Origin of the sequence: Streptomyces sp. WI03-4A (assembly GCF_033792105.1) — a bacterium.
GTDB lineage: Bacteria > Actinomycetota > Actinomycetes > Streptomycetales > Streptomycetaceae > Streptomyces > Streptomyces collinus_A.
In genome coordinates, this window is the sequence record NZ_JARAUO010000044.1 from 1 (window position 1) to 56,572 (window position 56,572).

The 56,572-nt window shown below is 72.5% G+C and carries 50 protein-coding genes and 3 pseudogenes (1 of these 53 cut by a window edge); 26 read left to right on the top strand and 27 right to left on the bottom strand.

Going from position 1 to position 56,572, the window contains the following annotated elements; genetic code table 11:
* Positions 1-592, top strand: a pseudogene (locus tag PV343_RS32750) (hypothetical protein); the annotation flags it as partial.
* Positions 593-641: 49 nt separating this feature from the next.
* Here the strand turns inward: PV343_RS32750 and PV343_RS32755 are convergent.
* The 8 genes and pseudogenes from PV343_RS32755 to PV343_RS32790 all read right to left on the bottom strand — a co-directional run bounded on the left by PV343_RS32755 (position 642) and on the right by PV343_RS32790 (position 5,574).
* Complete coding sequence (locus PV343_RS32755) at positions 642-929, bottom strand: SCO5918 family protein (protein WP_319150674.1); 288 nt, start codon at positions 927-929, stop codon at positions 642-644.
* 66 nt (positions 930-995) lie between these two features.
* The gene (locus tag PV343_RS32760; protein ID WP_387951036.1) at positions 996-1,403 is read right to left on the bottom strand and encodes a CBS domain-containing protein; all 408 of its coding nucleotides are present in this window, start codon (positions 1,401-1,403) and stop codon (positions 996-998) included.
* Positions 1,404-1,604: 201 nt separating this feature from the next.
* Positions 1,605-1,753: pseudogene (locus tag PV343_RS32765) on the bottom strand (RNA helicase); the annotation flags it as partial.
* A 300-nt stretch (positions 1,754-2,053) separates the two neighbouring features.
* A complete protein-coding gene (locus PV343_RS32770; RefSeq protein WP_020943091.1) occupies positions 2,054-2,260 on the bottom strand; it encodes a cold-shock protein in 207 nt (68 codons plus the stop codon).
* 186 nt (positions 2,261-2,446) lie between these two features.
* Positions 2,447-2,647 (bottom strand): annotated as a pseudogene (locus PV343_RS32775) (hypothetical protein); the annotation flags it as partial.
* The gene (locus tag PV343_RS32780; RefSeq protein WP_319150675.1) at positions 2,632-3,051 is read right to left on the bottom strand and encodes a DUF5994 family protein; all 420 of its coding nucleotides are present in this window, start codon (positions 3,049-3,051) and stop codon (positions 2,632-2,634) included. The gene PV343_RS32780 and the pseudogene PV343_RS32775, both read right to left, overlap by 16 nt.
* A 131-nt stretch (positions 3,052-3,182) precedes the next feature.
* The gene (locus tag PV343_RS32785) at positions 3,183-3,617 is read right to left on the bottom strand and encodes a DUF5994 family protein (protein WP_319150676.1); all 435 of its coding nucleotides are present in this window, start codon (positions 3,615-3,617) and stop codon (positions 3,183-3,185) included.
* Between the two features lie 271 nt (positions 3,618-3,888).
* Entirely contained in the window at positions 3,889-5,574 is a 1,686-nt protein-coding gene (locus PV343_RS32790; RefSeq protein WP_319150677.1) for a ribonuclease J, read from the bottom strand.
* Between the two features lie 524 nt (positions 5,575-6,098).
* Between PV343_RS32790 and PV343_RS32795 the strand changes: the two genes are divergently transcribed.
* Positions 6,099-7,073, top strand: coding sequence for a magnesium transporter CorA family protein (locus tag PV343_RS32795; protein WP_319150678.1), 975 nt, complete (start codon positions 6,099-6,101; stop codon positions 7,071-7,073).
* 227 nt (positions 7,074-7,300) lie between these two features.
* On the opposite strand, the gene PV343_RS32800 is transcribed toward PV343_RS32795, so the two are convergent.
* On the bottom strand, positions 7,301-7,888 hold the full coding sequence (locus PV343_RS32800) for a DUF5994 family protein (protein WP_319150679.1): 588 nt from the start codon (positions 7,886-7,888) through the stop codon (positions 7,301-7,303).
* 473 nt (positions 7,889-8,361) lie between these two features.
* Here PV343_RS32800 and PV343_RS32805 point away from each other — a divergent pair, with 473 nt between their 5' ends.
* The 3 genes from PV343_RS32805 to PV343_RS32815 all read left to right on the top strand — a co-directional run bounded on the left by PV343_RS32805 (position 8,362) and on the right by PV343_RS32815 (position 11,097).
* Positions 8,362-8,658: a hypothetical protein gene (locus PV343_RS32805; RefSeq protein ID WP_319150680.1), complete on the top strand. Its 297-nt coding sequence runs from the start codon at positions 8,362-8,364 to the stop codon at positions 8,656-8,658.
* A gap of 754 nt (positions 8,659-9,412) precedes the next feature.
* The gene (locus PV343_RS32810) at positions 9,413-9,850 is read left to right on the top strand and encodes a DUF5994 family protein (RefSeq protein WP_319150681.1); all 438 of its coding nucleotides are present in this window, start codon (positions 9,413-9,415) and stop codon (positions 9,848-9,850) included.
* 266 nt (positions 9,851-10,116) lie between these two features.
* A complete protein-coding gene (locus tag PV343_RS32815; protein WP_319150682.1) occupies positions 10,117-11,097 on the top strand; it encodes a slipin family protein in 981 nt (326 codons plus the stop codon).
* Between the two features lie 75 nt (positions 11,098-11,172).
* On the opposite strand, the gene mgtA is transcribed toward PV343_RS32815, so the two are convergent.
* From mgtA to PV343_RS32835, 4 genes are read right to left on the bottom strand one after another with little or no spacing between them, the layout of a single operon-like run.
* Positions 11,173-13,815: a magnesium-translocating P-type ATPase gene (mgtA, locus tag PV343_RS32820; RefSeq protein WP_319150683.1), complete on the bottom strand. Its 2,643-nt coding sequence runs from the start codon at positions 13,813-13,815 to the stop codon at positions 11,173-11,175.
* A complete protein-coding gene (locus tag PV343_RS32825) occupies positions 13,797-16,208 on the bottom strand; it encodes a phosphoketolase (RefSeq protein ID WP_319150684.1) in 2,412 nt (803 codons plus the stop codon). The genes mgtA and PV343_RS32825 overlap by 19 nt, the downstream gene beginning before the upstream one ends.
* A 26-nt stretch (positions 16,209-16,234) precedes the next feature.
* Positions 16,235-16,960, bottom strand: a complete 726-nt coding sequence (locus PV343_RS32830) for a GAF and ANTAR domain-containing protein (RefSeq protein WP_319150685.1) — start codon at positions 16,958-16,960, stop codon at positions 16,235-16,237.
* A 31-nt stretch (positions 16,961-16,991) separates the two neighbouring features.
* Positions 16,992-17,840 (bottom strand): GAF and ANTAR domain-containing protein, encoded by an 849-nt coding sequence (locus PV343_RS32835; RefSeq protein WP_365014333.1) that lies wholly within the window; start codon positions 17,838-17,840, stop codon positions 16,992-16,994.
* A gap of 1,659 nt (positions 17,841-19,499) precedes the next feature.
* Here PV343_RS32835 and PV343_RS32840 point away from each other — a divergent pair.
* Together PV343_RS32840 and PV343_RS32845 are read left to right on the top strand one after the other, a co-directional pair.
* Positions 19,500-19,673, top strand: coding sequence for a CsbD family protein (locus tag PV343_RS32840; RefSeq protein ID WP_319150687.1), 174 nt, complete (start codon positions 19,500-19,502; stop codon positions 19,671-19,673).
* Between the two features lie 76 nt (positions 19,674-19,749).
* Positions 19,750-20,517 (top strand): hypothetical protein, encoded by a 768-nt coding sequence (locus PV343_RS32845; RefSeq protein ID WP_319150688.1) that lies wholly within the window; start codon positions 19,750-19,752, stop codon positions 20,515-20,517.
* Between the two features lie 136 nt (positions 20,518-20,653).
* Here PV343_RS32845 and PV343_RS32850 read toward each other — a convergent pair whose 3' ends face one another.
* Positions 20,654-20,815 (bottom strand): hypothetical protein, encoded by a 162-nt coding sequence (locus PV343_RS32850; RefSeq protein ID WP_319150689.1) that lies wholly within the window; start codon positions 20,813-20,815, stop codon positions 20,654-20,656.
* A gap of 350 nt (positions 20,816-21,165) precedes the next feature.
* Between PV343_RS32850 and pcaC the strand changes: the two genes are divergently transcribed.
* The 4 genes from pcaC to PV343_RS32870 are packed head-to-tail and all read left to right on the top strand — an operon-like array spanning position 21,166 to position 24,390.
* Positions 21,166-22,458 (top strand): 4-carboxymuconolactone decarboxylase, encoded by a 1,293-nt coding sequence (pcaC, locus tag PV343_RS32855; RefSeq protein WP_319150690.1) that lies wholly within the window; start codon positions 21,166-21,168, stop codon positions 22,456-22,458.
* A 35-nt stretch (positions 22,459-22,493) separates the two neighbouring features.
* Entirely contained in the window at positions 22,494-23,129 is a 636-nt protein-coding gene (locus PV343_RS32860) for an MBL fold metallo-hydrolase (protein WP_319150691.1), read from the top strand.
* Between the two features lie 46 nt (positions 23,130-23,175).
* Complete coding sequence (locus PV343_RS32865; protein WP_319150692.1) at positions 23,176-23,955, top strand: exodeoxyribonuclease III; 780 nt, start codon at positions 23,176-23,178, stop codon at positions 23,953-23,955.
* Positions 23,956-23,970: 15 nt separating this feature from the next.
* The gene (locus PV343_RS32870) at positions 23,971-24,390 is read left to right on the top strand and encodes a DUF6278 family protein (RefSeq protein ID WP_319150693.1); all 420 of its coding nucleotides are present in this window, start codon (positions 23,971-23,973) and stop codon (positions 24,388-24,390) included.
* A 395-nt stretch (positions 24,391-24,785) separates the two neighbouring features.
* On the opposite strand, the gene PV343_RS32875 is transcribed toward PV343_RS32870, so the two are convergent.
* Together PV343_RS32875 and PV343_RS32880 are read right to left on the bottom strand one after the other, a co-directional pair.
* Complete coding sequence (locus PV343_RS32875) at positions 24,786-26,351, bottom strand: CocE/NonD family hydrolase (protein WP_319150694.1); 1,566 nt, start codon at positions 26,349-26,351, stop codon at positions 24,786-24,788.
* 106 nt (positions 26,352-26,457) lie between these two features.
* A complete protein-coding gene (locus PV343_RS32880; RefSeq protein ID WP_319150695.1) occupies positions 26,458-27,210 on the bottom strand; it encodes a hypothetical protein in 753 nt (250 codons plus the stop codon).
* Positions 27,211-27,352: 142 nt separating this feature from the next.
* Between PV343_RS32880 and ggt the strand changes: the two genes are divergently transcribed.
* Positions 27,353-29,152: a gamma-glutamyltransferase gene (gene ggt, locus PV343_RS32885; protein ID WP_319150696.1), complete on the top strand. Its 1,800-nt coding sequence runs from the start codon at positions 27,353-27,355 to the stop codon at positions 29,150-29,152.
* A gap of 38 nt (positions 29,153-29,190) precedes the next feature.
* Here the strand turns inward: ggt and PV343_RS32890 are convergent, their stop codons facing one another.
* A complete protein-coding gene (locus PV343_RS32890) occupies positions 29,191-31,770 on the bottom strand; it encodes an ATP-dependent Clp protease ATP-binding subunit (protein ID WP_319150697.1) in 2,580 nt (859 codons plus the stop codon).
* 642 nt (positions 31,771-32,412) lie between these two features.
* Positions 32,413-33,189 carry a type I methionyl aminopeptidase gene (gene map / locus PV343_RS32895; protein WP_319150698.1) on the bottom strand — a complete coding sequence of 259 codons (777 nt, stop codon included), beginning with the start codon at positions 33,187-33,189 and terminating at the stop codon, positions 32,413-32,415.
* A 65-nt stretch (positions 33,190-33,254) separates the two neighbouring features.
* On the opposite strand from map, the gene PV343_RS32900 reads away from it, so the two are divergent.
* The 9 genes from PV343_RS32900 (at position 33,255) to PV343_RS32940 (ending at position 44,863) form a co-directional block, all read left to right on the top strand.
* On the top strand, positions 33,255-33,506 hold the full coding sequence (locus tag PV343_RS32900; RefSeq protein WP_319150699.1) for a helix-turn-helix domain-containing protein: 252 nt from the start codon (positions 33,255-33,257) through the stop codon (positions 33,504-33,506).
* Between the two features lie 125 nt (positions 33,507-33,631).
* Complete coding sequence (locus tag PV343_RS32905; protein ID WP_319150700.1) at positions 33,632-35,662, top strand: hypothetical protein; 2,031 nt, start codon at positions 33,632-33,634, stop codon at positions 35,660-35,662.
* A 239-nt stretch (positions 35,663-35,901) separates the two neighbouring features.
* Positions 35,902-36,744, top strand: coding sequence for a nitrilase-related carbon-nitrogen hydrolase (locus tag PV343_RS32910; protein WP_319150701.1), 843 nt, complete (start codon positions 35,902-35,904; stop codon positions 36,742-36,744).
* Positions 36,741-38,024, top strand: a complete 1,284-nt coding sequence (locus tag PV343_RS32915) for an aspartate aminotransferase family protein (RefSeq protein ID WP_319150703.1) — start codon at positions 36,741-36,743, stop codon at positions 38,022-38,024. The genes PV343_RS32910 and PV343_RS32915 overlap by 4 nt, the downstream gene beginning before the upstream one ends.
* A gap of 17 nt (positions 38,025-38,041) precedes the next feature.
* Positions 38,042-39,619 (top strand): PucR family transcriptional regulator, encoded by a 1,578-nt coding sequence (locus PV343_RS32920; RefSeq protein WP_319150704.1) that lies wholly within the window; start codon positions 38,042-38,044, stop codon positions 39,617-39,619.
* Between the two features lie 155 nt (positions 39,620-39,774).
* A complete protein-coding gene (locus PV343_RS32925; RefSeq protein ID WP_319150705.1) occupies positions 39,775-40,617 on the top strand; it encodes a nitrilase-related carbon-nitrogen hydrolase in 843 nt (280 codons plus the stop codon).
* 115 nt (positions 40,618-40,732) lie between these two features.
* Positions 40,733-42,136: a dihydropyrimidinase gene (gene hydA / locus PV343_RS32930; RefSeq protein WP_319150707.1), complete on the top strand. Its 1,404-nt coding sequence runs from the start codon at positions 40,733-40,735 to the stop codon at positions 42,134-42,136.
* A gap of 11 nt (positions 42,137-42,147) precedes the next feature.
* Positions 42,148-43,167 carry a TIGR03842 family LLM class F420-dependent oxidoreductase gene (locus PV343_RS32935; protein WP_319150708.1) on the top strand — a complete coding sequence of 340 codons (1,020 nt, stop codon included), beginning with the start codon at positions 42,148-42,150 and terminating at the stop codon, positions 43,165-43,167.
* Positions 43,168-43,312: 145 nt separating this feature from the next.
* Positions 43,313-44,863: an NCS1 family nucleobase:cation symporter-1 gene (locus PV343_RS32940; protein ID WP_319150709.1), complete on the top strand. Its 1,551-nt coding sequence runs from the start codon at positions 43,313-43,315 to the stop codon at positions 44,861-44,863.
* Positions 44,864-44,905: 42 nt separating this feature from the next.
* On the opposite strand, the gene PV343_RS32945 is transcribed toward PV343_RS32940, so the two are convergent.
* From PV343_RS32945 to PV343_RS32970, 6 genes are all read right to left on the bottom strand, one after another.
* On the bottom strand, positions 44,906-45,574 hold the full coding sequence (locus tag PV343_RS32945) for a hypothetical protein (protein ID WP_319150710.1): 669 nt from the start codon (positions 45,572-45,574) through the stop codon (positions 44,906-44,908).
* 155 nt (positions 45,575-45,729) lie between these two features.
* Entirely contained in the window at positions 45,730-46,284 is a 555-nt protein-coding gene (locus PV343_RS32950; protein WP_319150711.1) for a hypothetical protein, read from the bottom strand.
* Entirely contained in the window at positions 46,262-47,545 is a 1,284-nt protein-coding gene (locus PV343_RS32955; protein ID WP_319150712.1) for a WXG100 family type VII secretion target, read from the bottom strand. The genes PV343_RS32950 and PV343_RS32955 overlap by 23 nt, the downstream gene beginning before the upstream one ends.
* The gene (locus PV343_RS32960; RefSeq protein WP_319150713.1) at positions 47,545-47,844 is read right to left on the bottom strand and encodes a DUF6317 family protein; all 300 of its coding nucleotides are present in this window, start codon (positions 47,842-47,844) and stop codon (positions 47,545-47,547) included. The genes PV343_RS32955 and PV343_RS32960 overlap by 1 nt, the downstream gene beginning before the upstream one ends.
* On the bottom strand, positions 47,841-48,341 hold the full coding sequence (locus PV343_RS32965; RefSeq protein ID WP_319150714.1) for an SAV_915 family protein: 501 nt from the start codon (positions 48,339-48,341) through the stop codon (positions 47,841-47,843). The genes PV343_RS32960 and PV343_RS32965 overlap by 4 nt, the downstream gene beginning before the upstream one ends.
* 206 nt (positions 48,342-48,547) lie before the next feature.
* Positions 48,548-49,612, bottom strand: coding sequence for a biotin/lipoate A/B protein ligase family protein (locus PV343_RS32970; protein WP_319150715.1), 1,065 nt, complete (start codon positions 49,610-49,612; stop codon positions 48,548-48,550).
* A 229-nt stretch (positions 49,613-49,841) separates the two neighbouring features.
* On the opposite strand from PV343_RS32970, the gene PV343_RS32975 reads away from it, so the two are divergent.
* The 4 genes from PV343_RS32975 (at position 49,842) to PV343_RS32990 (ending at position 54,624) form a co-directional block, all read left to right on the top strand.
* Positions 49,842-51,647: a gamma-glutamyltransferase family protein gene (locus tag PV343_RS32975; protein WP_319150716.1), complete on the top strand. Its 1,806-nt coding sequence runs from the start codon at positions 49,842-49,844 to the stop codon at positions 51,645-51,647.
* Between the two features lie 124 nt (positions 51,648-51,771).
* Positions 51,772-52,617 carry an inositol monophosphatase family protein gene (locus PV343_RS32980; protein WP_319150717.1) on the top strand — a complete coding sequence of 282 codons (846 nt, stop codon included), beginning with the start codon at positions 51,772-51,774 and terminating at the stop codon, positions 52,615-52,617.
* An 88-nt stretch (positions 52,618-52,705) separates the two neighbouring features.
* Complete coding sequence (locus PV343_RS32985; RefSeq protein ID WP_319150718.1) at positions 52,706-54,115, top strand: phytoene desaturase family protein; 1,410 nt, start codon at positions 52,706-52,708, stop codon at positions 54,113-54,115.
* Positions 54,112-54,624, top strand: coding sequence for an O-acetyl-ADP-ribose deacetylase (locus tag PV343_RS32990; protein WP_319150719.1), 513 nt, complete (start codon positions 54,112-54,114; stop codon positions 54,622-54,624). Before PV343_RS32985 ends, PV343_RS32990 begins: the two co-directional genes overlap by 4 nt.
* Before the next feature lie 24 nt (positions 54,625-54,648).
* Here PV343_RS32990 and PV343_RS32995 read toward each other — a convergent pair whose 3' ends face one another.
* From PV343_RS32995 to PV343_RS33005, 3 genes are all read right to left on the bottom strand, one after another.
* The gene (locus tag PV343_RS32995) at positions 54,649-54,981 is read right to left on the bottom strand and encodes an SHOCT domain-containing protein (RefSeq protein WP_319150720.1); all 333 of its coding nucleotides are present in this window, start codon (positions 54,979-54,981) and stop codon (positions 54,649-54,651) included.
* Positions 54,982-55,003: 22 nt separating this feature from the next.
* Positions 55,004-55,459, bottom strand: coding sequence for a DUF6325 family protein (locus PV343_RS33000; protein WP_319150721.1), 456 nt, complete (start codon positions 55,457-55,459; stop codon positions 55,004-55,006).
* 142 nt (positions 55,460-55,601) lie between these two features.
* Positions 55,602-56,351 (bottom strand): GAP family protein, encoded by a 750-nt coding sequence (locus PV343_RS33005; protein ID WP_319150722.1) that lies wholly within the window; start codon positions 56,349-56,351, stop codon positions 55,602-55,604.
* Positions 56,352-56,548: 197 nt separating this feature from the next.
* Between PV343_RS33005 and PV343_RS33010 the strand changes: the two genes are divergently transcribed.
* Positions 56,549-56,572 carry the 5' portion of a hypothetical protein gene (locus PV343_RS33010; protein WP_319150723.1) on the top strand. The gene runs 1,341 nt beyond the window's last position, so 24 of the gene's 1,365 nt are visible here — the first part of the coding sequence; its start codon is at positions 56,549-56,551; the stop codon falls past the right edge of the window.

Here is a 56,572-nt window from a genome sequence, read left to right on the forward strand (position 1 = left end):
GCCCGCGCCGCTGCCCCCGGTGCCGCACCCCGAGCAGCCCCCGGTGTACCCGGCGGCGCCCGGCGGCCCCGACCCCTTCGCGCTGGACCAGCTCGCGACCGACGCGGCCGCCCGCGCGCACGCGCTGCTCGCCACCGGCCGTGACCCGTTCGGTGAGCTGACGCTCTGGGAGGACGCCGTACGGCTCGCCGCCGCCCGGCCGGGCTCCGGACTGACCGCAACCAGCCGGGCCCTGTACGCGACGCTCGCGGAGGCCACCGGCCGTACCCCGGCCGACCTGGCCCGCGCGGTGGCCGCCTGGCGCCAGGGCGGCCTGGAGGGCCTGGCCGTCCTCGACGAGCCGTGGGATCCGCCGGCCGGCCGCTTCGACCGGGCCCGCCCGCTGCTGCTCGCCGCCGACCTCCCGGCGTTCCGCCCCTGGCGCAACCGCCTGACCCACCCTCAGGGCCACGTCCAGCTCCGCCTGGGCCGCGACGGCCTGTGGTACGCCTACGAGTCCGAGCCCGGCCAGGACGACTGGTGGCCCCGCGGCACCCCGGACCTGGACCCGGTCGGCGCCCTGACGGGCCTGGGCACCCCGGACGACCTGTGACGGCCGACGGCGTCCGACGGGGGAGATCCCCCGGCTCGGTCGAGAGTGCTCACCAGCCGAGCGCGTCCTGGTCGGCTCGCGCGTCCCAGGCCGGCGTGACCGGGCGCGCTTCGTGGCAGGTGAAGCCGAGTCGGGTCAGCGCCCGGCGGATCTCGCCCGTGGTGAAGTCCCGGCGGTTCTGCTTGGTGATCACTTCCCCGACCTGCACCAAGGGGTACACGCGGCCGCCGATGGTCACCGACACGCCGGTGACGGGTTCGGGCGTGATGCCGCTCATGGACTGTTCGACCTCACTCTTGATCAGGTCGAAGGGGAATCTGGCGATGACACAGCGCATGGCTGCCTCCACGGGGGTGCGGAAGAACATCGGGGAAGCCGGCAGCTCGACGCGGCCGGACGACGGTCAGGGCGTGAGAGCGAGCACGCCCAGGGCGTAGCCGTGTTCATCGATCACGGGGGACACGTCCAGCGTCCGGACCCGCATGGCGGCCTCCGCCTCACCGAGCACGGAGGTGGACGAGGTGAACGGTCCGCGGTCGAGGGCGATGTCCCGCAGCCGCGTCCGGTCGACGTACCACGAGCTGCCGCGGTGTGCGACGAGCTGGGCCCGTGTGACCAGTCCCGCGCACCGACCGTCCTCGTCCTGGAGAAGCAGATGCGGCACACGCGCACCGATCAGCACGGACAGCGCCACGTCGACCGCCATGTGGTCGTCGACCTGCGGCCCGGGAGGATCCATGGCGTCACGGGCGGTCGGACCGGTGCCGTCGGCGCTGTCGAGATGCCGTGTTCGGGGCAGAAACGTCGTCAAAGGCTTCTCCTCTTCGTCGGGACGGGCAGGACGGGCGACGGCTCGCCCCCACCGCAGGGAGCGCTTCCCCGGCTTGAGCTACGGGTTGTTCCTCGGCGCGGGCCGACTGCCCCGGGCGGCGGCCCGGCCGCTTCGGCCACGACCGGCCCCCCGTCCGCTCCTCCGGCGGCCCGGCTCCTGTGATACCGGCCGACGGATCCCTTGGTCGGCTTCGTCCAGCACGGTGTCGGCGCCCCGGTCCGGTCGGCAGGCCCGCCGCTCGACGAGGTCCTTGAGGCGGCGGGGCGTCGCCACGACGCCCTCGCGCCTTCGCGCGGCGCACTCGCCTGGCGGCCCATCGAGGTGCCGCCCGCGTCCTGCCGCGGCTGCCGGAAGCGGTTCCGGCATGACGGGGGGCCGCGGTTCACGGAAGAACCTTCCTCGATGCGGCGTATCGAGGAATTCCGTCCAGCGGCGACGGGCCGCACGAGGATGCGCAAGAATGAGCGGTCAAAAAAGAAGAGCCGGGACTGCCTCGTGCTGCCGGAGGGGACGGCCGTGGGTCCGGAAATCCGGAAAACGGAAAAATGACCGGGGCCCGTACCCCAAGAGCACGGGCCCCAGCCACATGATGCGCGAACCGGCTGGCTCGCGACTGACGCGCGTCGGTGTCAGGCGGGAACGATGTTCTCGGCCTGCGGGCCCTTCTGGCCCTGAGTGACGTCGAAGCTGACCTTCTGGCCTTCCTGAAGCTCGCGGAAGCCACCGTTGCTGATGATGTTCGAGTAGTGGGCGAACACGTCAGCGCCGCCGCCCTCCTGCTCGATGAAGCCGAAGCCCTTTTCCGCGTTGAACCACTTCACGGTGCCAGATGCCATATTGAATCTCCCTTGAGGGGCAGTGTCGGTCTCCGCACTCTGCGAAGCCGAGTCGCCGCGATGATCACCCCTCCGGAAAGACCCGGAAAGTACAAAGAAAAAATCTCTGGTAACCAAAACTGCAACTGCGATCACGTTAACACAGGCTGGATGGAGAGCGTGACGCGTTTTGGGGGCCTTCAGGAATCATCTTCCCGCGCGGGGGTATTTCTGTAGTGGCGGGACCAGGTATCCGCGGTGCTCGTCCGGCTTCCGGCGAATTACCCGGTTCATGCGCTGGGCGTCGTCGAGCCGGTCCTCGAGGGAGACGATGCGGCACGCGGCCTCGATCGGGGTGCCCTGGTCGACAAGCTCACGAGCGCGGGCCGCGCTCAGGACGCGTAGCTGCCCGGTTCCGCCGCCAGGCCGGCGGCGGACACGAGTGATGCGACGGCCCGCTCGGTCGCCTCCGGTGGCACGACCAGAAGGTCCCTGCGCCCGTGTCCGGGTGCCATCAGAACGACGGTGCCCGACGCGTGCGCCGTGGTGGTCCCGCGCACCCGGACGACCTGGTCGCGGATGAGCACACGGGCCGGCGCTCCGGTCCACACCGTGCCGTTCACCCGGACACCGAGGATGCGGCCCCAGTCCTGGGGCAGGCCGGAGAGGAGCTGCGGGAGTTCTGCCGGGAGATCGGAGGTGCGTGGCCACCACGCTCCGTCGATACGGCGCGGCAGCGTGCTTTCGGGCGCCAGGTACAGGCGGAGGAGGGGCGGGGCCGGCGGTGGAGGCCGTAGGCGGTCGGTCGTCATGAAGGCGTCCTGTCGAGTGGTTCGGGGCGGTACGTCCTCCTGTGCGGAGGATCGACGTCTCTCGGCGGCGGGGAAACCGTCCGCTCGCGGGATGACGGTGTCGGCCGTGGGCGCCCCAGGGCCGGAGTGCCTCAGTCCGTCTCTCCGGCGGCGCCGTCGAGCCGACCGGTCTCGGCGAGGGCCAGCATGCGCGCGGCGGTCAGCGGGTTCTCGGGGTCCGCCGCGGCGGCCAGCAGCCGGGCTGCTGTTCCGGCCGGCTCCTCCGGCGGGACGACCAGGAGCACCCAGCGTCCCACCGAGCCGCAGTCCAGGGAGATGGCGTGCGTCTCGCCTCCGGGGCCGGTCGGTTCCACGGCGATCACCCGCCCGGGCGCCATGACGGTGCTCGGGGTGCCGGGCCATTCGGCGGGGTCCACGGTGACCCGCACCGTCGTGTCCGGGTCCGGCTCCAACGAGCCGACGAGCGAGGGGAGTTCGAGCTCCAGAGCGTCGCAGCGCGGCCACCAGGCCCCGTCCAGCGGGCCGTGGCTGACGTCCGGTGTCAGGGTCAGGCGAGGTGTGGGCATGCGGTACGTGTGCGCGTCGGCCGAGGACGCGCCTTCGGCCGGTGTTCCGCCGGGTTCCATCGTGCGGTCCCGTCCCGGGAGCCGTGGGACGACTGCCCGTTTCGTCACTCGCCGGGAACGGCACCGCAGGTCGCGCTGCGCGAAAAGCTCTCGGTGCGCTCAGGTTACCTCTGGTCGCCCTCGGCGGCCGGACAGGCGCAGTTGCCGTCCGCCGCCGTGGCCGGGCCCGCCGGGACGGCGGAGGCGGGGGCCCGGCCTGCCTGGCTGCCGCTCAGGCGTCGATGATGACGGGAATGATGAGGGGCTTGCGGCGGTGGGTGCGGAACGCCCAGTTCGCCACGGCGCGGGCGAGGAGCTGTTCGAGTTGGTGCGCGTCCCCGACGCCTTCCTCGGCGGCGGTGGCCAGGGTCTTCTCGATGACGGGGATGACCGACTCGAAGGTGGTGTCGTCGTGGACGAAGCCCCGGGCCAGGAAGTCGGGGGCTTCGGCGAGGGCGCCGGTGTCCGCGTCGACGATCGCCACCACCGTGACCACGCCTTCGGCGGCGAGGGTGAGGCGGTCCTTGAGGGACGCTTCGGTGGCGCCGCCGACTTCCATGCCGTCCACGTAGACGTTGCCGGCGGGGACCTTGCCGGTGATGGACGCGCGCCCGTCGACCAGGTCGACGACGACGCCGTCCTCGGCGATGACGACCCGTTCGGGGTCGACACCGGTACGGATGGCGAGGTCGCCGTTGGCCCGCAGGTGGCGCCACTCGCCGTGCACGGGCATGACGTTGCGGGGCTTGACGATGTTGTAGCAGTAGACGAGTTCGCCGGCGCTGGCGTGCCCGGAGACGTGCACCTTCGCGTTGCCCTTGTGGACCACGTGGGCGCCCCACCGGGTGAGTCCGTTGATCACCCGGTAGATGGCGTTCTCGTTGCCGGGGATGAGGGAGCTGGCGAGCAGGACGGTGTCGCCCTTGCCGATGCGGATCATGTGGTCGCGGTTGGCCATCCGCGACAGCGCGGCCATCGGTTCGCCCTGGGAGCCGGTGCACACCAGAGTGACCTTGTGGTCCGGGAGCTTCTCCAGCTCCTTCGTGCTCACGACCAGACCGGAGGGGACCTTCAGATAGCCCAGGTCACGGGCGATGCCCATGTTGCGGACCATCGACCGGCCGACGAAGGCGACCTTGCGGCCGTGCTGGTGGGCGGCGTCCAGGACCTGCTGGATGCGGTGCACGTGGCTGGCGAAGCTGGAGACGATGACCCGGCGCGGCGCGGTGCGCATCACCTGCTCGATCGCCGGGTTCAGCTCCCGCTCGGAGGTGGTGAAGCCGGGTACCTCGGCGTTGGTGGAGTCGGTGAGGAACAGGTCCACGCCCTCCTCGCCGAGGCGTGCGAAGGCACGCAGATCGGTGATGCGGTCGTCGAGAGGGAACTGGTCCATCTTGAAGTCGCCGGTGTGCAGCACCATCCCGGCCCGGGTGCGGATCGCGACCGCGAGACTGTCGGGAATGGAGTGGTTGACCGCCACGAACTCGCAGTCGAAGGGCCCGAAACCACGCCGGTCGCCCTCCCGCACCCGCACCGGGCGCGGCCGGATGCCGTGTTCCTTGAGCTTGGCCTCCAGGAACGCCAGCGTCAGCTTGGAGCCGACGACCGGGATGTCGGACCGCTCGCGCAGCAGGTACGGAACGCCGCCGATGTGGTCCTCGTGGCCGTGGGTGAGGACCACGGCCACGACGTCGTCCAGCCGGTCACGGATCGAGGTGAAGTCCGGCAGGATCACGTCCACGCCGGGCTGGGTCTCCTCGGGGAACAGCACGCCGCAGTCGACGATGAGCAGCTTGCCCGCGTGCTCGAAGACGGTCATGTTGCGGCCGATCTCACCCAGGCCGCCCAGGGCGACGACCCGCAGCCCTCCTTCGGCAAGGGGTGGGGCGGCTTTCAGCTCGGGGTGCGGATGACTCATACCCTGACGGTACCCGGAGAGCGGACCGGGTGATCCACCGGCCGTGCGTTCCGCTTCTCCCGAGGAGGTCGGCATCAGGCGCCCCCCGTCAGGGGGCGTCCGTGAGAGATGACGGGGTCTGACGGGTGGGCGAGACACCACCGAACACCCTGCAGTACCCCTTCGACCGGCCGTGTTGGTGATACGCGGGTGATAGCGGGGAGAGGTGAGGATCCGCCCCGGAATGTGCGCGTGCGCAGGCATGTCACCGACAGGCAACGAGTCCGGAGCCACCAGCGAACGCGGCTCCGCGGCTCCATCACGCGCGTTGGCCCGGACGCCACCGCATGGGCCCGCGGAGGACCCTCGGACCGGCGAGAAACGCCACGAGCCCGAGGAACGACCTCTGGAGGTCCGGGCGCTCGCAGGGGTTTTTGCTGGGCGGCGCCCCGACTTCCAGGCGGTCGGGGCGGGGCCGCCCGTCGGGGTGGATGCCCGGTAGTGGTGTCCGCTGATGTTCCGCCGGCGCCGGTAGGGTGCGCGACATGGCCCGTACTCGGCTGTACCGCGACGGCTCCCTGGTCGAGGAGGACTTCCCGGTCCGGGACATCTCCCAGTATCTGGCGGACCGGTCCTCGACCGTGTGGTTGGACCTGTACCGCCCGGACCGCGCCGAGTTCACGGCGGTCGGCGAGGAACTCGGCCTGCACGAGCTGGCTCTCGAGGACGCGCTGCACGAGGGACAGCGGGCGAAACTCGACACCTACCGCACCCATCACTTCCTGAGTGTCTACGCGGTCGCCGTCGACCCGGACGGCGCGGGACTGACGATGAGCGAGCTCGCGGTCATCCTCACGCCGCAGGCGCTGATCACCGTCCGCAAGGACGCCGCGTTCGCCCTCGACGAGCTGGTCGCCCGCTGGGACCGTACCCCGGCTCTGACATCACACGGGGTCGCCTTTCTGCTCCACGGTCTGCTCGACCATGTCGTCGACGGCCACTTCGCCGCGGTACAGCAGCTCGACGAACGTATCGAGGAACTGGACGCTCTGCTCTTCGCCGAAGGCGGCCGGCAGATCCAGACCGTACAGCGCCAGTCCTACGCCCTGCGGAAATCACTGGTCCGGCTCCGTCGCGTGGTCCTGCCCATGCGGGAGGTCGTCAACGCTCTCATGCGCCCCGACCTAGACGTCGTCGACGGACCCTTGCTGCCGTACTACCGAGACGTCTACGACCACGTGCTGCGTGCCGGCGAGTGGACGGAGTCGCTGCGCGACCTGGTGGCCTCGGTGATGGAGACCAACCTGTCGGTGCAGGCGAACCGGATGAACCTGATCATGAAGAAGGTGACGAGCTGGGCCGCGATCATCGCCGTGCCCACGGCGATCACCGGCTTCTACGGACAGAACCTTCCCTATCCCGGCTTCGCACACCAGTCGGGATTCATCGTCTCCAGCGCCGTCATCGTCGTTGTCTCTCTGGCGCTGTACCTCGTTTTCAAGCACTGGGACTGGCTCTGACCACACGCTCCTGCGCGCTCGTCGGCAGACGGGGCCGGGAGCCGGCTCCAGAAGTCGGCTCCCAAACGGCTCCCAGGACTTCGGGCTGTGTGCCAGTGGCGCAGGATCGCCGTGTTGACGTGCTTTACGGCGTCGGCGACCCGGAATCAGGGGGACTTCGAGATGACGACCCTCACTGTGCGCCGCAGCGGCCGACGGTCGTGAAGAAGGCGTTCATGACGGCTGTCTCACATGCCGATGATCAGGCGGCTGACGCCACCGGCCTTTGCCGGTACCGCCGCGGACGTCACGCAGGTACCGCCCTCGTACTCCCAAGCCTCGTCCGGATCGAGCGGTCGGTCGGCCGTGGAGACTGTGCGCCCGGCTCGGTCCGCGGCGATGAGTGCGCTCGCGCTCAGCGGCGGGCCGTCGTAGTCGGATGCGGCCGCCAGCAGGCGGGTCGCCGACCGCGCTCCGGTCTCGGGTGGGATGACGAGCAGATCCCAGCGTCCGGTGCCGTAGGAGAGCAGCAGCAGCTTGTGCGGGTCGATCTCCGGCGTGAACCACCCGACCTTCACGACATGGCCGTTGACGGGCACCTTGCGCGGGATCACCGGCCAGTGCTCGGGGTTGACGGCGATATGGGTGATGCGGCCCCAGACGGGGTCCAGCGCATCGGTCAGTGCGGGTAGTTCGCGCAGCAGGTCGCGCGAGCGCGGCCACCAGGCGCCGTCCAGGAGTCCACGGGAGGGGCCGTCCGTCTTCAGTACGAGCCGGGCGGGAGGGGCTGCTACGGGTGCGGGCCGCGACAGGGTTGCTTCGAAGGTCGCGGTCATGATGCGGACCCGTCTCCGGGCCGCCCCTGGGGTTACAGCCCGGGTTTCATCTCTCGCCGAGAACGACCCGGCGTGGAAGCCGGTGTGCGAAATGCCCTCGGTGTATCCACCCTACTCCGTCCGCCGCTCGCCACTCCTTCCGCCGCTCGCCGCGGTGGCCGTCGTACCGGCAGGAGGGGGCCGACAGAACCAGGGCCGTAGCAGGTGATCAGACCGGTCTCGCTTCACCTGCCGAGCGCGCCAGGACCCGCCCGCCGATCCCTGTTCATGATCGACCGACCCGTCATCCCGTCACCGGGCGCCGGCCGGTGGCTTCGGCGGTCACCGCACCACTTCGGATGTGCCGGAGCGGCTGTCCCGAGCAGGAGTAGGCTGAGAACGTCGAGGGCACCTCGTACGCCGGTGTCCGGACCGGTCTCGTCCTCGTCGCAAGAGAGACGCGGGCCGCTCAGGTCCGGGCCAGGTTCCGCCCTATGAGATCCGAAGCCCCGCACCGCCCACCCCGTCCCGAGGCCGAGCACGAACCGAGCGGGCAGGGCCGGGTGGAGGTCCGCCTGGTCTCCGCGGACCCCGAAGCGGCCCGACGCGTCGCGGACGCGCTCCGGCTGCTGTTCGCCGGCGATGAACAGCGCAGCTATCCCGGCCCCTCGGGAACCGGGACGCGGCTGCACCTCACACTGGACGCCTCGCGTGCCGCCGGTCCGCTCGGCTCCTGGCTCGAGTCCAGCAGACCGCCCGCCGATCGCACCCACCAGGGCGAGACCGCCTGACGGCCCCGCCGCCCACTCTCCACGTCCTCACCCGCCCAAGCCCCTGTATCCACCGTTCGTGCGACGCGCATCCGCTCTCAGCGATGCCGTGACGCATTCACGTCGAAGAGGCGCAGCCCAAGACCCCGGCCGCACTGTCGTCACCGAGGGCAAGGACCGCGCATGTCCGTCCATATCCTCCGCTACCCGTCCGCCGTCCCGCCGGAAGGCGCCCCGCCGTCCCCTGAGTACGACGGGAGGGCACCCTTCCCGCGCCAGGGAACGGCTGCCGGGCGCACCGGCAGCGAGCGGCTGTACCAGGCGATCACGGCGTTGATCGTCCTACTCCCGTTCCTGGCACTCGCTCTGGCTCCCGTCGATATCGCGCTCGCCGCGGCGCTCTGCACCGTCACGGGCCTCGGCGTCACGGTCGGCTTCCACCGTGGCCTGACCCGGGGACTCGTGGATGCCCACGTCGGCTGGCTTCCGCGAGGACCCCACGTCCGCCACGCTCCCCCACACGCGGCTTCGCTCGCGCGGAGGGACCCCCATCGCTCCCGATCTGCCGCCGACCGTGACCTCCGGGCCGTGTCCCGGGCCTTCCCGGCCCTGTGTGTGCTCACCCTCGCTCTGCGGCCGGCTCGACCCGTCCGCCGCTGTGATCCGTCTCTTCGAACGCCTCGGCTGGGCCCGGGACGTGCGCCGGCCCACCCCGGACCGTATCGCCGCCCGCCGCGTGTGAACCCGAGCGACCGCATCCCCTTCAGGAGTCCCCATGACACTCGCCCCACCGCCTCCGCTCTCCTCGACGTCCGCCGTCCGCCTGCGCCTGGTGTCCCAGCCGGCACAGGGCCACATGCCCCGGCGCATCGACGGCGTCTGGTGGCCCCACTCGCCCGATCTGGCGTCCGAACTGCCGAGGCTGCTGGGCGGCCTGCCGCACGCCTGGGGGCAGGTCACCAGCGTCCTCGCGGATGAGGCCGCATGGTCCCCGTTCCCGGGCCGGCTGCTCGTCGCCAACCAGGTCGTACGCCTGCGCCGGACGACCACCCAGCGCTCCCCGTCCACCGTCTGCCTGCTGGCGCCCGGCCGCGGCCGGTGGGACCTGCTGGTGGTGCCGCCCGCCGCCACGGACGCGGAGGCCGGGCGGCTCATGGAGAGTATGGCCACCGTTGTGCAGGGCAGAGTGGCCTCGGGAGTCGCAGTCCGTTGACGGTGGCCTTCGCACCACCCCCGGGTCCACACTCCGGGCGCGGGACCCGGGGTGTTGTCACCGGCCCCGGCCGGTGAGGCCCACCGGGGCCACAGTCGGCGGTGCCCGGACCGGTGTACCGCGGAGTGCTCCCGGTTGAGCCGGGCCGACCCACCAGAGCCTCAACCGCAGCCCGAGACCCCGGCCGCACCGGGGTCCTCCCGTGCCGTGTGCTTCCCGGACCGCTCGGGTCCGGGACCGTCATCGACGTAAGGAAAGTGAGAACCATGGGTGTTCTGATCACCGTGCTGGCGGTGTGCGCCGTGGCCGGGCTGGTCCTGCTCGCCCTGAGCGTGCGCAACGTCCAGCAGTACGAGAAGGGCGTGGTGTTCCGCTTCGGACGGCTGCTGCCGGACATCCGCGGGCCGGGCCTGCGGATCATCCGGCCGATCGGGGACCGGATGAGGAAGGTGTCCGTCCAGACCGAGGTCCTCGGCATCCCGCCGCAAGGATCCATCACCGCCGACAACGTGACGCTCACCGTCGACGCGGTCGTCTACTTCAAGGTCATCGACCCCGTCAAGGCCCTGGTGAACGTGCGCGACTATCCTGCCGCCGTCTCCCAGATCGCGCAGACGTCGCTCCGCTCGGTCATCGGAAGGGCCGACCTGGACACGCTGCTCTCCGACCGCGACCACATCAACGCGGAACTCAAGAAGGTGATGGACGCCCCCACCGAGGAGCCCTGGGGGCTGCGCATCGAACGCGTCGAGATCAAGGACATAGCCCTTCCGGAGTCGATGATGCGCTCGATGTCGAAGCAGGCCGAGGCCGAGCGGGAACGCCGCGCGCGGGTCATCGCGGCCGACGGAGAGTTCCAGGCGTCCCAGCGGCTGACCGACGCCGCCGCGACGATGGCCGACACCCCCGGAGCACTCCAACTGCGGCTGCTGCAGACCGTGGTGGACGTCTCTGCCGAGAAGAACAGCACCCTCGTGATGCCGTTCCCCGTGGAGATGCTCCGCTTCTTCGACCACCAGAGCAGGGAAACCGACGGCGAGTCGGCCGGACGGCGCGTGCACCGGACCACCAGGCGCCCCGCGCTGTCCACCAGCGCCGTGATCCCCGAGCCCGCCACACCCGCACCGGCCCTGACACCGTCGGTCTCCCTGCCCGGGGAGCGGGCCGGCAACCGTGCGGAGGTGGCCCGGGAGCGGCGGGACAACTGGCCGACGCGCCGGGACGCCGAGGAATCACTGAGCGGTTGACCGTTCCGGGCCGCCCGGGGTGACGTGATCGTCTCGAGGTGGGGTGGTGCCGCTGACGGCCCTGGTGACCGCGTGTCACCAGGGCCGCAGCGGTCCGGGGTGGCTGAAGCGGCCGGCACGCCGTTGGATGCGGTGCCGGAGGGTGCGGTGGCGTACCGGTGGAAGCGCGGCCCGGGCGTCGGCGCGGGCGTAGAAGACGTGTTTGGCGCCCTCGATCAGTGCCAGGTAGAGCACGACCATCAGGGCCAGGGCGAGGACGAGTCCGAGCGGCAGGGATTGGAAACCGAGTGGTCCCGCGAGCGGGGACATCGGCAGTGCGACACCGACGGTGACGACACCTATGGCGCTGACCAGCAGGGGGCGGCTGGGCCGGCTGCGGTAGAACGGCACCCGGCGCGTGCGGATGGCGAAGACGACCAGCGCCTGCGTGGCGAGGGACTCCACGAACCAACCGGAGCGGAACAGCTCGGCGCCGGTGTGGAAGACCTCGATCATGACCGCGAAGGTGAGGAAGTCGAAGAGGGAGCTGACGGGCCCGAAGAAGAGCATGAAGCGACGGATGAAGGCGATGTCCCAGTGCGAGGGCGCGCGCAGCTGCTCCAGGTCGACGTGGTCGGTGGGGATGGTCAACTGCCCTGCGTCGTAGAGGAGGTTGTTGAGCAGGATCTGCGAGGGCAGCATCGGCAGGAACGGCAGCACCAGGGAGGCTCCGGCCGCGCTGAACATGTTGCCGAAGTTGCTGGAGGTGCCCATCAGGACGTACTTGATGGTGTTGGCGAAGATCCGGCGGCCCTCGGTGACCCCGTCGGCGAGGACGCCGAGGTCCTTCTCCAGGAGCAGGACGTCGGCCGCGTCCTTGGCCACGTCGGTCGCGGTGTCCACGGACAGCCCCACGTCGGCGGCGTGCAGGGCCAGCGCGTCGTTCACGCCGTCGCCCAGGAACCCGATGTCCCGGCCTCGGCGCCGCAGCGCCCGTACGACTCGGGCCTTGTCCTGGGGCGAGACGCGGGCGAAGACGGTGGTGGTCTCGGCCGCACGGCTCAGCTGGTCGTCGTCCAGCCGACCGATGTCCTGGCCGGTGAGGGCGCGGCCGGGCGGTAGGCCGAGGTCGGCGCAGACCTTCTGGGCGACGAGCGCGTTGTCGCCGGTACAGATCTTGACGGTGATGCCGAGGTCGGCGAGGCGGCGCAGTGAGGCGGCGGCGCCGGTCTTGGGCGGGTCGAGGAAGACCAGGAAGCCGGCCAGACGCAGGCGGTATTCGTCGGCGGCGGTGAGGGACGTCTGCCCGTCCGTGCCCCGGGTGGCCACGGCGACCACCCGGCTGCCCGCCGCGAAGTGCTCCTGGAGCACCGCCGCGGCCTCCTCGGGTACGTCACCACAGCGGGCCAGGACCGCCTCGGGCGCGCCCTTGGCGACGAGCAGGCGGCTGCCGTCCGGACGCTCGACGAGCGCGGAGCCCAGTTGCCGGTCGTGGTCGAAGGGCAGCAGCGCAAGCCGGTGGTGTCCGGTCGGAGGTGTGTCCGTGGCCTGCCACAGCGCGACGTCCAGCGCGTTCCCGCCCACCTGGTCCAGGTCGCCCTCAGTGGCCAGCAGGCCCAGCTCCAGCACCGTGTCGGAGGGTGTACCGGCCGGGTCGAGGGCCGCCTCGAAACGGATGCGGCCCTCGGTGAGCGTGCCGGTCTTGTCGGTGACCAGGACGTCCATGTCGCCCAGGTCCTCGATGCACACCAGCCGTTTGACCAGCACCTTGCGCCGCGCCAGCTGCCGTGAGCCGGTGGCCAGGCTCGTGCTCACCACGGCGGGCAGCAGCTGCGGGGTGATGCCCACCGCGATGGCCAGTGAGAAGAGCAGAGCGTCGAGCAGCGGGCGGTGGAGCAGGAGGTTGATGACGAAGATCCCGGTGGTGAGGGCGGCGGCGACTTTGAGGAGCAGCATGGAGAAGCGGCGCAGCCCCGCCTGGAAGTCGGTCTCCGGCTGCCGTTCTCCCAGCCCCAGCGCGATGCGCCCGAACTCGGCACGGCCTCCGGTGGCGACGACCACTCCGGTGGCGCTGCCCCCGTGCACCACGGTCCCCATCAGCGCGCAGGAGGTCAGCTCGGCCAGTGCCGCCCCCGCGGCGACCGGTTCCGGGTCCTTGTCGGCGGGGGCGGACTCCCCGGTGAGGACGCTCTCGTCGCAGGCGAACGCCGTGCACTCCAGCAGGCGCAGATCCGCGGGTACCACCTGCCCCAGCGTCAGACGTACGACATCGCCCGGCACCAGCTCGGTCACGTCGACCTCACCGGCCGCGCCGTCCCTGACCACGACGGCCGTGTGCCGCACCCGCGAGTGCAGGGCCTGTGCCGCCTTCTCCGCCCGGTACTCGTTCACGAATCCCAGTGCCACGCTCAATACCAGAATCCCCGCGATGATGATCGCGCCGGTTCGCTCGCCGAAGAAGTACGAGACCCCGGCCGTCACCGCCAGCAGGATCAGCAGGGCGCTGCGCAGCTGCCGCCCGAGGACCGCCAAGACGCGGACGTGGTGGGTGCGTACGGCGTTCGGCCCGACGGCCGCGAGCCGCTCGGCGGCCTCACCCGTCTCGCCCCCCGACAGGCCGTCGGGGCTGCTCGCGAGCGCGGCCAGCACGGCCTTCGCGTCCTCGGCGGCGGCGTCCCCCACCCGTAGCTCCGCCGCACGGGTGGCCACCCACTCCGTGGTCACTGACTCCAGATCCATTCGGCGACCTCGGGCAGGTCCACCCCATGGGCGCGGATCCAGTCGTCATGGCGGTAGCGGGTGTCGGCCATCCGCTGCCGCAGCGCCGCCGCGCGCACCGCGAGACCCGGCACCCGGTCGATCACGTCCATGACCAGCCGGTACCGGTCGAGGTCGTTGCGTACGACCATGTCGAACGGGGTCGTGGTCGTGCCCTCCTCCTTGTAGCCGCGCACGTGCAGGTGCGGGTGGTTGGCGCGGCGGTAGGCGAGCCGGTGGATGAGCCACGGATAGCCGTGGTAGGCGAAGACGACGGGTTTGTCGAGGGTGAACAGGGCGTCGTACTCGCTGTCGGGCATGCCGTGCGGGTGTTCCTCCGCGGGCAGGAGCCGGGCGATGTCGACGACGTTGACCACCCGTACCGCGAGTTCGGGCAGGTGGTGACGGAGCAGCGAGGCCGCGGCGAGCACTTCGAGGGTGGGTACGTCGCCCGCGCAGGCGAGCACCACGTCGGGCTCGCCGGGCTCGGACTCGGTGCCGGCCCAGTCCCAGATGCCGGCGCCGCGGGCGCAGTGCGCGCGGGCGGCGTCGAGGTCGAGCCAGTCGAAGCAGGGCTGCTTGCCCGCGACGACGACGTTGACGTAGTCGCGGCTGCGCAGCACGTGATCCGCCACGCACAGCAGGGTGTTGGCGTCCGGCGGATAGTAGACCCGCACGACCTCCGGCGACTTGTTCAGTACGTGGTCGACGAAACCGGGGTCCTGATGCGAGAAGCCGTTGTTGTCCTGGCGCCACACGTGCGAGGTCAGCAGGTAGTTGAGGGAGGCGACCGGGCGGCGCCAGGGGAGCCGGCGGGCGACGCGCAGCCACTTGATGTGCTGGTTCGCCATGGAGTCGACGATGTGGACGAAAGCCTCGTAACAGGAGAACAGGCCATGCCGACCGGTGAGGAGATAGCCCTCCAGCCAGCCCTGACAGGTGTGTTCGGAGAGGATCTCCACCACCCGGCCGCCGCGCTCCAGGTGCTCGTCCGTCGGCAGTACCTGGGCCTCCCACGCCTTGCCGCTCGCCTCGTAGACGGCCTGCAGGCGGTTGGAGGCCGTCTCGTCCGGCCCGACCAGCCGGAAGTCGCGCCGCTCGCCCGTGTCGGCCATCACCTGCGCCAGCAGGTCGCCGAGGACGCGGGTCGGCTCGTGCGCCGTCGTGCCGGGCTTGTCGACCGGGACGGCGAACCGCTCCAGGGGCGGCATGGGCAGGTCGTGCAGCAGCAGGCCGCCGTTGGTGTGCGGGCTGGCGCCCAGGCGGTGCGCGCCGTCGGGGACGCAGGCGAGGACCTGTTCCCGGGGGCGTCCGTGCTCGTCGAAGAGTTCCTCGGGCCGGTACGAGCGCAGCCATCGCTCCAACTGCCGCAGATGGTCCGGGTTCTCGCGTACGGCCGGCAGCGGCACCTGGTGCGCTCGCCAGGTGCCCTCCACCGGGAGCCCGTCGACCTCGGCCGGCCCGGTCCAGCCCTTGGGCGTGCGCAGCACGATCACCGGCCAGCGCGGGCGTTCGGTGATGACGGAACCGGCACGGGCGGCATGCTGGAAGGCGGCGATACGGTCCAGGGCCTCGTCCATGGCGCGAGCCATCGTCTGGTGGACGGCGTGAGGGTCGTCCCCGGTGACATGGAGGGGCTCGTGGCCGTATCCCCTGAGCAGGGCGTCGAGTTCGGGCTTCGGTATCCGGGCCAGGACCGTCGGGTTGGCGATCTTGTAGCCGTTGAGGTGCAGGATCGGCAGGACGGCACCGTCCCGTACCGGGTCGAGGAACTTGTTCGAGTGCCAGGAGGCGGCCAGCGGGCCCGTCTCGGCCTCACCGTCGCCGATCACGCAGGCCACCAGGAGCCCCGGATTGTCGAACGCGGCTCCGTAGGCGTGCGAGAGGGAGTAGCCCAGCTCGCCGCCCTCGTGGATCGATCCGGGGGTCTCGGGTGCGACGTGACTGGGGATGCCGCCCGGGAAGGAGAACTGCCGGAAGAGGCGGGTCATGCCGGCCGCGTCCCGCGTGATGTCCGGGTACGTCTCGGTGTAGCTGCCCTCCAGCCAGGAGTTCGCCACCACGGCCGGCCCGCCGTGACCGGGCCCCCAGACACAGATCGCGTCCAGGTTCCTCGCCTTGACGACCCTGTTGAGGTGGGTGTGGACCAGATTCAGGCCCGGTGAGGTGCCCCAGTGCCCCAGCAGTCGCGGCTTGACGTGCTCAGGCGCCAACGGCTCGGTCAGCAGAGGGTTGGTCATGAGGTAGATCTGCCCGACGGCCAGGTAGTTCGCCGCCCGCCAATGGGCATCCAGAGCGCTCAGCTCCTCCTCGTCGAGGGGGTCGGGGGTGTCCGGAGTGTCGAGGGAGGCCTCGGTGGTGGGGCCGAGCGGCATGACGAACCCTTCTCGCAGGAGGCTGATCAGGAACTTCCGGAACTGAGACCGGGAAGGTGCTCGGTCTCTTCGATGAAGGCGCGGGCGACGTCCGCCAGGCGGCGGTTGTGGGCGCGGGCGTAGGCGCGCAGCGTCGTGAAGGCCCGTTCCATGTCCGTGTGGCGGCGTTCGGCGAGCTTCCCCTTGGCCTGTTCGATCAGGACGCGGCTGTTGAGGGCGGTCTGCAGCTGTTCGTTGAGGAGGGTGCTGCGCTCGGTGGTGCGTTGTTGCAGCAGGCTGATGGTGGCGACGTCGGCGAGGGCCTGTGCGAAGGGGGTGGCGGCGGGGCTGATGGGCGCCGGGGTGGTGTGGAAGAGGTTGAGGGCGCCGACGACCTCGTCGCGCAGGCGCATGGGCAGCGCCTGGACGGCGGTGAAGCCGAGGCGCTGCGCCTGGGCGGTGAACAGAGGCCAGCGCGCCGCTTCGTCGCGCAGGTCGGGAACGGAGACGGTGATCCCGGTGTGGAAGCAGTCCAGGCAGGGGCCTTCGTGGTTCTGGAGCTGGAAGAGTTCGAGGAGGCGCACCCGTTCGTCGGAGGTGGCCATGACGCGCAGCACTCCGTCGCGGTCGGCGAGCAGGACGCCCGCCGCACTCGCGTCGAGCAGATCGACGCAGCGGTCGGTGAGCAGGCGCAGGAAGTCCATGAGGTCGAAGTCGGCGACGAGACTGTCCGCCAGCTCGACGAACGTCCGGGCCATCAGCTGTTCCTTCATCGTGCACACCTCTGTTTGTGGGGCGTGAGCATCAGGGCTCCTCGTCGGGCGGTCGCGCATCCGGCGGTTGCGAGTCGGGAGGACGTGCATCCGGCGGTCTCACGTCGGACGGTGTGGTCTCCGGGGAGAAGCGGAGCCGGTGGGCGACCACGTCGGCGGCGACCACCGAGATCCGTGTCCCCCGGGCGTACGCGTGGGCGCGCAGCCGGATGAAGGCTTCCTCGACGCCGACGCCGAGCTGGACCATGAGGATGCCGGTGGCCTGGTCGATCTCGGCCCGGTAACCGCCCAGGTCGTCGAAGGACGCGGCGTCCGGCCGGTCCGTGCCGGTCATGTCGGTGCCGGGCGCGCCGGTGTCGGACGGGACACCCGTCTCGCTGATCCCGGCGTCGAGCAGAAGCAGCGTGGCGGTGTCGGCGAAGGCCATCGCGTCGGCCACCTCGTCCGCGTCCAGCTCGACCGAGGTGCTGGAGTACAGGTCGAGTACGCCGGGACTGATGGCACCGATCTGCAGGGGGAAGGCGAAGACCGCCCTGGCTCCGGCTTCCAGAGCCGCGTCGGCGAACACCATCCAACGCCGCTGGAGTTCAGCGGCCAACAAGTCGGTGCAGAGAACCGAGGAGCCGAGGACAAAGGCATCCACGCACGGCCCCTCGCCCAGTGTGAGCTGGAGTTCTTCCAGCTGCTGACTGACGGAGTCGGTGCTGCACAGCGGGTGACTCGCCCGGTCGCGGGACATCGCGGACACCCCGGCCCCGCCGACCGGCAGCGCCGCCACCGCCGCCGTACACACGTCGACGAGGCCGACCCGGGCGCCGCGCAGGGCCGCCTGCTCGGCCACGAGAACCTGGATCCGCGCCGACCGGCTGCCGGGGATCACGGTGACCACCGGATCAAGGGGGGAACCAGCGCCAGGAACACGGCACCGTCGGCCGGCCCGCGGACGTTTCCGACGCCTTTCCCGCGCCAGGAGCGGAGAGAGGCCACGATCGGCTCGTCGGCCCGGTCCGCCAAGGCGACACCGAGTGATGCCTGGCGCTCGGAGAGGAGCGGTTCCTGCAACCGTCGGGTCACATCCCGGTGCCGCTCGTGCGGGTGAGCCAGGAGCCCGGCGGAGCCGGCGCCGGTGATCCCTCCGGCGGCAGGTGGCAGCGCTCCGTCGAATCCCGGCCACCCGAAGCCGTCACCGCGTACGGCACGGGGGGCTGGGGCCGCGTGGCGGAGCCGCCGGCGCCGCCACCCCGGGGAAGGTCCGAACCCGCAGCCCTCCAGGGCCGCGGCCTCCGAGAACACCACGGAGAATCCGGGCCGCCGTGCGGCGACGGCGAGACGTCCTGGGCAGACTTCCGGGCTCGGCTCGCGCGCGTCTTCGCCGGACGCCGCCGCACGGGACTCCGCGACGGACCCGCGAGATCCCCGGGGCAACAGGCGGGCTGCCGGCGGTTGAGCCGGCGCGGGCACATCGCTTCCACGGCGGGCTGCTCGCAACCGCCTCCGCTCCACGGCTGACCGCGGGCCCGAGAGATGATCATGGCGCCCCCGCTCGCTGGAAGGGGCGAGGGCGGCGCGAGCGGACGCGAGCCCCGCAGGCGGATGGGCAGCCGCAGAGTAAGGCATGACACCTCTGTTCCAGCCGTTCAGGTGTTCTCGGGACCGCTACCGGGCACCGTCCGCGAGGCGCGGGGCTTCGTACCCGGCGGGGTGCGACCGAGGTCGGGGCGTACGAGGACGTGAGTGGGTCACCAGGTCGGGGTTCCGCGCTCCGAGATTCGGTGCCCGACAGGGATCTCCTCGGAGATGCGACGGGTCCGGACGAGAATCCGCTCCCGTGGCATCGTGGTCAGCAGGCCGTGCGTCCACCGGGGTCCTGGGCGTCCGCTCATCAGCATAGTCCCCGGCCCTTCGCCGCGGTGGGTCCGAACGGGCCGGAATCTGACAACCGGGCGGCTGCGGAAAGGCATCGGAGAAATCCGGGGCGAGCCGGCACACCGGCATCCTTGAGCTTGAGGCAGGATCGGGTTTCCCGGGTCCTGCTCCTTCTGCCGCACCGCGCGCAGACACCCGCGCAGGGCGCCGACCCGGTTGACGGCGATCACGAGCAGCAGCGCGCCCGCGATGAGGCCGACGCTTCCGGCACGCGCGACGAGGCCGTTCAGGTTCAGCAGGTCGGAAAGGCCCGGCGCCGGGGCGGCGATCTTGCTACACGCGCGTACCCCTCAGCGGCCTTGCGGACGGTGTGTGTGGTTCTACTGTGGGAGCAGGCGGACCCTCGCGACACGGCCTCCACCAGGACGGACCGCAACGCCCTGGTCGGCCCATGCGAGTTCGCCCGCGCGCAGACCGCGAACACGCGGGGGGAACTCACCCAACGGTGATCTACCTCCGGCCCCGGATGGCGGTCGTCGGAGCAGACCGCACGTTCTCGAGCACCGGCCCGCCCCCGGTAGGCCGCCACCGCACGCACAGAGAGCTGACGTCAGCACCACGGGACAGTCCTCCTGCCACACCCCGCATGACAACTCACCCAGGGTGGCCACTCATGAGTATCGCGAAGAAGATCGCGCACAGAGCCGAAGCGATGAAGGGCGGTGCCAAGAAGACAGCCGGCCGTGCCACCGGCAGTCGGCGCTTGCAGGCGGAAGGCCGTGGAGACCAGGTCAAGGGCAACCTCAAGCAGGCCGGGGCAAAGATCAGGGATGCCTTCAAACACTGACCACCCCGTGAACCCGACCAAGGCAACGCCGAGGGGCGTTGCGGAACCGCGGCCATGAAAGAAGAGGGTGGGTTCGGTGGAAAGCGAGGCGTGGGCGCAGGCAGTGCGGCGCCGGCTCGACCTGGGTCGGCTGCTTCCGCTCGGCGGGCCCGACGACGGGACGTGGATCACCGAGCAAGCGGCCGTCGGGGCTCTTGGGCGCGCGGCCGCCGGGATTCTCGGTGTCCGGCTGGAGTCTTTGCGTATCGGGTCGGCATCGCTCGAGCCTGTGTCCGAGCCGGCCGTCCGTCCGCCGGCCGGTGCGCTACCGCCTGGTCCGCTCAGGATCGAGGCCGTCTTCACGGCATCCCTGAGGCAGCCGCTGCCCCAGACCGCCGACCAATTGAGGAGCGCACTGCTCGACGCGGCCACGGAACGGCTCGGCCTGGCCACCGTGACAGCTGACTTGCACGTCGCGGATCTCCATGAGGGCTCGGAGGCAGGCGTGGGGTCGCGGGCCGCGGCGAGGGCCATGAGGCAAGTGCCGGAGGCTGCAGTCGCGCGCAGCTCGCCCGCGGTGGCCGGAACAGAGTCCATGCGGGGGCCCGTCGGGGAGCTGGCGGACGTCGCAGCGGGTGTTTCGGGCGTTGCCCGCCTCACCGCCGTGCTGGGAAGCCTCCCGGTCAAGGTGGTGGACCATGACGATCCGCCCGGCCGCCACATCGAGGTCCAGCTCGCGGTCGCCCCCGGGCACCATCCGCTGGAAGTCGCCCGCGCCGTCCGGTACGCCGTGGCCGACGCAGCAACCAGCGACATCCCGGGCCCGGTCACCGCCGCCGTCCTCATCACGGAAACCGCGGCCTAGCCGACCAGGCGTCAACGACAGCTCGACGCGTACGGCTTGATGCGATCCCGTTTTTCTCGGCCTCGCGCTCGGCGCAGGCCAGACCGAGCCACCGCCTGGCCCGCTCGTGGAGACACTCGCCTGGCATTGCCCTTTTCTACTGTCCGTGCCTCAGCACTCTCCGGATCAGCAGGAAGGCAGCGATGGCGATCAGGACAATCCCCATGAAGATCACGATCACCCCGATGGCGACCAGGAGCGTCCCGAGCAGGATCAAAATCGCCCCGATGATGAGAAGAAACATCGCGAGAACGGTCACGGTCGCCTCCTGTGCGCCCTCGGACTCTGACTCCTTCCAGCCCCCTGTCGCAAACGTGTCTGGACAAGTCCCGACTGCGCCGCTCCCGGCGGTGCCCGCCTGCTGGGGTCCGTTGAAGAGGAGGTGCTGCAGGCCACCTCGCATCACCATGTGTCTGCTGACCCGGCGAATCGGACAGCTCACGGAACAGATCAAGGACTCCGACGACCGCCTGGCCCGGCTCGTGGAACACCACGCTCCGCAGCTGCTCACGGTGGTGGGTATCGGTCAGGGAGGTCCCACCTGTTCAGGACCATACAAGCATGCCCCCCGTCACAGGGGCAGTCGTGAGAGATGAGAGGGTCTGACGGGTGAGCGAGACACCACCGAGCACCCTGCAGTACCGCTTCGACGGGCCGGAAGACGCACCTGTCCTGATCCTGGGCCCCTCCCTGGGTACCACCTGGCACATGTGGGACCGGCAGGTTCCCGAGCTGACGAAGCAGTGGCGGGTCTTCCGGTTCGACCTGCCGGGCCACGGCGGCGCGCCCGCCCGCCCGGCCGGCTCGGTCGCCGATCTGGCGGACCGGCTGCTGGCCACCCTGGACGCGCTCGGGGTGCAGCGTTTCGGCTACGCCGGCTGCGCCCTGGGCGGCGCGATCGGCCTGGAGCTGGCGCTGCGCCGCCCCGAGCGGCTCGCCTCGCTCGCGCTGGTCGCCGCCTCGCCGAGGTTCGGCACCGCCGACGAGTTCCGCCAGCGCGGTGTGGTCGTGCGGTCCAACGGCCTCGACCCGATCGCCCGGTCCGCGCCCGACCGCTGGTTCACCGGCGGCTTCGCGGCCGCCCAGCCCGCGATCACCGAGTGGGCCGTGCAGATGGTGCGCACCACCGACCCCGGCTGCTACATCGCCGCCTGCGAGGCGCTCGCCGGCTTCGACGTGCGGCCCGAGCTGGGCCGGGTCGGGGTGCCGACGCTGGTGCTGGTCGGGTCCGACGACCGTGTCACCGGCCCCGCCGAGGCCCGCACCCTGGTCGCCGGGATCCCCGACGCCCGGCTCGCGGTCGTCCCCGGCGCCTCCCACCTGGTGCCGGTGGAGCAGCCCGCCGCCGTCACCGACCTGCTGGTGCGGCACTTCTCCACCGCCTGGCAGCAGCCCTTCGACACCGGCCAGACCGCCCTGCCGGCCGCCCCGGTGAGCCCGGCGCCGGCCGCTGCGCCCCGGTTCGCGCCGCGCGCCGAGATCGCCCCCGCCGCCGTACCGCAGGCGCAGCCGTTCGGGGAGCCCGACCGGTACGGGACCGGTCTGAAGGTCCGCCGCGAGGTGCTGGGCGACGCGCACGTGGACCAGGTACTGGCGCAGGCCGGCGACTTCTCCGGCGACTTCCAGGAGCTGGTCACCCGCTACGCCTGGGGCGAGATCTGGGACCGGCCGGGCCTGGACCGCCGTACCCGCAGCTGTGTGACGCTCACCGCGCTGGTCGCCGGCGGCCACCTGGAGGAGCTGGCCGCCCACACCCGCGCCGCCCTGCGCAACGGCCTCACCCCGGACGAGATCAAGGAGGTGCTGCTGCAGGCCGCCGTGTACTGCGGCGTCCCGGCGGCGAACAGCGCCTTCCGGGTGGCCCAGCAGGTCATCCGTGAGGAGACCACGCCCGCGGAGTGAGTCCCCGGCCGCCGCACCCGGCAGGATGGGGAGGCATGAAGCTCACCAAGAAGTCCCACGCCTGCGTCCGCCTGGAGAAGGACGGGCGCACGCTCGTCCTCGACCCCGGCGGGTTCACCGAGCGGGACGCGGCCGTCGGCGCGGACGCGATCCTGGTCACGCACGAGCACCCGGACCACTTCGACGAGGGCCGGCTGCGGGCGGCGCTGGAGGCGAACCCGGCCGCCGGGGTCTGGACCCTGCGGGCCGTCGCGGACCGGCTCGCGGCGGCCTTCCCCGGCCGGGTGCACACCGTCGGCCACGGCGACACCTTCACCGCCGCCGGCTTCGACGTGCAGGTCCACGGCGAGCTGCACGCGGTGATCCACCCCGACCTGCCGCGGATCACCAACGTCGGCTACCTGATCGACGACGGCAGGGTCTTCCACCCGGGCGACGCCCTCACCGTCCCCGGGCAGCCCGTCGAGACGCTGCTGGCCCCGGTGCAGGCGCCGTGGAACAAGATCGCCGAAGTGATCGACTACGTTCGCGAGGTCGCGCCGGGACGCGTCTACGACGTCCACGACGCCCTGCTCACGGACCTGGCGCGGCCGATCTACGACACCCACCTCGGCAATCTGGGCGGTGCCGAGCACCTGCGGCTGGCCCCGGGGGCGTCCGCCGAGGTCTGACGCGCGGCCGTCCGCGTTGTCGGACCCGCCGGGTAGGTTGTGAGGCATGCGCATCGCGACCTGGAACGTGAACTCGATCACCGCCCGCCTCCCGCGGCTGCTCGCCTGGCTGGAGAGCAGCGGCACCGACGTGCTCTGCCTCCAGGAGGCCAAGATCGCCGAGGGGCAGTTCCCGTTCGACCAGCTGCGCGAGCTGGGTTACGAGGCTGCGGTGCACGCCACCGGCCGGTGGAACGGCGTGGCGGTGCTCTCCCGCGTCGGTCTGGAGGACGTCGTCAAGGGCCTGCCCGGCGACCCGGGCTACGACGGCGTGACCGAGCCGCGCGCCGTCTCGGCGACCTGCGGCCCGGTCCGCGTCTGGTCGGTGTACGTGCCCAACGGCCGCGAGGTGGAGCACGCGCACTACGCCTACAAGCTGCAGTGGATCGAGGCCCTGAGGGCCGCCGTGGCCGGCGACGCCGCCGGCAGCCGCCCGTTCGCCGTGCTGGGCGACTACAACGTGGCGCCGACGGACGACGACGTCTTCGACCCGGCCGTCTTCGAGGGCTCCACCCACGTCACCCCGGCCGAGCGGGCCGCGCTGGCCTCGCTGCGCGGGACGGGCCTGACGGACGTCGTCCCGCGGCCGCTGAAGTACGACCACCCCTTCACGTACTGGGACTACCGCCAGCTCTGCTTCCCCAAGAACCGCGGCATGCGCATCGACCTCGTGTACGGCAACGAGCCGTTCGCCAAGGCCGTCGAGGACGCCTACGTCGACCGCGAGGAGCGCAAGGGCAAGGGTGCGTCCGACCACGCGCCGGTGGTGGTCGACCTGGACGTGTGATGCCAGGCTTGGCCCATGAACATTCCGTTCCTGGGCCACCGGCACGACAGAAGCGGTACGGCGGCGCTCCCGGCCGACCCCGAGTCGATCGCCGCGCTCCTGTCCGAATGCGAACTGCTCCGCTCGCAGGCGGAGGAGGCCGGCGTCCGGCTCGACGACACCCCGGCCTCGCTCGAGGCGCTGGACCAGGTGGTCCCGCGCTGGCGCGACGACGCGGAGATCCTGCCCTGGCTGGGCAACGACGCGGGGCTGTACCTGGGCACGGTCGTCGTGCGCACGGTACCCGGAGCGGCCTGGCGGATCCGGTCCGACGGCGAACCCGTCGTGCGGCTCGCCTCGGGCCGTGAGGTCGAGGTGGTGCAGTCCGGCCGGGAATGGGCCACGAACGGCGTCCCCGAACTGTCCCAGCTCTACGCGGAGGTCTCCGAGTTCTGAGGGCGGGCGGGAGCGCCGGGGAGCCGCGCGACGAGGCCCCACCGCATGAACGCGACACATGAATGCGACAAACGTCACGTATGCGACGTAAATACGGCTAATGCCCGCACGGTGCGTGTCGCCCCCCGGGGCACCCGGCGGGTGGATAGTTTGCGGGCCGACAGTCCACGACACGAAACGCCAGGCCGGAGAGCGGATGGGGGCCGCGGACGGACACCGGGAGACGCAACCCGGCAGACCTCGACTACGCTTTGCCGTTCATCCCTTTGTGGTGACGCCGGCCCCGCCGGCCCACTACGGGATGACGCCACTGCCGGTGGGGTACCCCCCACGGCCCTGAAACCGTAGGGGGCGGCAGTACACACGGGCCAGGCTCGTCCGGCGGCAGCCGGAGATCACTGCTCGCGCAGGGGGACGGACACGTATGACGGGTCGTCCGACGGCGAGGAGAAGGTCAGCTGCGCGCCGGACGGGTTGTGCTCGATGTAGAGCGGGTCGACGGTGTCGACCACCAGCGCGAGCCGGTGCCCGGCCGGGACGTCGTAGGCGGTGGAGAACAGGTCCAGGTCGACGCCGAACGGCTCGCCGGGGGTGCGCCCGTACCAGGTGTACGGCGCGTTGGTCACCAACTTGCCGAAGCCCAGCGGCCCGACGTCGTACAGATAGGCGATCAGGGTGCCGCTCTCCTTGGTCGGCGTGAGCGTGGTGTGCAGCGTGGCCGTGCCGCGCACCTGCTGCGGCGCGCCGTACCGCTCCGACTGCCACACCGCCGCCCACCGGCGCGGCAGCAGCGGGATCGAGGCCATGGGCGGCAGTTGGGCGACCTGGTCCAGAATGGAGGACAGGAAGACGATCCCACCATCCGCGCCCGAGTCGACGTTGGCGTGGATGGTGCTGGAGCCGCCGAGGGCGATCTTCCGGCGGGTCGCGCCGACCGACTTCCAGTCCGGGTAGCCCTCGTACCCGGCCCCGCTACGGGACTTGAGCTGGACCGGCCGCTCGCTGTCGATGCCGTTGCCGACTCCCTTCAGGTAGTGGTCGAACCAGCGCCCGGTGTCCGTCCACACGTCGTTGGGGAGCCCGAAGAGACCGGTCAGTTCGGCGGTCGCGTGGTCGCCGGGGCGCATCTCCAGCCGCTTGGGGACCGTCAGTTTCTCGTAGAAGTCGGCGTACTGGTTCGCCGGGAAGACGGTGTCGCCCCAGGCGTTGGCGAGCATGACCGCGGGGCCGTTCTGGTTGAGCTGGTCGACATAGGTCGCGACGGAACGTTTCCGCCCCCAGTCGATCATCTCCTGTTCCTTACTCAGGTTCGAGGCGTAGAAGTTGTCGAAGATCTGCCGCAGTTCGGGGCTCTCGTGGCCGGTGACGATGCCGGCGCCGTCCAGCAGGGCACCGGCCTGGACGTGCTGGGTGCGGCCCGAGTAGATCGAGGAGATCAGGTCGGCCCAGCCGCTGAGCGCGGCGACCGCCTTGATGCGCTTGTCGTGGGCGGCGGCCAGCAGGCTGATGCCGGCGCCGTAGGAGACGCCCGCCATGCCGATGTGGCGCGGGTCGGCCGGTGTGTGGTCCAGCGCCCAGTCGATCACCTTGGAGGCGTCCGCTATGTCCGGCGGACCGGCCACTTCTATCTCGCCGCCGGACTGCCAGAACCCGCGCACGTTGTAAGTGAGGACCACGTAGCCGGAGTCGGCGAGCTTCTGTGCCTGGGCGAGGTACTCCGCCTGGGGCAGGCCCCAGCTTGTGGGCAGCACGATGAGCGGGTAGGCGTGCGTGCCGTCGGCGCCCTCGGGCGTCACGACGTTCGCCTTCAGCACGGTGCCGCCGTCGCCCGTGATGTCCACGAAGCGCACGGACGGCGCGGCCTGGGCCGCCGGGGCCAGGCCGACGACGCCGCCGGCGAGCAGGGCGGCCGAGACGGCTCCGGCGGCTGAGGTGCGCAGGGTGGCGCGACCATGTCCCATGGGTCACTCCTCGACTGGTGACAGTGCAAAGTGACCCGACGGTAACCGCCGGACCTTACCCTAAGTAACCCGTCGGTAAGTTACGTACGGGTAAAGCTTGTTGAAGTCACGACGCCCGCTGCCTGACGGCCGGGGCCTCGGCCGCCGGGAGGGGCGCCTGTGCCGCCCGGGTCACGTCCGCCACCAGCTCCACCAGATCGGGGCCGTACGCCTGGGAGTTGACCACCTTCAGCAGCAGCACGAAGGAGCCGTTGCCGTGCTTGCGGCTCAACCGCTCGTGGTTACGGGCGAGATAGCGGGTGGCGGCCTGGTTGGTGATGGCCCGCTGGCCGCAGAAGAGGAACACCGGCCGGGTCAGCCGGCCGGCGGTGAGCCGGGCCAGCAGCACGTACTCCGTGACCCCGGCGTCCATCCGGTAGCGCTCGCCGCCGATCTGGAACGCACCGCGGTCCGGGCCCGGTTCCGCGTCGACGTTCACCCGCACCCCCGGGAGCATCGCCGCCATGTGGGCCAGCATCCGCCGGTTGGAGCCGGGGCCGCCCACGCAGAACTCGGTGCGCTCGCCGACCCCCTGCTGTGCCGCGTCCTGCGTCACCATCCGCAGGTGCGCCCCGCAGTCCTTGATCAGGGCCGAGAGTTCGAGCAGCGCGAACACGTCGAAGCGGTGCACGGCGTGTTCCGCCGTCGCCGGGTCGCGGTTGACGACCAGCAGGCACTCCGCGTTCTCCGGCAGTCCGAAGAACGCCTGCTTGCGCCGCAGCTTGCGCCGCCACAGGTAGGTACGGGACAGCCAGCCCAGCGCGGTGCTGACACCGGCCGCGATGACGCCCAGGACGATGTTGCGCACGTCGTCGTTCATGGCCGCGCATGCTAGCGGGCCCGGACGCCGCCTACGTACCCGTGTTCGAGGTGTGAGCCCGGTGCGGCACGTGCCGGAGGCGTACTGTCGGTACAGCGGCAATCTCGTTACGCTGCGCGGACTGTCCCTGCGGGAGGTACGGATGGGTCGTCCTGGCACGCGGAAACTGGCGGTTCTGGCGGTCTCGGCCGCCCTGGTGTCGGTGGGCGCGGCCGCGCCGCCCGCCGCACCGGGCGGCAAGACCGCGAAGGTCCCGGTCGCCGTCGGCTACGGCGGAGCGGTGGCCAGCGTGGACGCCGACGCCACCGCCGCCGGCATCGAGGTGCTCAAGAAGGGCGGCAACGCGGTCGACGCGGCCGTCGCCACGGCCGCCGCGCTGGGCGTCACCGAGCCCTACTCCGCCGGCATCGGCGGGGGCGGCTACTTCGTCTACTACGACGCCCGCTCGCGCACGGTGCACACCATCGACGGCCGCGAGACCGCGCCGCAGTCCGCCGACTCCGGCCTCTTCCTGGAGAAGGGCAAGCCACTCGCCTTCAACGACGCCGTCAGCAGCGGACTGAGCGTCGGCACCCCGGGCACCCCCGCGACCTGGCGGACGGCGCTGCACGAGTGGGGCAGCGAGCGGCTCGGCACGGTCCTCGGGCCCGCCGAGCGGATCGCCCGCGACGGCTTCACCGTCGACGACACCTTCCGGTCGCAGACCGCCTCCAACGAGACGCGCTTTCGCTACTTCCCGGACACCGCGAAGCTGTTCCTGCCGAACGGACGGCTGCCGGTCGTAGGATCCCGGTTCCGCAACCCCGAACTCGCCCGCACCTACGAGGAGCTGGGCCGCCGGGGCACCGACGCGGTCTACCGCGGCGACATCGGCGACGACATCGTCAAGACCGTGGAACACCCGCCCGTGGACCCCGCCTCCGGCTGGAACGCCCGCCCCGGCAAGCTGGCCGAGAAGGACCTCGCCGTCTACCGGGCCAAGCTCCAGGCGCCCACCAGGGCCTCGTACCGCGGCCTGAACGTCTACTCCATCGCGCCCTCCTCCTCCGGCGGCACGACCGTCGGCGAGGCCCTCAACATCCTGGAGAACAGCGACCTCTCCAAGGCGAGCGAGGTGCAGTACCTGCACCACTTCATCGAGGCGAGCCGCATCGCCTTCGCCGACCGGGGGCGCTGGGTCGGCGACCCCGCCTTCGAGAACGTGCCGACGAAGGACCTGCTCTCCCAGCGGTTCGCCGACTCGCGCGCCTGCCTGATCAAGGACGACGCCGTCCTCACCAGCCCGCTCGCACCGGGCGACCCGCGCCACCCGGCCGCCTGCGGCAAGGGCGGCACGGCGGCCCCCACGACCTACGAGGGTGAGAACACCACCCACCTCACGGTCGCCGACAAGTGGGGGAACGTCGTCTCCTACACGCTCACCATCGAGCAGACCGGCGGCAGCGGCATCACCGTGCCCGGCCGCGGCTTCCTGCTCAACAACGAGCTGACCGACTTCTCCTTCGCCCCGGCCAACCCGGCCGTGCACGACCCGAACCTGCCGGGACCGGGCAAGCGACCGCGCTCGTCCATCTCGCCGACCATCGTGCTCGACGGGCACAACCGGCCGGTGGTGGCGCTCGGTTCACCCGGCGGCGCCACCATCATCACCACCGTGCTGCAGACCCTGACCGGGTTCCTGGACCGGCACCTGCCGCTGGTCGACGCCATCGCCGCACCGCGCGCCAGCCAGCGCAACGCGGCCCAGACCGAACTCGAACCGGCCCTGTACGACAGCGCTCTGCGCGCCCGCCTCGAAGCCCTCGGACACAGCTTCAAGCTCAACCCCGAGATCGGCGCGGCCACCGGCGTGCAGCGGCTGCCGGACGGCAGGTGGCTGGCCGCCGCCGAGAAGGTACGGCGCGGCGGCGGCTCGGCGATGGTGGTGCATCCGGCGCCGTAGCGGCGGCTGCGGGCGACGGCGACCGCTCCCTCGGGTCCCTACGACGCCGGAGGGAGCGGCGGCGCCTCCTGAGCCGGTTCCGGGGCGGGCGGCTCGGGCCGCTCGGCACGGAAGTCAAGCCGCCCGTCCACCACGTCCACGGTGACCCGGCCGCCCGCCGTGATCGTGCCGTTCAGCAGCAGCCGCGAGAGCTGGTTGTCGACCTCCCGCTGGATGGTGCGGCGCAGCGGGCGGGCGCCGTACTCAGGCTGGTAGCCGCGCTCGGCGAGCCAGTCGACGGCCGCGTCGGTGAACTCCACCGAGACGTCCTGGCCGTCCAGCAGTCGCCGGGTGCGCTCCAGCAACAGGTCCGTGATCCTGCGCAGTTGCTCGCTCGTGAGCTGCCGGAAGACGACGATCTCGTCGATGCGGTTGAGGAACTCCGGCCGGAAGTGCTCGCGCAGCGGCCGCAGGATCCGCTCCCGCCGTGCCTCCTCGTCCGCGCCCGCGCCGCCCGGCCCGAAGCCGATCCCGGCGCCGCGTCCGGTGATCGCCTCGGAGCCGAGGTTGCTGGTCATCACGATGACCGTGTTGGTGAAGTCCACCGTCCGGCCCTGCGAGTCGGTGAGCCGGCCGTCGTCCAGCACCTGGAGCAGGATGTTGAAGACGTCCGGGTGGGCCTTCTCCACCTCGTCGAGCAGGAGCAGCGAGTACGGGTGCCGGCGCACCACCTCGGTGAGCTGCCCGGCCTCCTCGTGGCCGACGTACCCGGGCGGGGCGCCGACCAGCCGGGAGACGGTGTGCCGTTCCTGGTACTCGCTCATGTCCAGCCGGACCATGCGGTCCTCGCTGCCGAACAGGGCCTCGGCGAGCGCGCGGGCCAGCTCGGTCTTGCCGACACCGGTCGGGCCGAGGAACAGGAAGCTGCCGATCGGCCGGTCCGGGCTGGACAGCCCGGCGCGCGAGCGCAGCACCGCCTCGGCGACCACGCTCACGGCCTCCTCCTGGCCGACCACCCGCTGGTGCAGGTGCTCCTCCAGGCCGAGCAGCCGCTCCTTCTCCTCCTGGGTCAGCCGGCTGACCGGGATGCCGGTCTGCCGGGACACCACCTCGGCGATGGCCTCCGCCGTCACCTCCAGGTGCAGCCCCTCGTCGACCTCGTCGCCGCCGCTGGCCTCGGCGATCCGGCCCTTCAGCTCGCCGATCCGGTCGCGCAGCTGCGTGGCCCGCTCGTACTGCTCGTCGGCGACCGCCTGGTCCTTGTCGCAGACGAGCTGCTCGACCTCGCGCTCCATCGCCCGTACGTCCGTGCCCTTCGTCCGCGAGCCGAGCCGCACCCGGGCGCCGGCCTGGTCGATCAGGTCGATCGCCTTGTCGGGCAGGCGCCGGTCGGTCAGATAGCGGTCGGACAGCTCCACGGCCGCCACCAGTGCCTCGTCGGTGTAGCGGACCTGGTGGTGGGCCTCGTACCGGTCGCGCAGGCCGCGCAGGATCTCGATGGCGTCCTCGACCGTCGGCTCGGGCACCAGGATCGGCTGGAAGCGGCGGGCCAGCGCCGCGTCCTTCTCGATCCGCCGGTACTCCTCCAGCGTGGTCGCGCCCACGATGTGCAGCTCGCCCCGGGCGAGCGCGGGCTTGAGGATGTTGCCCGCGTCCATCGCGCCGCCCTCGCCGCCGCCGCCCGCGCCGACGACGGTGTGCAGTTCGTCGATGAAGACGATGAGCCGGTCGGAGTGGGCGCGGATCTCCTCGACGATGTTGTTCAGGCGCTCCTCGAAGTCGCCCCGGTAGCGGGTGCCCGCGACCACCCCGGTCAGGTCCAGCGCCACCACCCGCCGGCCGGTCAGTATGTCCGGTACGTCACCGTCCACGATCCGCTGGGCCAGCCCCTCGACGATCGCCGTCTTGCCGACGCCCGCGTCGCCGATCAGCACGGGGTTGTTCTTGCCGCGCCGGGACAGCACCTCGATGGTCTGCTCGATCTCCGTGTCGCGGCCGATGACGGGGTCGACCCGGCCTTCCCGGGCCAGCTCGGTCAGATCCCGGCCGTACTTGTCCAGCGTGGGCGTGGACGTGGGCCGGCGGGTCTCCGGCCGGGTCTGGGTGGCCTCCGGGGCCTCGGGCGGCAGGGAGTTCGCGGAGAAGCGGGCCGCGTTCAGGATGTGCCCGGCCGCCGAGTCGGGGTTCGAGGCCAGCGCACTCAGCACGTGCTCCGGGCCGATGTAGCCGGCGCCGCTCGCCCGCGCCATGTCGTGCGCGTCCAGCAGTGCCCGCTTGACGGCAGGCGTGAGCGAGAGCGAGGTCGGCGGTGGCAGCTCCCCGGGCGGGTGCTGGACGGGGCCTGCGCGGTGGTCGATCTCGGTCGCCAGCGAGTCCGGGTCGGCGCCCGCGCGGCTCAGCAGGCTCCGGGTGGGCTCGGCCGACAGGGCCGCGCGCAGCAGGTGCTGGGTGTCCAGGTCCCGGCTGCCGTGCTCGACCGCGTACACCGCGGCCCCACGGACCAACTCGCGGGCCGGCTGGCTGAGCAGGCGGCCGATGTCGATGTGCCTCGGGCCGGGCCGGGCGTCGCCGGTCCCGCCGAAGAAGCGGGCGAAAAACTCGCCGAAGGGATCCTCCGGGCCGATGTAACCGCTGGTCATCGTTTCGTTTCCTTCGCAGACGACGTGCGGAGCGGCCGGGTAACCCGGGGGCGGGCCGCTCATGCCACGATGACACGAGCTTGTGCGAAGGGCACGCGCGGAGGGCTCCGCCGGCCGGGCGTGCCCGGAGGAGGAGGGGCGATCGCCGGCCGCGGCGGGGTGAGCGAGGACCACGCGGCCTCGGCGCGGGGCGCGTGCCGGAACCCACGGGTGCGGCGCGGACCGGTCCGCCCGGCGGGCGCGGCGAGGATCGCGCCCTTCCACACCCGGCGCCGTTCAGGCGGGCCGCAGGGCCGGGCAACGCCGCACCCTGCTCAGGTGGGCTGCCGAGCCGGCACGCGTTCCCTGTCCTGTGACGGGCCGCCCCGGGGGCCCTGGGGGCGGCCCGCGCGGCGCTCAGGCGGGCCGCCGGGCCGTGCAGCGCGTACCTCGTGTCGGTCAGCCGGCCGTCGGGCCGTGCAGCGCGTACCTCGTGTCGGTCAGCCGGCCGCCGGGCCGTGCAGCGCGTACCTCGTGTCGGTCAGCCGGTCGTCGGGCCGTGCAGCGCGTACCTCGTGTCGGTCAGCCGGCCGCCGGGCCATGAACCGGATGCCCCCCGCCGCTCAGTCAGGCCGCTCGCGCCCCGGGCCCGGGAAATCCCCCTCAGCCGTTTTCCCAGGCCGTCAGGACGCGGGGGCCGTCCGGGGTGATCGCCACCGTGTGTTCGGCGTGGGCGGCTCGGGAGGCGTCCGTGGTGCGCAGGGTCCAGCCGTCCTCCGCCTCGTAGTAGCCGTCCTTGCCGCTCGCGATCAGCATCGGCTCGATCGCCAGGGCCATCCCCGCCCGCAGCGGGAGGCCCCGGCCGGGCCGGCCCTCGTTCGGCACGTCCGGGGCCTCGTGCATCCGGCGGCCGATGCCGTGGCCGCCGAAGCCCGCCGGGATGCCGTAGCCGGCGCCCCGGCACACCTGGCCGACGGCGTGCGCGATGTCGCCGATGCGGTTGCCCACGACGGCGGCCGCGATGCCGGCCGCCAGGGCGCGCTCGGCGGTCTCGACCAGGCGCAGGTCCGCGGGGCGCGGACGGCCGACCACGAAGCTGGTCGCCGAGTCGCCGACCCAGCCGTCCAGTTCGGCGCCGCAGTCGACGGAGAGCAGGTCACCGTCGCGCAGGCGGTAGCCGGTGGGGATGCCGTGCACGATCGCGTCGTTGACCGAGGCGCAGATCACCGCGGGGAAGGGGGTCGCGGCGAAGGACGGGCGGTAGCCGAGGAAGGGGGAGGTCGCCCCGGCCTCGCGCAGCACCTCCCGGGCCACCTCGTCCAGCTCCAGCAGGGAGACGCCGACGCGGGCGGCCCCGCGCACGGCCGTCAGGGCCCGCCCGACGACCTGTCCCGCCGCGTGCATCGCGTCGATCGATGTGTCCGTCTTCAGTTCCACCATGCCAATTACTATACCGGTATTTTAATGGGGTCGATGCTGCGGGGTGCGGTATTAGAATGGGCGGCATGGTGCGCACCCCCCTCACCCCCGAAGAGCGCGAGCGCGGCGAACGGCTCGGGCAGTTGCTGCGCGAGGCCCGTGGCGGACGCAGCATGGCCGAGATCGCGGCCGAGGCCGGCGTCTCCGCGGAGACCCTCCGCAAGATCGAGACCGGGCGGGCGCCGACCCCCGCCTTCTTCACGGTCGCCGCGCTGGCCAGGGTGCTCGGGCTGTCCATGGACGAACTGGCGCTGTGGTGCGCGCCGGTGGGCGTCTGACGCGCGCCGCGGGGAGTGTGGCGGGGAGGTGCCCGCATGCTTCCCGAAAACTCTCCGTAGCAGTGCCGTAACACAACTGGTGTTGCCTACCGACCGGAGCGCTGGCGATCGGGCGGGAGTCGGGCATGTCGGTAGATCAACTCCCAAGGCAGCTCAGGGAGTTCGCGAACTACCTGGACGGCTTCCTGGAGCGCCTGAGGCAGGACGGGGGCTGGTGCGGGATCTTCTGGCGGCGCGACCCGGAGGGCATGCGGGCCTGCCTCGACGGACTTGAGGTGCCGCCGTGGGACGTGATGGAGGCGCTGCTGCAGGACATGGCCGCCGCGTACGGCCCCGCGGCGGCCACGGCGGAGCGGGAGCGCGCGCTGAGCCTGCACACGGCCGCCGTCGCGGCGTTCGACGCGCTGCCCGGCGCCCGCGACGCCCTCGGCGACCACCTCGACGCGATGCTCCGGGCCCAGCGGTACGCCGTCGAGCGCCAGGCGCAGCTCGCGCTCCTGCTCGCCGCGGCGAGCACCCGCGAGGAGGCCGACGCCCTCCGCGTCGACATCGCCTGGGCTCACGACGACCACGACCGGGCCACCGCCCGCTGCGCCACACTCCGAGCCCGCCTGGCCGCCCTGGACCGGCCGGCGGCGCCGGAAGACGACGGCGGGCCCACGGGAGCCGAACCGCCCGGCACCACCGGCGGGCACCCCGCCCCGAGGCACACCCGCCCCGCCGGACCCGCCGCCCCGGCCACCGGTCCCACGCCAGGCCCGGAAGGGTTCGGGCGGCCGGCATCCGGTACACACGAACCCCCAACTCCCGGTGCCGAGCAAGCACTCCGGCCGACCGACCGGCATCCGACGACGTCCGACGCCTCCGCCCCCGCCACGGTCTTCGCCCCCGGTCCGGCGGGTTCCGGCGCGTCGGTGTCCGGTGTTCCCGGGGCCGCGGAGTCCGGTGCCGGGTGGGCACCCCGGTTCACCGATCGGTCCGGCGGGCCGGCCTCGATTCCGGGTCCTGCAAGGTCCGACGCTGCCGGTCCTGTCGCCCCCGCCACGGTCTTCGCGCCCGGTCCGGCGGGTTCCGGCGCGTCGGTGTCCGGTGTTCCCGCGGCCGCGGAGTCCGGTGCCGGGTGGGCACCCCGGTTCACCGATCGGTCCGGCGGGCCGGCCTCGATTCCGGGTGCGGCAGTGCCCGATGCTGCCGGTCGCGCCGCCCCGGAGGTCGGTCACGCCGCCCCGGGCGTCGTCCTCGGCCCCGACCCGTCGGCGTCCGGCGTCCCGGGGTCCATGGCTTCCGGTGACGCGCAGGCTTCCTGGTTCGCCGAACGGACCGGCGCCCCCGCTCCGCGGCCCGGGCCGTCCGCTGTCTTGGGGGGCACTGCCGCCGGGGCCGATGCCGGGCGCCGCCTCCCGTCGCCCGCCGGGGGCGAATCGTCCGCTCCCGGAGGGAAGGCGCGCAAGCGGCGGCGGGGGAGTGCGCGGTTCGCCGGGATGGTGGAGGACGAGGGGGGTGCCGTCGTCGTGCCGCAGGCGTCCGGTGGGGCGCCGGGGCAGGGGCGCGGGGCCCGGTTCGCCGGGGCGGGGGAGCAGGGGGAGACCGGCGCGCCGGCGCGCGAGCCCGCCTCGGAGGTGGATCCCGCCGCAGGGGCCGCTGTCGCCGCAACCGTACGGGCGCTGGCGCGGCTGAGGGCGGAGGGCCGCAGCGGCGAGGCGCACGCGCTGCTCGCCGAGTGCGCGCACTGGCCCGCCACCCGCCTGCCCCTGCTCGCCGACGCCCTGGAGCCCGCCGGGCTGGGCGCCGACTGGGGGACCCTGCTCTGGGAGGCCGCCTCGCTGCCCGCCGAGCCACTGGTCGCCGCCGCCGAGGCGCTGACCGCGGCGGGGAGGCCCACCGACGGGCGGCAACTGCTGCGTCAGGGCGTCGTCAGGCCGGCCGCCGAGATCGGTGCCGCCGTGCTGGGCCTGGACACGCAGGGACGGGGGCGCGAGGTGCTGGCCCTGCTGGACGCCTACGTCCGCGTCCGTCCCCCGCAGGAGGCCGCCCGCAGCGCCGCCGCGGACCCCAGCCGCCTCGTGCCCCTGCTGCTGCGGGCTGCGCGGGGCGTCTCGGAGGAGCGCGAGTGGGACCTGGTGCACGCCCTGCGGGTCGCGGGCCTCACCGCCTGACCGGCCCCGCGGCCCGCCCTCGCCCGGCCCTGGGGCTCACCTCTCGGACCGCCCCCGCGGCACCCCCGAGGCCGTCCCCGGTTCACCGCACCGATCACCCTAAGGAGTGTGAAACGAGATCGACTCAGCGGGTTGACGACGATGGTCTTGGCAAGGGCCCCGGCGAGGCTTACTTTCGTCCCTCTACGGGCCGTTTCTACGGGCGTAGAGGCTCGTACGTCGCGTCGAAGGAGCAGCTCATGGCCAACGTCGTACGTGCCGCACTGGTTCAGGCCACCTGGACCGGCGACACCGAGTCCATGGTGGCGAAACACGAGGAGCACGCCCGCGAGGCGGCCCACCGGGGTGCGCGGATCATCGGCTTCCAGGAGGTCTTCAACGCCCCCTACTTCTGCCAGGTCCAGGAGCCGGAGCACTACCGCTGGGCCGAGCCGGTGCCCGACGGCCCGACCGTCCGCCGGATGCGGGCCCTCGCCCGCGAGACCGGCATGGTGATCGTCGTACCGGTCTTCGAGGTCGAGCAGTCCGGCTTCTACTACAACACCGCCGCCGTGATCGACGCCGACGGCAGCTACCTCGGCAAGTACCGCAAGCACCACATCCCGCAGGTCAAGGGCTTCTGGGAGAAGTACTACTTCAAACCGGGCAACGCCGGCTGGCCCGTCTTCGACACCGTCGTCGGCAAGGTCGGCGTCTACATCTGCTACGACCGCCACTTCCCCGAGGGCTGGCGCCAACTCGGCCTCAACGGCGCCCAGCTGGTCTACAACCCCTCCGCCACCCACCGCGGCCTGTCCTCGCACCTGTGGCAGCTCGAACAGCCCGCGGCGGCCGTCGCCAACGAGTACTTCGTCGCCGCCATCAACCGGGTCGGTCAGGAGGAGTACGGCGACAACGACTTCTACGGCACGAGCTACTTCGTCGACCCGCGCGGCCAGTTCGTCGGTGACGTCGCCAGCGACAAGGCAGAGGAACTCGTCGTCCGTGACCTGGACTTCGACCTCATCGAGCAGGTGCGGCAGCAGTGGGCCTTCTACCGCGACCGCCGCCCCGACGCCTACGAAGGGCTGGTGCAGCCGTGAACGACCTCTACGCCCGCCACCGCAACGTCCTGCCGGACTGGCTCGCCCTCTACTACGACGAGCCGCTGGAGATCACGCACGGCGAGGGCCGCCACGTCTGGGACTCCGCGGGCAACAAGTACCTGGACTTCTTCGGCGGCATCCTCACCACCATGACCGCGCACGCCCTGCCCGAGGTGACCAAGGCGGTCGGTGACCAGGCCGGCCGGATCATCCACTCCTCGACGCTCTACCTCAACCGGCCGATGGTCGAACTCGCCGAGCGCATCGCCCAGGTGAGCGGCATCCCGGACGCCCGGGTCTTCTTCACCACCTCCGGCACCGAGGCCAACGACACCGCCCTGCTGCTCGCCACCGCCTACCGGCGCAGCAACACGGTCCTGGCGATGCGCAACAGCTACCACGGCCGTTCCTTCAGCACCGTCGGCATCACCGGCAACCGCAGCTGGTCCCCGACCTCGCTGTCCCCGCTGCAGACCCTCTACGTGCACGGCGGCGTCCGCCACCGGGGCCCCTTCGCCGACCTCGACGACCGCGCCTTCATCGACGCCTGCGTGGCGGACCTCCAGGACATCCTCGGGCACACCCGCCCGCCGGCCGCGCTGATCGCCGAACCCGTCCAGGGCGTCGGCGGCTTCACCTCGCCGCCGGACGGCCTCTACGCCGCCTTCCGCGAGGTGCTGAGCGCCCACGGCATCCTGTGGATCGCCGACGAGGTGCAGACCGGCTGGGGACGCACCGGCGAGCACTTCTGGGGCTGGCAGGCGCACGCCCGCAGCGGCCCGCCGGACATCGTCACCTTCGCCAAGGGCATCGGCAACGGCTCCTCCGTCGGCGGCGTGATCGCCCGCGCCGAGATCATGAACTCCCTGGACGCCAACAGCATCTCGACCTTCGGCGGCACCCAGCTCACCATGGCCGCGGCCCTCGCCAACCTCACCTACCTCCTCGAACACGACCTCCAGGGCAACGCCCGGCGCGTCGGCGGACTGCTCATCGAGCGGCTGCGGGCCGTCGCCGCCCAGCTCCCCGGGGTCCGTGAGGTGCGCGGGCGGGGACTGATGATCGGCGTCGAACTGGTCAGGCCCGGCACCGACGAGGCCGACCCGCGGGCGGCCGCGGCCGTCCTGGAGGCGGCCCGCGAGGGCGGGCTGCTCATCGGCAAGGGCGGCGGTCACGACACCAGTGCCCTGCGCATCGCCCCGCCGCTGTCGCTGACCGTCGCGGAGGCCGAGGAGGGCGCCGCGATCCTCGAATCCGCCCTGAGGAGCACGTACTAGAGAACGGGTGCACGGACATGACCACCACCTGGGAGTCCCGGCACGTCCACGCCCCGGAACCCGCCCTCTCCGTCCGGCAGGTGCTCACCCTGGAGCGGGTCCAGGCCGGCGAGCCCGAGGTGGTGGCCGGAGCGGCGCAGCTGGACCGGCCCGTGCGCTGGGTGCACGTCGCCGAGGCCGCCGACGTCGGCGTGATGCTGCGCGGCGGCGAGATGGTGCTCACCACCGGCGTGCTGCTCGCCGGCGACGAGGCCAAGCAGGCCGAGTACATCCAGTCCCTGCACCGCGCGGAGGCCGCCGCGGTCGTGCTGGGCCTCGGGCGAGCCTTCCCTGCGCCGCCCGAGGTGATGCGCCGCGCCGCCGAGCGGTGCGGCCTGCCGCTGGTCGTGCTGCACCGGCCCTTCCCCTTCGCCGAGCTGACGGAGGAGGTCCAGTCCCGGCTGGTACGGCGGAAGTTCGCCGCCGTGAGCCTCTCGGAGACCGTACGGACCGCGCTCACCGGGCTGATCACCGCCGGCGCCCCGCTCGGGCGGCTGCTCGACGAGGTCGCCCGGCACAGCGGCTGCCCGGTCGTCGTCACCAACCTCGCCCACCGCGTGCTCGCCACGGCGGGGGAGCGGCCGGCCGTCGACGACGTGCTGCGCGACTGGGAGCGGATCGCCCGCCAGGCCGGCGGCAGCGAGGGCGACGGCTGGGTCCGCGCCGAGCTCGGCGGGCGCGGGGAGCGCTGGGGCCGGCTGCTGCTGTGCGGATACCGGGGCGACACGGCCAGCGGACGACTGCTCGCCGACCGGGCCGCCGAGGCCCTGGTCCTGCACCGCATGCTCGGCGGCTCCGCGCACAGCTGGGAGGAGCAGTCCGCGCAGGGCCTGCTGACCGACCTCGCCTCCGGCGTCGTACCGGCCCGGCAGCTGCTGCCCCGGGCGCGGGCGGCCGGACTGCCGGTGAACCGGCGCACCTTCGTGCCCCTCGTCGTGCCGGGCGGTGAACCCGGCCGCCTCGACCGGGTGCTGCGGGTCCTCGGCATGTCCGGGCTCGTCGCCGAGCTGGCCGACGGCGCCACCGCCGTCCTGCTCAGCCTCCCCCGCGACCAGGACGCGCGGGAGCTGACCGCCCGGTTCGCCGCCCGGCTGCGCGCCGGGACCGCACCGCCGCACGCGGTGGTCGCCGCCGCCGACCCGCGCGCCGACTGGGACGAGGTGCCGGCCGGGCTGCGCGAGGCCCGGCACGTCGCCGACGCCGTCGCCGACTCCTCCGCGGCCCTCGACCTGCCCGCCGTCGTCCGGCTGCGCGACGTCCATCTGCGCGGCCTGATACGGCTGCTGCGGGACGACCCGCAGGTGCAGTCGTTCGCCGAACGGGAACTGGACGGTCTGCTGTGCGGCGCGGACCAGGAACTGCTCGGCGTGCTGCGCACCTACCTGGCGACCGGCCGCAACAAGTCCCGCACCGCCCAGCTCCACCACGTCTCCCGGCCCGCCCTCTACCGCCGCCTGGAGGCGATACAGACCCGGCTCGGCGTCGACCTCGACGACTTCGAGCAGGCGGCCTCGGTGCACATCGCGCTCCTCGCGCACGACGCGCAACAGGGGTGAAACATGCCACGACCTGGGAAAACGACGGTGAAACATGGGCTCGCGCACTCGTGACACGGTGGCACGCCGACCACCCGCAGACGTGACACCGTGCCCGTCGAACGACGCGCCGGGGCTTTCTACGCTCGCCCTACACCGAGCTACCGGAGGTCCCGATGAGCCGAGTGATCCGTGCCGCCCTCTTCCAGACCGCCTGGACCGGCGACAAGGAGTCCATGATCCAGGTGCACGAGCAGGCGGCCCGGGACGCGGCCGCGCAGGGCGCCCAAGTCCTCTGCTTCCAGGAGCTGTTCTACGGCCCCTACTTCTGCCAGGTCCAGGACAAGGCGTTCTACGAGTACGCCGAGCGGATCCCGGACGGTCCCACCGTCCAGCGCTTCCAGGCGCTCGCGCGGGAGCTGGGCATCGTCCTGGTCCTGCCGATGTACGAGGAGGAGCAGCCCGGCGTCCTCTACAACACCGCCGCCGTGATCGACGCGGACGGCTCCTACCTCGGCAAGTACCGCAAGACCCACATCCCCCAAGTGCAGGGGTTCTGGGAGAAGTTCTACTTCCGCCCGGGCAACAGCGACTGGCCCGTCTTCGACACGGCCGTCGGCCGGATCGGCGTGTACATCTGCTACGACCGCCACTTCCCCGAGGGCTGGCGGGCGCTCGGACTCGCCGGCGCCGAGATCGTCTTCAACCCCTCGGCCACCTCGCGCGGTCTGTCCCGCTACCTGTGGCAGCTGGAGCAGCCGGCGGCGGCCGTCGCCAACGAGTACTTCGTCGGCGCCATCAACCGGGTCGGCGTGGAGGACCTCGGCGACAACGACTTCTACGGCACGACCTACTTCGTGGACCCCGAGGCCCAGTTCGTCGGCGAGGTGGCGAGCGACAAGGAGACCGAACTCGTCGTCCGGGACCTCGACCTCGCCAAGCTCCGCGAGGTCCGCGACCGCTGGCAGTTCTACCGCGACCGGGCGCCGGGGGCGTACTCGCCGCTGACCGCTCCGTAGCGGCACAGGTGCCGCCCGCGCCCCGGCCGGGGCGCGGGTCCGTGCCCGGCGGCCGGCCGGCGCCGCCCGGGCGCGTCCAGCCCCACCCGACCCGCACCCACCCAGGAGAGGCACCATGAGCAGCCGCACTCTCATCCGCGGCGGTCTCGTCATCACCGCGTCCGACGAGATCCACGCCGACGTCCTGATCGAGGACGGCCGCATCGCCGCCCTCGCCGCCTCCGGCACGCCCGCCGCCGAGGCGTTCACCGCCGACCGGGTCATCGACGCCACCGGGAAGTACGTCATCCCGGGCGGCGTCGACGCCCACACCCACATGGAACTGCCGTTCGGCGGCACCTTCGCCTCCGACACCTTCGAGACCGGCACCCGGGCCGCCGCCTGGGGCGGTACGACCACCATCGTCGACTTCGCGGTGCAGAGCGTCGGCCACACCCTGCGGGAGGGCCTGGACACCTGGCACGCCAAGGCCGAGGGCAACTGCGCGATCGACTACGCCTTCCACATGATCGTCTCCGACGTGCACCAGGAGACGCTCAAGGAGATGGACCTCCTGGTCGAGGAGGGCATCACCTCCTTCAAGCAGTTCATGGCCTACCCGGGGGTGTTCTACTCCGACGACGGGCAGATCCTGCGGGCCATGCAGCGCTCCGCCGAGAACGGCGGCCTGATCATGATGCACGCGGAGAACGGCATCGCGATCGACGTGCTGGTCGAGCAGGCGCTGGCCCGCGGGGAGACCGACCCGCGCTATCACGGCGAGGTCCGCAAGGCCCTGCTGGAGGCCGAGGCCACCCACCGCGCCATCCGGCTCGCCCAGGTCGCCGGCGCGCCCCTGTACGTCGTGCACGTCTCGGCCACCGAGGCGGTCGCCGAGCTGGCCCGGGCGCGCGACGAGGGGCTGAACGTCTTCGGCGAGACCTGCCCGCAGTACCTGTTCCTGTCCACCGACAACCTCGCCGAGCCCGGCTTCGAGGGCGCCAAGTACGTGTGCAGCACGCCCCTGCGGCCCAGGGAGCACCAGGCAGCGCTGTGGAAGGGCCTGCGCACCAACGACCTCCAGGTGGTCTCCACCGACCACTGCCCGTTCTGCTTCGTGGGCCAGAAGGAACTGGGCCGCGGCGACTTCTCCAAGATCCCCAACGGGCTGCCGGGCGTGGAGAACCGCATGGACCTGCTGCACCAGGCCGTCGTCGACGGGCACATCTCGCGGCGCCGCTGGATCGAGATCGCCTGCGCCACCCCGGCCCGCATGTTCGGCCTGTACCCGAAGAAGGGCACCATCGCCCCGGGCGCCGACGCCGACGTCGTCATCTACGACCCGAGCGCCGAACAGATCATGTCCGCCGAGACGCACCACATGAACGTCGACTACTCGGCCTACGAGGGCAGGCGGACCACCGGCCGGGTCGAGACGGTCCTCTCGCGCGGCGAGCCGGTCATCACCGACCGCGCGTACACCGGACGCGCCGGACACGGGGTCTTCACCCCGCGCGCGACCTGCCAGTACCTCAACTAGGAGCGGTGCCCATGGACTTCGGACTCGTCCTGCAGACCGACCCGCCGGCCTCCCAGGTCATCAGCCTGATGAAGCGGGCCGAGCGCAACGGCTTCACCCACGGCTGGACCTTCGACTCCGCCGTACTGTGGCAGGAGCCGTTCGTCATCTACAGCCAGATCCTCGCCAACACCACCCGGCTGAAGGTCGGCCCGATGGTCACCAACCCCGGCACCCGCACCTGGGAGGTCACCGCCTCCACCTTCGCCACGCTCAACGACATGTTCGGCAACCGCACGGTCTGCGGCATCGGCCGCGGCGACTCCGCCATGCGCGTCGCCGGCCGCAAGCCGAACACCCTGGCCCGGATCAGCGAGGCCATGAAGGTCATCCGCGCCCTCGGCCGGGGCGAGGAGGCCGACCTCGGCGGCACGACGGTCCGGTTCCCGTGGATCCGCCCGGGGGCCGAACTCCCCGTCTGGATGGCCGCGTACGGGCCCAAGGCGCTGAAGATGACCGGCGAGGAGGCCGACGGGTTCATCCTCCAGCTCTCCGACCTGTACCTGACCGAGTACATGGTGAAGGCCGTCAAGGAGGCCGCCGCCGCTGCCGGCCGCGACCCCTCCGACGTCACCATCTGCGTGGCCGCCCCCGCCTACGTCACGGAGGACGACTCACCCGCCGCGCTCGCCCACGCGCGTGAACAGTGCCGGTGGTTCGGCGGCATGGTCGGCAACCACGTCGCCGACCTGGTCGCCAAGTACGGCGAGCACTCCGCCCAGGTCCCCGACGAGCTCACCGACTACATCAAGTCCCGCCAGGGGTACGACTACGCGCACCACGGGCGCAGCGGCAACCCGGACACCCAGTTCGTGCCGGACGAGATCGTGGACCGCTTCTGCGTCATCGGGCCGCCCGAGAAGCACGTCGAGAAGCTGAACGCGCTGCGCGATCTCGGCGTCGACCAGTTCGCGGTGTACGCCATGCACGACGCCAGGGAAGCCGCCATCGACGCCTACGGCACGAAGGTCATCCCGGCCGTCAACGCCTGACCGCGGCGCGGCCGGCGGCCGCGCCGCACCGTCCCTCCCGGTCTCCCCCTCCCGACGTCCGGGAGGGGGCAGGGCGCCTCTTCGCGCACCCCCCACGGAGCACCCGCACGGCCTCACGTCCCACCCCTTCCCGATTGGCCTGCCCATGACCGACACCGCTCCCACCGCCATACCGCCGACCGCACAGGTCACCCTCGCCGACGGCCGGGTGGAGATCGCCCCCGGCGCGCCGCAGCCCAGCGGCCCCTACGCCAACGAGGACCTGCTCCCCGTCCCGGTGGCCAAGCGCACCTGGACGACGTACAACTTCTCCGCGCTGTGGGTGGGCATGGCCCACAACACGGCCTCCTGGACCCTGGCGTCCGGTCTGATCGCCGTCGGCATGGACTGGAAGCAGGCGGTGTTCACCATCGCCCTCGCCAACCTGATCGTCCTGGTGCCCATGCTGCTCACCGGGCACGCGGGACCCAAGTACGGCATCCCCTTCCCGGTCTTCGCCCGCGCCTCCTTCGGGGTGCGCGGCGCCAACCTGCCCGCCGTCGTCCGGGCGCTGGTGGCCTGCGGCTGGTTCGGCATCCAGACCTGGATCGGCGGCGAGGCCATCTACTTCCTGGCCGGCAAGCTCATCGGCGACCGCTGGGCGAACGCCGGGCACATCGGCGGCCACGCGTGGACCATGTGGCTGTCGTTCGCGATCTTCTGGGCCATCCAGGTCGCCATCATCCACCGCGGCATGGAGACCATCCGCCGCTTCGAGAACTGGGCCGCGCCCTTCGTGCTCGTCGGCGCGTTCGTGATGCTGTGGTGGATGAGTGACAAGGCGGGCGGTGTCGGCCCGCTGTTCGACCAGCCGTCGAGTCTGGGCTGGGGCGGCGACTTCTGGAAGCTGTTCTGGCCCTCCCTCATGGGCATGATCGGCTTCTGGTCCACCCTGTCGCTGAACATCCCCGACTTCACCCGGTACGGCCGCAGCCAGAAGGCGCAGACCTGGGGACAGGCCCTCGGCCTGCCGACCACGATGACCCTGTTCGCCTTCCTGTCCGTGCTCGTCACCTCCGGCTCGCAGGCGGTCTACGGCAAGCCGGTCTGGGACCCGGTCCAGCTCGCCGCCAAGACGGACAACGTGGTCGGCCTGGTCTACGCCCTGGTCACCGTGCTGGTGGCGACCCTGTCCGTGAACATCGCGGCCAACCTGGTCTCCCCGGCCTTCGACTTCTCCAACGTGGCGCCCCGCAAGGTGAGTTTCCGCACCGGCGCGCTGATCACCGCGGTCCTCGCGGTGGTGATCTGCCCGTGGAAGCTGTATGCCGACCCGCAGGGCTACATCTTCACCTGGCTCGGGCTGGTCGGCGGCCTGCTCGGCACGGTCGCCGGCATCCTCGTCGCCGACTACTGGATCCTGCGCCGCACCCGCCTCGCCCTCGCCGACCTCTACCGGGCCGGCGGCCGCTACTGGTACGCGGGCGGCTGGAACTGGCGGGCGGTCGTCGCCTTCCTCGCCGGCGGTGTCCTCGCCGTCGGCGGAGCGGACTTCCATCCGCTCATCGACGGCCGCCCGGTGCCCGCCCTCAAGTCCCTCGCCGACTACGGCTGGGCGGTGGGCCTCGGCACCTCGCTGGTGCTGTACCTGCTGCTGACCGTGCTGACCGGCCGCCGGGAGCGGCCGGCGCAGGAGACGGGGCAGGAGACGGTCTGACCGGAGGTCCCCCGGCGGCCGCGCGCCGCCGGGGCCCCGGCGTCAGCCCGACCGGCCGCCCCGCAGCGCGGCCACGGCCGCCTTCGCGGCCTTGATGGCCCCCTTGTTGATCTCGTCGGTGCTCGGCGCCTTCTTCGTCTCGAAGTCGCTGCCGTTGTACGTGACGATCACCAGGGCGTTGGACAGGCGGGCCAGGACCACGCCCTCACGGGTCTGCTGCTTGTCCTCGGTGGTGAGGTTCACGAGGGAGTAGCCGGTGTCCCCGAGCCCCGGGACGGCGCCTCCGCCGCTCTTCTCGGTGACCCGCTGCTGGTACTGCTTGGTCGCCTCCTGGTCGGAGCCGGCGATCTCGAAGGAGACGTCGAGCCAGCGGTACTGGTAGCCCTGCAGGGCGTTCCAGGAGCAGGTGCGGCGCAGCTCGGTGTCCGTCGAGGGGATCTCCTTGCCCGCCGTCTTCGCGCCCGGCACCAGGGACTTGACGGTCGCCGCCGGCACGGCGGCGCAGGGCGAGGGGGCGCCCGTGTACGTCCTGGACGTCGCGGTGGAGGACGGGGCGGAGGACTGCGCGGTGGGGGCCTGCGGAGCCGGCCGGTGACCGCCCGCGGCGGCGGGCGTGTCCGGGCCCGAGGTCAGCGCCCAGCCGGCACAGGCCAGCACGGCGACCGGCGTCAGACGCGCGGTGAGGGCGAGCGGCAGAGGAAGGGAACGCACGGCTCACTTCTCGTGGGGGAGGGGGTGCGGAGGCGGGGGGTCCGCATGGTGGACGGGGACGACAGTGTCACACGAGTGCCTGTGGGGTGGAAGGGTCAACTCGCTGCGTGCGCGGCCGGTTACGGCACCCCGGTCACGACGCACCGCTATGCCCCTTATGCTCCCTGCCGGGCCGTGGGTCCGGTGGCGTGCGCCTCGAGCCAGCGGCGGGCGCCGACCTCGCTCGGGTACGCGCGGACGGTGAGCCAGGCGGCCAGCCGTCCGGCGACATAGGCCGCGACCGCGGGCATCACGGGCGCGGCGAGCAGCACGAGCCCGCGGCCCAGCGCGATCCGGCCCGGGACCCGCCGTTCGTGGTCACGCCGGGCCCGCAGGGTCCGGTCCGGATCCGGGGGATCCAGCAGCGCCGCGCGGTGCTCCCGGCGCTGCGCCACCGCGCCCCACACCAGCGCCACCGCGGACGCGGCCGCCTGCACGCCGTCCCACACGACCCGCGCGGAGGACGGCAGCAGGTCGCGGACGCCCTCGTACAGGCCCGCGACGAACAGGGAGAACAGCGCCATGGCGAGGACGACGAACACCGTCGTACGGGCCCGGCGCAGCCAGTAGGGCGCGCCGCGCCGGTACCACGTCCGGCCCAGCCGCGGCAGGGCCGGGACCGGCACGCAATAGCCGGGCTCCGGAGCCTCAGAAGATGCTCGTGACGCCATGCCAGACATCCTTCACCAGTCGCTTTCCGTCGTCGACGGTCTCCGAGGCGACGTGCTTCGTCCCGGTCCACACACCGCCGACCACCCCGTGGTCGTGGATGTCCTCGCTCCAGTGCTCGTGGAAGGCGTGGTCGAGGACGGACGTCGCGGCGACCACCGTGCCCACGCCGACCGCGGCGACGGCGACGGCGCCCTCGACGGGCAGCGCCGCCGTGATCGCCGCACCGGCGGCCAGGCCGCCGAGGGCGACCCCGCCGTCGACGACCACGGAGTGCTGCCAGGACCAGCCCTTGTCGTGGTCGTCCTTGGCCTCGATCAGACCGCACGCGGCGGCCGCCGCGACGTCCAGCACCGGCAGCTCCCGCAGGGCCTCCGGCAGCGCCTCCAGGCCCTTGCCCAGCCGCAACGCGTCGGCGGCGTCGGCCAGTTTGACGTTCAGGGCGCGGTCGTAGGGCAGCTTGGTGCTGCCGTTGTCGGCTCGGGCGATGTCCTCCTCCAGCGCGCCGACCTTGTCGACCGCGTCGCGGTAGGCGCTCTTGGCGGGCAGGTCGTCGGGCATCCTGCGGCCCTGCTGCTGGAACACCTTGCGCTCGGCACGGAGTTGCTTCTTGGCCGCCTGCGCCTCGGCCCTGGCCGAGTCGATGTGCGCGCGGGCCTCCTTGCCGCCCGCCCGGGCGTCCTCGGCGTCGTACGCGTACAGGCCGCGCAGCGCGTCGTACAGGGTGACCTTGTCGCCCGGCGACACCGAGTCGTCCTTCGACGTCACGTGGTCGTACAGCCCCTGCAGCTGCTGCGCCGCCACCAGCCGCGCGTGCTGCGCGGTGCGCAGGATCTCGTCGCGCGCCGCGGCGTACTCGTTCATCGCGGAGATGGTCTTCTGGTCGTCCGCGCTCGGCGGGGACGCCGTCATGATCGGCTGCGGCGCGCCCTTGGGGTCCGTCGCCACGCCCTTGCGGGCCGCGATGTGCTGCGCGTTCTGCAGCGAGGTCTCGCACGTGGACAGCGCGTCGGCGAGTGTCTGGAGGATCTCACCCGCCGCGTGCACCAGTTCGGCGAAGCCGCCGGCGGCCAGCGCGTCCTCGCTCCACCTGGCGCGGAAGCCCTCGGCCGCCTCGCCCTTCCAGCTCGCGTCGCCGACCAGCTTCTCGACCGCGCCGCTGAGCGGCTTGACCACGTCGTCGAGCTTGTCCTTGGCGTTCTTGTACGTCTCGGCCATGGTGCGCAGCCCGCCGATGTCGCCGCCGACCCAGCTGTCACCCATCAGCCCTCACCCGCCATCAGATCCTCGAACACCCCGTGGACGTCCACGTCGTGCCGGTGGAAGGAGTCCCGGGCGTAGGCGACCTTGTCCCCGTGGTCGTCCATCCGGTCGGCCATGCCGACGTGCAGCGCGATGATGAGGTCCGCGACCTCCTTGACGGCCGAGTCCAGGCCCGCGTCGCCGCCGGCGGCCACGGGCGGCGCCACGTCGGGGCGTAGCTTGCGGTAGTCGCCCGCCTGCTCGTGGAACGTTCTCGCCATCGCGGCGAGGTCGTCGTAGACCGCCTTGAAGTCGCTCACCGGCGCACCTCCCGCGCGTAGGCGGCCACGTCCGACGGCCGCCAGTGGGGTTCCCCGGGTGTCAGCGCCGGGTCGAGCAGCACAGGCACGCCCTGTTCGGCCACGTTCTCCGCGAGCGGGCCGAGCGAGGCGGCGACCCACGGCTGCGCCTCGCCCAGCGCGTCCGCCAGCTTCCGCGGGGTGCTGAACGCGAAGGCCGCGGCGCCGTGCTCGGCATGCTCGAACAGTTCGAGGACGATGAAGGGCACGCGCGCGGGCCGGCCGTCCGTGCCGGTCCCGGCGACGGACCTCGGATGCGCCGGCACGCACACCGGCGTGTGGTACCCGGGCACTCCCGGCCGCGGCCGGGCGCGGCCGTCCGCGCCGGCGTCCGGCGGCGGGGCCGCCGCCACGAGGTCCAGCAGCTGCGAGCGCGGCGGCTCCTGGCCGGGAACCGGCTGTCCCGGTGGATCCGGCTCCACGAAGTCGAGCAGGCGTGAACGTATCGGCGCCCCCACCGCCGTCACCTCTTTCCGCGGTTCCCGTCTGTGCCGTGGCCGATTCGGCCCGGCCGAGCCCGACCACGGTAGCCAGCGGGACCCGGGGGCAAATCCGGCTATGTCGGGGCCGGGGCCCGGACGTACACGGAACCCATACGACCCCTTGGCGAGCGCCGGGGCAGCCCTTGACCCGTTGCTGAACCTGCGGCCAGGCGGGCGACCGGCTACGGCACCCGCGCCGTCCACCGCGGGTCGGCGAACTTGGTCCGCGCCAGCTCCGTCGCCCGCGCCAGCTCGGCGTCCGTGACCCCGCCCCGCGCCAGGCCGTACCGCCCGCGGAACGACTCGATCATCCGGTCGATGACGGCCTCGCGGGCCAGCCCCGTCTGCCGCCGCAGCGGGTCCACCCGCTTGCGCGCGCTCCCCGTCCCCTTGTCGGACAGCTTCTCCCGCCCGATCCGCAGCACCTCCACCATCTTGTCGGCGTCGATGTCGTACGACATGGTCACGTGGTGCAGCACGGCCCCCGGGCCGCCGCCCGGCCCCACGAGCCGCTTCTGCGCGGCGCCGGCGATCTTGCCCTGGTCGGTGGCGATGTCGTTCAGCGGCTGGTACCAGGCGCGGATACCCATCTCGGCGAGGGCGCCCAGCACCCAGTCGTCCAGATAGGCGTAGCTGTCCTGGAAGGACAGGCCCTGGACCAGCGACTCCGGCACCGACAGCGAGTACGTGATCGTGTTGCCCGGCTCCACGAACATCGCGCCGCCGCCGGAGATCCGCCGCACCACCTCGATCCCGTGCCGGGCCGCGCCCCGCGGGTCCACCTCGTTGCGCAGCGACTGGAAGCTGCCGATGATCACCGCCGGGGCGCCCCACTCCCACACCCGCAGCGTCGGCGGCCGCCGTCCCGCCGCGACCTCGGCGGTCAGCACCTCGTCCAGCGCCATGTGCAGCGCCGGGGCCTGCGGGCCCTCGTGGATCAGCTGCCAGTCGTAGTCCGTCCAGTCCGTCGCCCGCGCCAGCGCCCGGCGCACCGCGATCCCGACCCCCTCCGAGGTCAGCCCGTACATCACGGTCCCCGCGGGCAGCGCCGCGTCGATCCGCGCCGCGAGCCCCGCCGCGTCCGTGTCCGCCGGAGCGCCCTCCAGCGCCCGGTCCACCGCGTCGAGCGCCTCGTCCGGCTCCAGGAAGAAGTCGCCCGCCACCCGCACGTGGCGCAGCACCCCGTCCTCGACCTCCACGTCCACCACGACGAGCTTGCCGCCGGGAACCTTGTACTCACCGTGCACAGCCTGGCCTCCGTTCCTGCCGCAGAAGATCAACGCGCGGGCGGTCCGGGGTGTTCCCCGGCGGCTGCCTGGTCCGTACCATCGCGGACAGAGCCGTGGACGATCAGCCGCCCCGGGCCGGAGGAGCGGCCGGGCCGGCCACGGCACCGGGCCCGCCGGCGTCGCCGTGCCCGCGACGAGCCGTCCCGGCACCCGCGGCCGGGCCGCACCCGAGCAGAGGAGCACACCCGTGTTCACCACCCGCCCCACCCTCCAGGGCACCTTCGGCATGGTGTCCTCCACCCACTGGCTGGCCTCGCAGTCGGCGATGGCGGTGCTGGAGGACGGCGGCAACGCCTTCGACGCGGCCGTGGCCGGGGCGTTCGTGCTGCACGTGGTGGAGCCGCACCTGAACGGTCCCGCCGGGGAGGTGCCGATCCTGCTCGCCCCGCGCGACGGTGAGGTGCGGGTGCTGTGCGGGCAGGGCGTGGCGCCGGCGGGCGCGACCGTCGCGCACTACCGGGGGCTCGGGCTCGATCTCGTGCCCGGCACCGGACCGCTCGCGGCCGCCGTGCCCGGTGCCTTCGACGCCTGGCTGCTGCTCCTGCGCGACCACGGCACCAAGTCCCTCGACGACGTCCTGAAGTACGCCGTCGGGTACGCCGAGCACGGGCACCCGCCCGTGGAGAAGGTCGGCGCGACCGTGGAGGCGGTACGCCCGTTGTTCGAGACGGAGTGGACCTCGTCGGCCGAGGTCTACCTGCCCGGCGGACGTTCGCCCCGGCCGGGGGAGCTGCTGCGCAACCCCGCCCTCGCGGCCACCTGGAAGCGGCTGCTGGCCGAGACCGCCGGGGCCGGCGACCGGGAGGCGCGCATCGACGCCGCCCGCGAGGTGTGGCGCTCCGGATTCATCGCCGAGGCCCTGGTCCGCCAGGCCGGGCGTCCCACCATGGACACCAGCGGCGCACGGCACACCGGCACGCTCACCGCGGCCGACCTCGCCGGCTGGTCGGCGTCCTACGAGCGCCCGGTGACGTACGACTGGAACGGCTGGACCGTGTGCAAGGCCGGCCCCTGGAGCCAGGGCCCGGCCTTCCTCCAGCAACTCGCCCTGCTCCCGCCCGAACTGCCCGCGTACGGCTCCGCCGACTACGTCCACCTGCTGGTCGAGGGCTGCAAGCTCGCCATGGCGGACCGCGAGGCCTGGTACGGCGACGCCGCCGAGGTGCCGCTCACCGGGCTGCTGGCGGACGACTACAACGCCGCACGCCGCGACCTGATCGGTGACAAGGCCTCGTACGAGCTGCGCCCGGGCGGCCCCGGCGGACGTGCCCCGCGCCTGCCCGCCCACGTCCACGCGCGCGTGGACGTGCGTTCCGACGACGGCTTCGACCCGATGGGGGCGGGCGAGTCGACCGTCGCCGAGCCGCGGGTGGCCGCCGACGGCGGCACCCGCGGCGACACCTGCCACCTGGACGTCGTCGACCGCTGGGGCAACATGGTCGCGGCCACCCCCAGCGGCGGCTGGCTGCAGTCCAACCCGGTCGTGCCCGAACTGGGCTTCCCGCTCGGCACCCGGCTGCAGATGACCTGGCTGGAGGAGGGCCTGGCGAACTCCCTCACCCCCGGACGCCGCCCCCGCACCACCCTCACCCCCTCCCTGGCCCTGCGCGACGGCGTCCCCGTGCTGGCCTTCGGCACGCCCGGCGGCGACCAGCAGGACCAGTGGCAGGTGCACTTCTTCCTCGCCGCCGTCCTGCGCGCCCCGGTCCGCGGCGGCCTCGACCTGCAAGGTGCGATCGACGCCCCGAACTGGCACAACGACAGCTTCCCCAGCTCCTTCCACCCGCGCGGCCGCCGCCCCGGCAGCCTGACCGTGGAGTCCCGCACGGACCCGGCCGTGGTCGAGGAGCTGCGGCGGCGCGGCCACGACGTCACCGTCGGCCCCGGCTGGTCGGAGGGCCGGCTGTGCGCGGTCGCCCGGGACCCGCGGACCGGCGTCCTGTCGGCCGCGGCCAACCCGCGCGGCATGCAGGGATACGCGGTGGGCCGCTGACAGCGACCGGCAGCGACCGGCAGCCGCCGACGATGGCCGCGGCACCTGTTCTTCATCCCGATTCCGCCCGGCGGCCACCGGCCGGGCGGGGGGAGTGTCAGTGGCCCGTGCTCTCATGGAGGGCATGATCGAAGAGACGGAAACCATCGAAGAGTTTCTCCTGCACCGCTCGGCCGACGTGGAGGAGGCCGTCCGCAAGGCGGCCGCGGCCGAGATCCTGCCCCGCTTCCGCCACCTCGCCGAGGACGAGGTGGACCACAAGAGCGGGCCGCACGACCTCGTCACCGACGCCGACCGCCTCGCCGAGCGCCGGCTCACCGAGGCCCTCGGCGCCCTGCTGCCCGGCTCCCTGGTGGTCGGCGAGGAGGCGGTGCACGCCGATCCGGTGACGTACGAGGCGCTCCAGGGCGACACACCGGTCTGGATCGTCGACCCGGTCGACGGCACCCGGCAGTTCGTGAACGGCGACGCCGGCTTCTGCACCCTCGTCGCCTTCGCCCACCGGGGCACCGTCCTCGCCTCGTGGACCTACGCGCCCGTGCGCGACGAGTTCGCCACCGCCGTCCGCGGCCGGGGCGCGTTCCTCGACGGCGAGCGGCTGTTCGCGGGCCCGCCCGCACCCGGCCGCGACCTCACCGTCGCCACCTCCCACCCCGACTACACCACCCCGGACCAGAAGCGGGCACTGCGCGCCCTGTGGACCGACGGCGTCGCCCCGCGTCCGTGCGGCTCGGCGGGCCTGGAGTATCTCGCCGTGGCGCGCGGCGAGTTGGACGCGGTCGCCTTCTCCTGGGAAGCCGCCTGGGACCACGCGGCGGGCCTGCTGCTGGTCGAGGAGGCGGGCGGCGCCCACCTCACCCTCACCGGCGAGCCGTTCCGCGTGACCGGTGCCAACGCCCTGCCGTTCACCGCCGCCCGGGACGCCGCCACCGCCCGCCGGGTCGCTGAACTGCTGCACACGTCCGGCTGAGGCCCCCGGTCCCGGGGAACGCCGGCCCCGCGGCATATCCTGATGCCGAGTGGCCATCGGCTGACGAAGGGGTCCGAAGGTGCCGTCGATGCTCGATGTGGTCGTGGTGGGTGCGGGGCCGAACGGGCTGACCGCGGCCGTGGAGCTGGCCCGCCGCGGCTTCTCCGTCGCCGTGTTCGAGGCCCGGCCCACCGTGGGCGGCGGGGCCCGCACCGCGGAGCTGACCCTGCCGGGCTTCCGGCACGACCCGTGCTCGGCCGCCCACCCCCTCGGCGTCAACTCGCCCGCGTTCCGCGCCCTGCCGCTGGAGCGCTACGGCCTTCGGTGGCTGCACGCCGACCTGCCCATGGCGCACCCGTTCCCGGACGGCAGCGCGGCCGTACTGGCCCGTTCCGTCGCGGAGTCGGCCGCCTCCTTCGGCCCGCGCGACGCCGGCGCCTACCGCAGGCTGGTCGAGCCGTTCCTGGCCAAGTGGGACACGCTGGTCCGGGACTTCATGTCCCTGCCGCTGACCGCGCTGCCCCGCGACCCGGTCACCCTGGCCCGGTTCGGCCTCGCCGGACTGCCGCCCTCCACCTGGCTGATGCGGCGCTTCCACGACGAGAAGGCCAAGGCCCTCTTCTCCGGCCTCGTAGCCCACGTCATCGCGCCCCTGACCGGCATCGCCACGGGGGCCGTCGGCCTGGTCTTCGCGCTGGCCGCGCACGCCCGCGGCTGGCCCGTCGCCCGTGGCGGCTCGCAGGCGATCTCCGACGCCCTCGCCGCGTACCTGGTGGACCTCGGCGCCGCCGTGCACACGGACTACGAGGTCAAGCGCCTGGACGACCTGCCGCCCGCGCGCGCGTACGTCTTCGACACCTCACCCGCCGCTCTCGCCCGCATCGCCGGCTTCGGCGGCTACTACGAGCGCTTCCGCTACGGCCCCGGCGTCTTCAAGATCGACTACGCGCTGGACGGCCCGGTCCCCTGGACCGCCCCCGAGGCCCGGCGCGCCGGCACCGTGCAGATCGGGGCGAGCCAGGCCGAGATCGGCACCGCCCTGCACGACGTGGCCCGCGCCGGCCGCGCCCCCGAGCGGCCGTTCCTGATCACCGTGCAGCCCAGCGTGGCCGACCCGACCCGCGCCCCCGAGGGCAAGCACGTCTTCTGGGCCTACGGGCACGTGCCCAACGGCTGGGACGGCGACCTCACGGACGCCATGGAACGCCAACTGGAGCGCTACGCCCCCGGTTTCCGCGACCGTGTCCTCGCCCGCGCCACCGCGGGCCCGGCCGAGCTGGCCGCCCACAACGCCAACTACGTCGGCGGCGACATCGCCTGCGGCGCGGCCGCCGGACTCCAGCTCCTGCTGCGCCCCCGGCCGACCCTGTTCCCGTACCACACCCCCCATCCGGCCGTGTTCATCTGCTCCGCGGCCACCCCGCCGGGGCCCGGTGTGCACGGCATGGCGGGACACAACGCGGCCAAGGCCGTGTGGCGGAGGCTGAGACAGTCATGACCACCATCACCCTCGTCCAGGGCGACATCACCCGGCAGAGCGCCGACGCGATCGTCAACGCGGCCAACTCCTCGCTGCTCGGCGGCGGGGGCGTGGACGGTGCGATCCACCGCCGCGGCGGCCCCGCGATCCTCGCCGAGTGCCGCGCGCTGCGCGCCTCCCACTACGGCAAGGGCCTGGCCACGGGCCGGGCGGTCGCCACCACGGCGGGCGATCTGGACGCCCGCTGGGTGATCCACACCGTCGGCCCCGTCTGGTCGGCCACCGAGGACCGCTCCGGCCTGCTCGCCTCCTGCTACCGGGAGTCCCTCCGGATCGCCGACGAACTCGGCGCCCGCACGGTCGCGTTCCCGGCCGTCTCCACCGGCGTGTACCGGTGGCCGATGGACGACGCGGCCCGCATCGCCGTGGAGACGGTGCGGGCCGCGGACACCGCCGTCGAGGAGGTCACGTTCGTCCTCTTCGACCGGCAGGCGTACGACACGTTCGCCGGACAGCTCGGCCGATGACGCACGGGCTCGCCGCCCGGCGGGTCAGCCCAGCAGCCTGCGCTTCTGGTCGGCGAACTCCTCCTCGGTCAGCACCCCCTGCGCCTTCAGGTCGGCGAGCTGCTTGAGCTGGTCGATCTTCTCGGTCATCTCGTCGGCGGCCGGGGGCGGCGGCACGGCGGGAGCGGGCGCCTGCTGCTGTGCGTACGCCTGCTGTTGCTGCGGCTGTGCGGCCTGCTGCTGGTCGTACTGCTGCTGCTGTGCGGCGTCCTGCTGAGCCCAGCGGCCCGCCTGCCGGCGGGAGACGCGGTTGGACACGGCGGTGGCGGTTCCGGCGACGACGGCGGTACGCGCGACGCCCCTGAGCAGTCCGGGCATGATCAGTCCTCTCCCACGGGGTTCAGGCGGCCGCGGAGCCGCCGGGCGGCACCGTCTCCTCCGTGGCGTCCAGCGCCGCCACCAGGGCCTGCACGGGGATGCGCCCGCTCGCCACGAGCTGGGCGCCGCTGCGCCGCAGCGCGCGGGCCAGGGGAGCGGCCCACAGGTTCTCGTACACCAGCACCGCGGCCGAGTTGCCGGGCTCCAGCGCGTTGCCGGCCTCGTCGATGTCCGACTGGTCCAGAACCCCGGCCGAGGCCCCTTCGAACACGGTCAGGTCGATCTCGTCGCCGAGGTCCCGCAACTCCAGTGCGACGACCGAGCCGTCCGTCTCCTTGCGGACGAAGGCGAGGTCGATGATCCGGACGATGCCGCGCTCGGCGAGATCGACCAGCAGCGGGAACGCCTCGCCCGTCATGCGGTTGCCGGGGAACTCGATGACGAGGTAGTCGACGGGTCCCATTTCTTCGACGTCCATGAGCACTCCTCGGGAGCCGGACAGTGTCACCGGAAGCGTGTCCCGCACGGCCGGTCTCACCGTCGGCGCCCCACGCCCGGTCGGCCTCCAGAGCCATTCCAGCACGGGGCGCAGGGCCTCGCACGTCCGTCCCGGGCGGGGGTCAACCGGTCAGCTGGTAGATGCTCTTGCCCACCAGCCAGAAGCCCAGCAGCAGGCAGAGGGCCACCACCGCCTGTTCCGAGTGCCGCTCCATCCACGCGCGCAGGGCCAGCAGCCGCGCCTTCGCCGCCGTCGGGGAGAACACCACGTACAGCTCGACGGCCAGCAGGCTCGCGGTGGCGACCACACAGAAGGCGAACAGGGCGAACCAGCCGGCGAGGTGGGACGTGTCCGCCTCCACCACCGTCGTCGCGCCCGCCGCGACCAGGCCCCAGGGCTGCAGGAGCACCGCGAGTCCCGCCGCGGCCCAGCCCGTGGTGCGGTCCATCTCCCTGGTCAGGCTCGCGGACGACGCCCCGTCGTCCGCCCTGTCGCCCGTCCCGACGGCCGCGGCCGTCGGGGACGGCGCGCCCGGGGTGGCCTCCGTCCCCGGCTCCGGTACGGCCCCGCCGCGGGCCCGCACGGCGGCGAGCCGGCGGCGCCGGTGCTCGCCGTAGACGACGAGCGCCACCCCGACGGCCAGCTTCACCCCGAGCGCGGCCGCGGACGGCGACGACCTCGGGGGCGGCGGCTGTCCACCGGTCAGGAGCAGCACGATGCCGATGACCAGGACCAGACAGGCCAGCCAGCTCAGCAGGAAGACCAGCCCCTTGCGCGCCCCGCCGGTCGACGCCACCACCAGTACGAAGGCCATGAGGGGCAGCGGGTCGAGCGTGATCGCCAGGGCGATGAGCAGCAGGTCGAGCACCATGGGGAACCCCAACCGGTCGGGACACCACGAGCGTAAGCAGCACGCGTGCGGACGACATTTCGTGGCGGCCACGGGGGGACGCGCGCGGCGCAGGCGCACACCCCGGCGTCGCCCGTCCGGGTCCGTCCGGCGCGCGGGGCGGGCGGGGTGCTGAGGAAATGGGAGTTGTTCCGCCACCGACCGCGCCGGAGGGCCCCGTGACCCAGCCGCCCGTCCCCGAG

Excerpts from the sequence above, each read along its gene's own strand:
- hydA (WP_319150707.1), top strand. The coding sequence starts at position 40,733 with ATGAGCAGCCGCACTCTCATCCGCGGCGGTCTCGTCATCACCGCGTCC.
- PV343_RS32920 (WP_319150704.1), top strand. The coding sequence starts at position 38,042 with ATGACCACCACCTGGGAGTCCCGGCACGTCCACGCCCCGGAACCCGCC.
- PV343_RS33000 (WP_319150721.1), bottom strand. The coding sequence starts at position 55,459 with ATGGACGTCGAAGAAATGGGACCCGTCGACTACCTCGTCATCGAGTTC.
- PV343_RS32980 (WP_319150717.1), top strand. The coding sequence starts at position 51,772 with ATGATCGAAGAGACGGAAACCATCGAAGAGTTTCTCCTGCACCGCTCG.
- PV343_RS33005 (WP_319150722.1), bottom strand. The coding sequence starts at position 56,351 with ATGGTGCTCGACCTGCTGCTCATCGCCCTGGCGATCACGCTCGACCCG.
- PV343_RS32840 (WP_319150687.1), top strand. The coding sequence starts at position 19,500 with ATGAGTATCGCGAAGAAGATCGCGCACAGAGCCGAAGCGATGAAGGGC.
- PV343_RS32815 (WP_319150682.1), top strand. The coding sequence starts at position 10,117 with ATGGGTGTTCTGATCACCGTGCTGGCGGTGTGCGCCGTGGCCGGGCTG.
- PV343_RS32925 (WP_319150705.1), top strand. The coding sequence starts at position 39,775 with ATGAGCCGAGTGATCCGTGCCGCCCTCTTCCAGACCGCCTGGACCGGC.
- PV343_RS32995 (WP_319150720.1), bottom strand. The coding sequence starts at position 54,981 with ATGCCCGGACTGCTCAGGGGCGTCGCGCGTACCGCCGTCGTCGCCGGA.
- PV343_RS32785 (WP_319150676.1), bottom strand. The coding sequence starts at position 3,617 with ATGCCCACACCTCGCCTGACCCTGACACCGGACGTCAGCCACGGCCCG.
- PV343_RS32870 (WP_319150693.1), top strand. The coding sequence starts at position 23,971 with ATGAACATTCCGTTCCTGGGCCACCGGCACGACAGAAGCGGTACGGCG.
- PV343_RS32935 (WP_319150708.1), top strand. The coding sequence starts at position 42,148 with ATGGACTTCGGACTCGTCCTGCAGACCGACCCGCCGGCCTCCCAGGTC.
- PV343_RS32825 (WP_319150684.1), bottom strand. The coding sequence starts at position 16,208 with ATGCCGCTCGGCCCCACCACCGAGGCCTCCCTCGACACTCCGGACACC.
- PV343_RS32860 (WP_319150691.1), top strand. The coding sequence starts at position 22,494 with ATGAAGCTCACCAAGAAGTCCCACGCCTGCGTCCGCCTGGAGAAGGAC.
- PV343_RS32900 (WP_319150699.1), top strand. The coding sequence starts at position 33,255 with ATGGTGCGCACCCCCCTCACCCCCGAAGAGCGCGAGCGCGGCGAACGG.
- ggt (WP_319150696.1), top strand. The coding sequence starts at position 27,353 with ATGGGTCGTCCTGGCACGCGGAAACTGGCGGTTCTGGCGGTCTCGGCC.
- PV343_RS32795 (WP_319150678.1), top strand. The coding sequence starts at position 6,099 with ATGGCCCGTACTCGGCTGTACCGCGACGGCTCCCTGGTCGAGGAGGAC.
- PV343_RS32880 (WP_319150695.1), bottom strand. The coding sequence starts at position 27,210 with ATGAACGACGACGTGCGCAACATCGTCCTGGGCGTCATCGCGGCCGGT.
- PV343_RS32830 (WP_319150685.1), bottom strand. The coding sequence starts at position 16,960 with ATGAAGGAACAGCTGATGGCCCGGACGTTCGTCGAGCTGGCGGACAGT.
- PV343_RS32985 (WP_319150718.1), top strand. The coding sequence starts at position 52,706 with ATGCTCGATGTGGTCGTGGTGGGTGCGGGGCCGAACGGGCTGACCGCG.
- PV343_RS32800 (WP_319150679.1), bottom strand. The coding sequence starts at position 7,888 with ATGACCGCGACCTTCGAAGCAACCCTGTCGCGGCCCGCACCCGTAGCA.
- PV343_RS32780 (WP_319150675.1), bottom strand. The coding sequence starts at position 3,051 with ATGACGACCGACCGCCTACGGCCTCCACCGCCGGCCCCGCCCCTCCTC.
- PV343_RS32805 (WP_319150680.1), top strand. The coding sequence starts at position 8,362 with ATGAGATCCGAAGCCCCGCACCGCCCACCCCGTCCCGAGGCCGAGCAC.
- PV343_RS32810 (WP_319150681.1), top strand. The coding sequence starts at position 9,413 with ATGACACTCGCCCCACCGCCTCCGCTCTCCTCGACGTCCGCCGTCCGC.
- PV343_RS32905 (WP_319150700.1), top strand. The coding sequence starts at position 33,632 with ATGTCGGTAGATCAACTCCCAAGGCAGCTCAGGGAGTTCGCGAACTAC.
- PV343_RS32950 (WP_319150711.1), bottom strand. The coding sequence starts at position 46,284 with ATGGCGTCACGAGCATCTTCTGAGGCTCCGGAGCCCGGCTATTGCGTG.
- PV343_RS32955 (WP_319150712.1), bottom strand. The coding sequence starts at position 47,545 with ATGGGTGACAGCTGGGTCGGCGGCGACATCGGCGGGCTGCGCACCATG.
- map (WP_319150698.1), bottom strand. The coding sequence starts at position 33,189 with ATGGTGGAACTGAAGACGGACACATCGATCGACGCGATGCACGCGGCG.
- PV343_RS32755 (WP_319150674.1), bottom strand. The coding sequence starts at position 929 with ATGCGCTGTGTCATCGCCAGATTCCCCTTCGACCTGATCAAGAGTGAG.
- PV343_RS32990 (WP_319150719.1), top strand. The coding sequence starts at position 54,112 with ATGACCACCATCACCCTCGTCCAGGGCGACATCACCCGGCAGAGCGCC.
- PV343_RS32790 (WP_319150677.1), bottom strand. The coding sequence starts at position 5,574 with ATGAGTCATCCGCACCCCGAGCTGAAAGCCGCCCCACCCCTTGCCGAA.
- mgtA (WP_319150683.1), bottom strand. The coding sequence starts at position 13,815 with ATGGATCTGGAGTCAGTGACCACGGAGTGGGTGGCCACCCGTGCGGCG.
- PV343_RS32875 (WP_319150694.1), bottom strand. The coding sequence starts at position 26,351 with ATGGGACATGGTCGCGCCACCCTGCGCACCTCAGCCGCCGGAGCCGTC.
- PV343_RS32890 (WP_319150697.1), bottom strand. The coding sequence starts at position 31,770 with ATGACCAGCGGTTACATCGGCCCGGAGGATCCCTTCGGCGAGTTTTTC.
- PV343_RS32940 (WP_319150709.1), top strand. The coding sequence starts at position 43,313 with ATGACCGACACCGCTCCCACCGCCATACCGCCGACCGCACAGGTCACC.
- PV343_RS32770 (WP_020943091.1), bottom strand. The coding sequence starts at position 2,260 with ATGGCATCTGGCACCGTGAAGTGGTTCAACGCGGAAAAGGGCTTCGGC.
- PV343_RS32865 (WP_319150692.1), top strand. The coding sequence starts at position 23,176 with ATGCGCATCGCGACCTGGAACGTGAACTCGATCACCGCCCGCCTCCCG.
- PV343_RS32910 (WP_319150701.1), top strand. The coding sequence starts at position 35,902 with ATGGCCAACGTCGTACGTGCCGCACTGGTTCAGGCCACCTGGACCGGC.